General features: G+C 65.2%; 50 protein-coding genes and 1 tRNA gene (1 of these 51 cut by a window edge). 23 read left to right on the top strand and 28 right to left on the bottom strand.

Features of this window, described 5'->3' with window-relative positions:
- The 3 genes in view from ISF28_RS28330 to ISF28_RS28320 are tightly spaced (at most 18 nt apart) and all read left to right on the top strand, a layout consistent with a single transcriptional unit that may run on beyond the window.
- Positions 1-1,853: the 3' portion of a type VI secretion system Vgr family protein gene (locus ISF28_RS28330; protein ID WP_198120532.1), read on the top strand. 631 nt of this gene lie to the left of the window's left edge; 1,853 of the gene's 2,484 nt are visible here — the last part of the coding sequence; the start codon falls outside the window, past its left edge; it ends in the stop codon at positions 1,851-1,853.
- Positions 1,854-1,871: 18 nt separating this feature from the next.
- Positions 1,872-4,034 (top strand): glycoside hydrolase family 19 protein, encoded by a 2,163-nt coding sequence (locus ISF28_RS28325; RefSeq protein WP_198120531.1) that lies wholly within the window; start codon positions 1,872-1,874, stop codon positions 4,032-4,034.
- Positions 4,031-4,708, top strand: coding sequence for a hypothetical protein (locus ISF28_RS28320; RefSeq protein ID WP_198120530.1), 678 nt, complete (start codon positions 4,031-4,033; stop codon positions 4,706-4,708). The genes ISF28_RS28325 and ISF28_RS28320 overlap by 4 nt, the downstream gene beginning before the upstream one ends.
- A 78-nt stretch (positions 4,709-4,786) precedes the next feature.
- On the opposite strand, the gene ISF28_RS28315 is transcribed toward ISF28_RS28320, so the two are convergent.
- The 3 genes from ISF28_RS28315 to ISF28_RS28305 all read right to left on the bottom strand — a co-directional run bounded on the left by ISF28_RS28315 (position 4,787) and on the right by ISF28_RS28305 (position 7,992).
- A complete protein-coding gene (locus ISF28_RS28315) occupies positions 4,787-5,542 on the bottom strand; it encodes an HNH endonuclease (protein WP_198120529.1) in 756 nt (251 codons plus the stop codon).
- Between the two features lie 174 nt (positions 5,543-5,716).
- Positions 5,717-6,808, bottom strand: coding sequence for a redox-regulated ATPase YchF (gene ychF, locus ISF28_RS28310; RefSeq protein ID WP_198120528.1), 1,092 nt, complete (start codon positions 6,806-6,808; stop codon positions 5,717-5,719).
- Between the two features lie 86 nt (positions 6,809-6,894).
- Positions 6,895-7,992 (bottom strand): patatin-like phospholipase family protein, encoded by a 1,098-nt coding sequence (locus tag ISF28_RS28305; protein ID WP_198120527.1) that lies wholly within the window; start codon positions 7,990-7,992, stop codon positions 6,895-6,897.
- A 171-nt stretch (positions 7,993-8,163) separates the two neighbouring features.
- Here ISF28_RS28305 and ISF28_RS28300 point away from each other — a divergent pair, with 171 nt between their 5' ends.
- The 3 genes from ISF28_RS28300 (at position 8,164) to ISF28_RS28290 (ending at position 11,730) form a co-directional block, all read left to right on the top strand.
- Complete coding sequence (locus ISF28_RS28300) at positions 8,164-9,705, top strand: DUF3857 domain-containing protein (RefSeq protein WP_198120526.1); 1,542 nt, start codon at positions 8,164-8,166, stop codon at positions 9,703-9,705.
- 215 nt (positions 9,706-9,920) lie between these two features.
- Positions 9,921-10,130, top strand: a complete 210-nt coding sequence (locus ISF28_RS28295; protein ID WP_198120525.1) for a cold-shock protein — start codon at positions 9,921-9,923, stop codon at positions 10,128-10,130.
- Positions 10,131-10,299: 169 nt separating this feature from the next.
- Positions 10,300-11,730 carry an HD domain-containing phosphohydrolase gene (locus ISF28_RS28290; RefSeq protein WP_198120524.1) on the top strand — a complete coding sequence of 477 codons (1,431 nt, stop codon included), beginning with the start codon at positions 10,300-10,302 and terminating at the stop codon, positions 11,728-11,730.
- A 72-nt stretch (positions 11,731-11,802) separates the two neighbouring features.
- Here ISF28_RS28290 and pth read toward each other — a convergent pair whose 3' ends face one another.
- Positions 11,803-12,387, bottom strand: a complete 585-nt coding sequence (pth, locus tag ISF28_RS28285) for an aminoacyl-tRNA hydrolase (protein WP_198120523.1) — start codon at positions 12,385-12,387, stop codon at positions 11,803-11,805.
- An 86-nt stretch (positions 12,388-12,473) separates the two neighbouring features.
- Positions 12,474-13,253, bottom strand: a complete 780-nt coding sequence (locus ISF28_RS28280; protein WP_198120522.1) for an alpha/beta fold hydrolase — start codon at positions 13,251-13,253, stop codon at positions 12,474-12,476.
- Between the two features lie 143 nt (positions 13,254-13,396).
- Here ISF28_RS28280 and ISF28_RS28275 point away from each other — a divergent pair, with 143 nt between their 5' ends.
- Positions 13,397-14,821 carry an HD domain-containing phosphohydrolase gene (locus ISF28_RS28275; protein WP_198120521.1) on the top strand — a complete coding sequence of 475 codons (1,425 nt, stop codon included), beginning with the start codon at positions 13,397-13,399 and terminating at the stop codon, positions 14,819-14,821.
- Positions 14,822-14,908: 87 nt separating this feature from the next.
- On the opposite strand, the gene ISF28_RS28270 is transcribed toward ISF28_RS28275, so the two are convergent.
- From ISF28_RS28270 to ISF28_RS28245, 6 genes are all read right to left on the bottom strand, one after another.
- Positions 14,909-15,496, bottom strand: coding sequence for a 50S ribosomal protein L25/general stress protein Ctc (locus tag ISF28_RS28270; protein WP_198120520.1), 588 nt, complete (start codon positions 15,494-15,496; stop codon positions 14,909-14,911).
- 312 nt (positions 15,497-15,808) lie between these two features.
- Positions 15,809-16,759: a ribose-phosphate pyrophosphokinase gene (locus ISF28_RS28265; protein ID WP_056126570.1), complete on the bottom strand. Its 951-nt coding sequence runs from the start codon at positions 16,757-16,759 to the stop codon at positions 15,809-15,811.
- A gap of 161 nt (positions 16,760-16,920) precedes the next feature.
- Positions 16,921-16,997 (bottom strand) — tRNA-Gln (locus ISF28_RS28260).
- Between the two features lie 73 nt (positions 16,998-17,070).
- On the bottom strand, positions 17,071-17,970 hold the full coding sequence (ispE, locus tag ISF28_RS28255) for a 4-(cytidine 5'-diphospho)-2-C-methyl-D-erythritol kinase (RefSeq protein WP_198120519.1): 900 nt from the start codon (positions 17,968-17,970) through the stop codon (positions 17,071-17,073).
- A 1-nt stretch (position 17,971) separates the two neighbouring features.
- Positions 17,972-18,580, bottom strand: a complete 609-nt coding sequence (locus ISF28_RS28250; RefSeq protein ID WP_307727480.1) for an outer membrane lipoprotein LolB — start codon at positions 18,578-18,580, stop codon at positions 17,972-17,974.
- A gap of 18 nt (positions 18,581-18,598) precedes the next feature.
- Positions 18,599-20,392, bottom strand: a complete 1,794-nt coding sequence (locus tag ISF28_RS28245) for a tetratricopeptide repeat protein (RefSeq protein WP_198120517.1) — start codon at positions 20,390-20,392, stop codon at positions 18,599-18,601.
- Positions 20,393-20,496: 104 nt separating this feature from the next.
- On the opposite strand from ISF28_RS28245, the gene mutM reads away from it, so the two are divergent.
- The 4 genes from mutM (at position 20,497) to ISF28_RS28225 (ending at position 25,051) form a co-directional block, all read left to right on the top strand.
- On the top strand, positions 20,497-21,330 hold the full coding sequence (gene mutM / locus ISF28_RS28240) for a bifunctional DNA-formamidopyrimidine glycosylase/DNA-(apurinic or apyrimidinic site) lyase (protein ID WP_198120516.1): 834 nt from the start codon (positions 20,497-20,499) through the stop codon (positions 21,328-21,330).
- A gap of 21 nt (positions 21,331-21,351) precedes the next feature.
- Positions 21,352-23,274, top strand: coding sequence for a dynamin family protein (locus tag ISF28_RS28235; RefSeq protein WP_198120515.1), 1,923 nt, complete (start codon positions 21,352-21,354; stop codon positions 23,272-23,274).
- A 16-nt stretch (positions 23,275-23,290) separates the two neighbouring features.
- Positions 23,291-24,400, top strand: coding sequence for an A/G-specific adenine glycosylase (mutY, locus tag ISF28_RS28230; RefSeq protein ID WP_198120514.1), 1,110 nt, complete (start codon positions 23,291-23,293; stop codon positions 24,398-24,400).
- A 282-nt stretch (positions 24,401-24,682) separates the two neighbouring features.
- Complete coding sequence (locus ISF28_RS28225) at positions 24,683-25,051, top strand: VOC family protein (protein WP_198120513.1); 369 nt, start codon at positions 24,683-24,685, stop codon at positions 25,049-25,051.
- Positions 25,052-25,075: 24 nt separating this feature from the next.
- Here ISF28_RS28225 and ISF28_RS28220 read toward each other — a convergent pair whose 3' ends face one another.
- The 8 genes from ISF28_RS28220 to ISF28_RS28185 all read right to left on the bottom strand — a co-directional run bounded on the left by ISF28_RS28220 (position 25,076) and on the right by ISF28_RS28185 (position 34,978).
- A complete protein-coding gene (locus ISF28_RS28220; protein WP_198120512.1) occupies positions 25,076-26,215 on the bottom strand; it encodes a deoxyguanosinetriphosphate triphosphohydrolase in 1,140 nt (379 codons plus the stop codon).
- Positions 26,212-27,825, bottom strand: a complete 1,614-nt coding sequence (gene aroKB, locus ISF28_RS28215) for a bifunctional shikimate kinase/3-dehydroquinate synthase AroKB (RefSeq protein WP_229519443.1) — start codon at positions 27,823-27,825, stop codon at positions 26,212-26,214. The genes ISF28_RS28220 and aroKB overlap by 4 nt, the downstream gene beginning before the upstream one ends.
- Positions 27,826-27,940: 115 nt before the next feature.
- A complete protein-coding gene (locus tag ISF28_RS28210; RefSeq protein ID WP_198120510.1) occupies positions 27,941-29,905 on the bottom strand; it encodes an Ig-like domain-containing protein in 1,965 nt (654 codons plus the stop codon).
- A 25-nt stretch (positions 29,906-29,930) separates the two neighbouring features.
- Entirely contained in the window at positions 29,931-32,081 is a 2,151-nt protein-coding gene (locus ISF28_RS28205) for a type IV pilus secretin PilQ (RefSeq protein WP_198120509.1), read from the bottom strand.
- Positions 32,078-32,617 carry a pilus assembly protein PilP gene (locus tag ISF28_RS28200; protein ID WP_229519440.1) on the bottom strand — a complete coding sequence of 180 codons (540 nt, stop codon included), beginning with the start codon at positions 32,615-32,617 and terminating at the stop codon, positions 32,078-32,080. The genes ISF28_RS28205 and ISF28_RS28200 overlap by 4 nt, the downstream gene beginning before the upstream one ends.
- On the bottom strand, positions 32,614-33,282 hold the full coding sequence (locus ISF28_RS28195) for a type IV pilus inner membrane component PilO (RefSeq protein ID WP_198120508.1): 669 nt from the start codon (positions 33,280-33,282) through the stop codon (positions 32,614-32,616). Before ISF28_RS28195 ends, ISF28_RS28200 begins: the two co-directional genes overlap by 4 nt.
- Positions 33,279-33,905, bottom strand: coding sequence for a PilN domain-containing protein (locus ISF28_RS28190; protein WP_198120507.1), 627 nt, complete (start codon positions 33,903-33,905; stop codon positions 33,279-33,281). The genes ISF28_RS28195 and ISF28_RS28190 overlap by 4 nt, the downstream gene beginning before the upstream one ends.
- The gene (locus tag ISF28_RS28185) at positions 33,905-34,978 is read right to left on the bottom strand and encodes a pilus assembly protein PilM (protein WP_198120506.1); all 1,074 of its coding nucleotides are present in this window, start codon (positions 34,976-34,978) and stop codon (positions 33,905-33,907) included. The genes ISF28_RS28190 and ISF28_RS28185 overlap by 1 nt, the downstream gene beginning before the upstream one ends.
- Before the next feature lie 332 nt (positions 34,979-35,310).
- On the opposite strand from ISF28_RS28185, the gene ISF28_RS28180 reads away from it, so the two are divergent.
- On the top strand, positions 35,311-37,662 hold the full coding sequence (locus tag ISF28_RS28180; RefSeq protein ID WP_198120505.1) for a penicillin-binding protein 1A: 2,352 nt from the start codon (positions 35,311-35,313) through the stop codon (positions 37,660-37,662).
- Here the strand turns inward: ISF28_RS28180 and cyaY are convergent.
- Entirely contained in the window at positions 37,654-37,983 is a 330-nt protein-coding gene (gene cyaY, locus ISF28_RS28175) for an iron donor protein CyaY (RefSeq protein ID WP_198120504.1), read from the bottom strand. The genes ISF28_RS28180 and cyaY overlap by 9 nt on opposite strands.
- 41 nt (positions 37,984-38,024) lie before the next feature.
- Between cyaY and lptM the strand changes: the two genes are divergently transcribed.
- A complete protein-coding gene (gene lptM / locus ISF28_RS28170; RefSeq protein WP_198120503.1) occupies positions 38,025-38,309 on the top strand; it encodes an LPS translocon maturation chaperone LptM in 285 nt (94 codons plus the stop codon).
- 10 nt (positions 38,310-38,319) lie between these two features.
- Positions 38,320-39,594, top strand: coding sequence for a diaminopimelate decarboxylase (gene lysA / locus ISF28_RS28165; RefSeq protein ID WP_198120502.1), 1,275 nt, complete (start codon positions 38,320-38,322; stop codon positions 39,592-39,594).
- A 34-nt stretch (positions 39,595-39,628) separates the two neighbouring features.
- Here lysA and ISF28_RS28160 read toward each other — a convergent pair whose 3' ends face one another.
- The 6 genes from ISF28_RS28160 to ISF28_RS28135 form a co-directional block, all read right to left on the bottom strand.
- Positions 39,629-39,811, bottom strand: coding sequence for a hypothetical protein (locus tag ISF28_RS28160; RefSeq protein ID WP_198120501.1), 183 nt, complete (start codon positions 39,809-39,811; stop codon positions 39,629-39,631).
- Positions 39,812-39,838: 27 nt separating this feature from the next.
- A complete protein-coding gene (msrQ, locus tag ISF28_RS28155) occupies positions 39,839-40,492 on the bottom strand; it encodes a protein-methionine-sulfoxide reductase heme-binding subunit MsrQ (RefSeq protein ID WP_198120500.1) in 654 nt (217 codons plus the stop codon).
- An 11-nt stretch (positions 40,493-40,503) separates the two neighbouring features.
- Entirely contained in the window at positions 40,504-41,481 is a 978-nt protein-coding gene (msrP, locus tag ISF28_RS28150; RefSeq protein ID WP_198120499.1) for a protein-methionine-sulfoxide reductase catalytic subunit MsrP, read from the bottom strand.
- Positions 41,482-41,601: 120 nt separating this feature from the next.
- Entirely contained in the window at positions 41,602-42,774 is a 1,173-nt protein-coding gene (gene ccsB, locus ISF28_RS28145) for a c-type cytochrome biogenesis protein CcsB (protein ID WP_370663514.1), read from the bottom strand.
- Between the two features lie 162 nt (positions 42,775-42,936).
- Complete coding sequence (locus ISF28_RS28140) at positions 42,937-45,030, bottom strand: cytochrome c biogenesis protein ResB (RefSeq protein WP_198120497.1); 2,094 nt, start codon at positions 45,028-45,030, stop codon at positions 42,937-42,939.
- A gap of 155 nt (positions 45,031-45,185) precedes the next feature.
- Positions 45,186-45,869 carry a c-type cytochrome gene (locus ISF28_RS28135; RefSeq protein WP_198120496.1) on the bottom strand — a complete coding sequence of 228 codons (684 nt, stop codon included), beginning with the start codon at positions 45,867-45,869 and terminating at the stop codon, positions 45,186-45,188.
- 195 nt (positions 45,870-46,064) lie between these two features.
- Between ISF28_RS28135 and yihA the strand changes: the two genes are divergently transcribed.
- Both yihA and hemB read left to right on the top strand, forming a co-directional pair.
- The gene (gene yihA / locus ISF28_RS28130) at positions 46,065-46,760 is read left to right on the top strand and encodes a ribosome biogenesis GTP-binding protein YihA/YsxC (RefSeq protein ID WP_198120495.1); all 696 of its coding nucleotides are present in this window, start codon (positions 46,065-46,067) and stop codon (positions 46,758-46,760) included.
- 13 nt (positions 46,761-46,773) lie between these two features.
- Entirely contained in the window at positions 46,774-47,787 is a 1,014-nt protein-coding gene (gene hemB / locus ISF28_RS28125; protein ID WP_198120494.1) for a porphobilinogen synthase, read from the top strand.
- Between the two features lie 57 nt (positions 47,788-47,844).
- Here hemB and ISF28_RS28120 read toward each other — a convergent pair whose 3' ends face one another.
- Positions 47,845-48,339 carry an Hcp family type VI secretion system effector gene (locus tag ISF28_RS28120; RefSeq protein ID WP_198120493.1) on the bottom strand — a complete coding sequence of 165 codons (495 nt, stop codon included), beginning with the start codon at positions 48,337-48,339 and terminating at the stop codon, positions 47,845-47,847.
- Positions 48,340-48,551: 212 nt separating this feature from the next.
- Between ISF28_RS28120 and ISF28_RS28115 the strand changes: the two genes are divergently transcribed.
- Both ISF28_RS28115 and ISF28_RS28110 read left to right on the top strand, forming a co-directional pair.
- A complete protein-coding gene (locus ISF28_RS28115) occupies positions 48,552-49,025 on the top strand; it encodes a lysozyme (RefSeq protein WP_198120492.1) in 474 nt (157 codons plus the stop codon).
- A gap of 35 nt (positions 49,026-49,060) precedes the next feature.
- Positions 49,061-49,513: a hypothetical protein gene (locus tag ISF28_RS28110; protein WP_198120491.1), complete on the top strand. Its 453-nt coding sequence runs from the start codon at positions 49,061-49,063 to the stop codon at positions 49,511-49,513.
- A 142-nt stretch (positions 49,514-49,655) separates the two neighbouring features.
- Here the strand turns inward: ISF28_RS28110 and ISF28_RS28105 are convergent, their stop codons facing one another.
- Complete coding sequence (locus ISF28_RS28105) at positions 49,656-50,573, bottom strand: LysR family transcriptional regulator (protein WP_198120490.1); 918 nt, start codon at positions 50,571-50,573, stop codon at positions 49,656-49,658.
- A gap of 113 nt (positions 50,574-50,686) precedes the next feature.
- On the opposite strand from ISF28_RS28105, the gene ISF28_RS28100 reads away from it, so the two are divergent.
- From ISF28_RS28100 to ISF28_RS28080, 5 genes are all read left to right on the top strand, one after another.
- Positions 50,687-51,772 carry a tartrate dehydrogenase gene (locus tag ISF28_RS28100; RefSeq protein ID WP_198120489.1) on the top strand — a complete coding sequence of 362 codons (1,086 nt, stop codon included), beginning with the start codon at positions 50,687-50,689 and terminating at the stop codon, positions 51,770-51,772.
- The gene (locus ISF28_RS28095; RefSeq protein WP_229519438.1) at positions 51,769-53,067 is read left to right on the top strand and encodes a glycerate kinase type-2 family protein; all 1,299 of its coding nucleotides are present in this window, start codon (positions 51,769-51,771) and stop codon (positions 53,065-53,067) included. The genes ISF28_RS28100 and ISF28_RS28095 overlap by 4 nt, the downstream gene beginning before the upstream one ends.
- 130 nt (positions 53,068-53,197) lie before the next feature.
- Positions 53,198-54,289, top strand: coding sequence for a tartrate dehydrogenase (locus ISF28_RS28090; RefSeq protein ID WP_198120488.1), 1,092 nt, complete (start codon positions 53,198-53,200; stop codon positions 54,287-54,289).
- Positions 54,290-54,291: 2 nt separating this feature from the next.
- Positions 54,292-55,260: a M14 family metallopeptidase gene (locus ISF28_RS28085; protein ID WP_198120487.1), complete on the top strand. Its 969-nt coding sequence runs from the start codon at positions 54,292-54,294 to the stop codon at positions 55,258-55,260.
- Between the two features lie 157 nt (positions 55,261-55,417).
- Complete coding sequence (locus ISF28_RS28080; protein WP_198120486.1) at positions 55,418-56,899, top strand: NAD-dependent succinate-semialdehyde dehydrogenase; 1,482 nt, start codon at positions 55,418-55,420, stop codon at positions 56,897-56,899.
- The last annotated feature ends 177 nt before the right edge of the window (positions 56,900-57,076 follow it).

The following is a 57,076-nucleotide window of genomic DNA, read 5'->3' as shown; positions in this document are numbered from 1 at the left end:
TCGACCCGACCGGCATCGACGATTCGGAAACGATCCCGTTCCGCGACAAGGCGGGCTCGCTGGAAGACGACGGCATCCGCGAATGGCGTCCCGTACGCCGGATCGGCTCGGGCCAGACGACATTGGTGAGCTTCGACTACAAGAACCCGATTGCGCAGCGCTCGACCGCCGAGTCCCTGAACGACCAGGGCGACGTCTTTCCGTACGAAATCTACGAGAACACGGGCTCGTACGGTTTCCGCACGCACAACGAGGGGGAAAAACTCGCCTACCAGCGCATGGGCGAGCGCGACGCCAACAGGCAATACTTCGAAGCCCGCGGCAACGACCGGACCGCCCAGCCGGGCCGCTACTTCAAGCTGGCCGATCACTTCAGTGCCGAGTTGCAGTCGCCCAGGCACGGCGAACCGGCCAAGCCCAGCATCCGGAATCGCCACTACCTGATCCTGTCCGTCGACCACGAGGCCAGCAACAACTACCAGGCCGGACCGGGCGCGCCATCGCATTACGAGAACACCTTCCGGTGCGTGCGCAAGGACATCCCGTGGCGCCCGGGCCGGCACTACAACAGCCAGCCGTGCACCTACCCCGGCATCCAGACGGCCATCGTGGTCGGGCCCGCCGGTGCCGAGATCCATACCGATGGCTACGGACGTGTCAAGATCCAACACCACTGGGACCGGCTGGGCAACTCCGACGAGAACAGTTCCGCGTGGCTGCGCGTCATGTCGCCGGGCGCGGGCAGCCGGTTCGGGAATATTCGCCTGCCGCGGGTGGGCGAGGAAGTGGCGGTAGTTTTTCTGGATGCGAACATCGATCACCCTGTGATTCTTGGGGCGCTGTACAACGCCAAACACATGCCTCCTTGGCAATTGCCTAGCCAGCGGGCGTTGAGCGGTTTGCGCAGCAGGGAATTGGGCGAAGACGGCCGGCGCGGCAATCACCTGATCCTTGACGATACTGCCGGCAAGATCCAGGCGCAGCTGAAAAGCGATCATCAGTGCAGTCAGTTGTCGCTTGGGCACATTACACGGATCGAGGACACGTCCGGCAGGAAAGACCCTCGCGGTGAAGGGTGGGAGTTACGGACTGATGGGCACGGAGTAGCCCGTGCGGCGATGGGTATGTTGATCACGACCGAATCGCGCAACAATGCCGCCCTACACAGCAAGGACATGGGCGAAACCGTCGAACGCCTATCTGCAGCAGGCGAGATTCACGAAAACCTGGCGGAAACGGCCACGCTGAACAGTGCACAAGATTCGCCGGCGCAGCAGGGCGCCGTGGTTGACGTCATCAAGAAGCAAAATGAGAGCATCAAAGGTAACGGGACCGACGACGCCAAGTTCCCGGAGCTGGCTCAACCGCACCTCGTGCTGTCCAGCCCTGCCGGCATCGTGACTTCGACGGCGCGGTCGACGCACATCGCCAGCGATGGGAATACCGCGCTCACGACCGGCCGTAGCCTGTCAATCGCCAGCGGAGATAGCCTGTTCGCCAGTATCCGCCGGACCCTCCGCCTGTTCGTGCACAAGGCCGGAATGAAGATGGTCGCCTCGGCAGGAAACATCGACATGGAAGCGCTGTCGGACAGCATCAATCTTCTAGCCAGGCTAAACATTACGCAGAGCGCGAATACGATCACCATTACCGCCAAGGAAGACGTCGTGATCAATGGCGGGGGCAGCTACGCGAAGTTCTCTGCCAGTGGAATCGAACACGGCACCAGCGGCACCTTTGTCGCGCATGCGGCGACGCATAGCTTCGTTGACGCAAAGAGCATGGATGCCAACGTATTGATCCCCAGTCAGGGCGGTCACGATCCAAAAGGCACTTTTATCTTCTCGGCATAAGCGGGCGACTCAATCAAGATGATCATTACCTATCCCATCGATATTCCATATTCCAAGGGAAACCAGCAGCGGGTAATGCCCGATGCGATGTTCAACAATAGCGAAATTCTGAGCGGCCCCTACCCGATGGGCAAGAACCGCTTCTGGCACGGCGGCGTGCACGTGCATCCGAGCGACCGTACCACGCCGATCCGCGCGATCGCCGACGGCGAGGTGGTGGCCTACCGCTACGACGACGCTGACTCCACCGACGCCTATTTCGACAAGAATCCGTACTCCCGTAGCTTCGTCCTGCTCAAGCATGAAACTGAACTCGGCCAGACCACCCTCGGCAGCTCCAAGCTGACCTTTTACTCGCTCTACATGCACCTGCGCGCGTGGGGTGAGGTCAAGGGCAAGACCGGTGCGCAGGCGGTTAACTTCCTGCGAAAAACTGTAGCGGAACATACGCAGCTTGATGGAAATGGCCAGCCGATGCTGGGCAAGCACAAGCACGCCGCCGTGGTCAAATCCCATGCCGAATCCGTCGCCCCGACCGCCGATGGCACCTGCCGTTGCGACAACGGTTACCAGCGCGTGCGGCGCGGCGATATCCTGGGTTATTGCGGCACCATTCCTGACAATATGACCACGCCATCGCGTGGTATCCACTTCGAAATCTTCTTCGATGATTTAACGTTCCTCGACAATGCAGCGAAAACGGTGTGGGGCCGCTGCATCCTTACCAGCGAACTGCGCGTCTTGGAGGAGCTGCAGATCAAGGAGACGATCACCGTCGATCCCGCAAAGCCGCTGAGCGTGAGCAAGGAAGAGTCGGGGGACGGCTACAAAAAAGTCACCGTCGGTAAGCATTCCTATTGGGTGAGCGACGACCAGATCACCAGAATGGACATTGACGGACCGGCCCTCAAGAACAAGAAGCAGACAACCAAGCACAGCCAATATCATGCGAATGCCGAAGAATTGCACTGCTACAGGAATAACCCGAGCAAGAACCACAAGACCCTGGCCAAAGGTACATCGATCGTCCCTTGGGTGGATCCTTGGCTGAAAGCTGGCGAATTCCGTGAGGAGACAGTTGACGGTAAAAGCTGGGTGCAAGTGTATATGCCTGAGACCAACAGCTTGTATTGGGCCGAGAAATCCACACTTCATTACACCAGCGACGCCGACTGGCCGGATTTTTACAAGCTTGAAGAGCACGGCCTGTTCAGTAAAGACGGCTTTATTGACGACGACGGCATCCGGAAGCTGTACGACGATTACGAAAAAGACCGCGCTGACAAGAATCTTAGTGCGCTGGACACCGACCAGGCCAAGCTGCGGCACCTGATCACTTGCCACCCGACAGAGTGGAGCAAACAAGACATTGCGAAACGCTTCGCACGCGTCACACAAGAAGAATTTGGCGCCGCCAAACTGACAACTGAGCAGTTCACCAAGCTGACTACGCATATCGAGCGACTCTCGTTCTGGGAACAGGTGCCGGGCTTGCCCACCGCGACAATATTATGGCATGCGCATCCGATCAGGTTCATCGAGCACTTGGCGAAATGCATGTGGCTCTCGAAAAATGAATTGGAACTGATTTATCCCGAAAAGAGCGGCTCGGACGAAGAAATCAGTCATGGCACTCCGACCGAGGTGCGCGAAAAATACCGTGTTGATCTCAACAAGTGCTGCTACCGCTACGGGATCAACTCTCGACTGCGCCAAGCTCACGTCTTCGGTCAGGGTGCGGTGGAAAGCAGAAGCCTCAACGCTATGCTGGAAGGCGATTCAGGCACTCAGTACGAGAATAGCCACGTACTTGGCAACTGCCAGCCAGGCGATGGGCCTCGCTTTAAGGGACGCGGATTTAAACAACTGACAGGCCGATACAATTATGCAGAATATTGGTGCTTCAAAGGTTGGTTAAAAAAAGGCAAAGATTTCGATATCGGATGGGAGCGCGACTCTACCAAGCGTTACCCACCCGTGGAAAATCCTGAGAGATTAATTGGAAACAGTTTCAACAGTATCGATGCGGGCTGCTGGTACGTTACAGTGTTCCGACACAGCAGCGTAGCCGCAATGGATCTGGACGACATCCACGGAGTTACATTGGCCATCAATGGCGGGGAAAACGGTCTCAAAGAGCGAACGAAATTTACCAATCGGATGAAGAAGGTTTTATTATGAGAACGTTAGTTTTAACGGCGTGCTTAGCAATGTCATTGTGGTCCACACAGTCGAGAGCGGCGGCGTCGGCCAGCTACAAAGTCCGCGACAGCAAACCAATGAAAGATGCCTCGATTCAAATAGTGTCGTTTGAGGCTGTTGCCGGTTTGGACGAAAGCGCTATCAAGAAGATCAATTCAACCTTGATAGCCGCATCTGCCTCGTTCGGCAAGGAAGCCAAAAAATGCAGCGCTTATGCTGAAGGTCACCCATGGGGATACAAGTTAACTCTCGAAAAGGTGCTTCTCTCTGAAAAGTACCTAAGCGTTGTTTTTGCCAAGTCGACTGTATGCGCGGGATCGCCGGATATAGAAAAGGAAGCACGTGTATTTTCTATTCCAAGTGGCAACGTCGTCCCATCCAGAATCTTATTCCATCAAATCTTCCCGTCAGCGAAACTTGCCACTGGTGTATCGACGAACAAGGAACTAATTGATTTAGACGAGGAGATGGTCGAAAGTATGATTGGGGACAGCAAGGAACTACTAAGAAATTATGACAACCGGTGCGATTTTTACCTAAAAAACAGTTCGTATCGCGTTTGGATGGATGGGAAGAACCTGGTCCTATTTCCCGAATTCGTACAACCCGAATCTTTCTGCCAGAAAGAATATGTGATACAACCAGACGACTGAATTGTCTTTTCGATAAAAATTATCGTGATCGCAGCGTCGACCACGTTAAGGACGGAGGGCGGAAACTTACGTCTTCGTTTAAGAAGCGCGGTCAAATTTCTTATGTTCTCCGAACATTTTAGCGAGATAAATTGCTGTATTGGTGCCCCTTGGCGCAGAGAATACGTAACAATTAGAAACCGGAGGCTGGCTTCGCGGATCACCCGAAACCTCAACTCCATAGATGCTCATCCGCCAAAGTGAAAAACCCTTACCTTGAAAGCCAGCGTAAATAAATGTCCCGTCGCCAAGATTTCCGTGAACGGCAATTTGGCCAGCCTGGTCGAATACTGCGTCGAACATAGCCGCCATATTAGGCATCAAATAGGCTGCGGAAATAACGAAGTCCGCTAATGGAAGCGATAAATTCCAATGCTCGTAGCTAAGACCAATTGCAATCCAGCGATAAAGCGCAATCAATTTATCCGGGTTGAGCGGCAATATTGTTTCTTGTATCCAAGGTTCGCCGTTCACTGACCGAAGCCGCAGTCGTGATCGCAACGCCCGTCGCAACTCATCTGCAAGAGCAGAATTCTTCGCCAGCCGCCGGGGCACCTGTTCTGCGAGATTTGCGCTTGCGTCAAGATGGCGTCCGCCAAACGGAAGCACTGTCATCAAGTAATGTTCTAACTCAGATTTTTCCCCGTTGCATAATGCGCAGGCCGGGACTTGAGGTAGATTCCCTCGTTGGTTCTCCAAAAAAAAACCACGCGCGATCACGTGATCGGCAGTGGTCGATGAATTGGGAACCGCACAATATGCACATGTCTTGCCGCGGTATTTTTTGCTACTCATCTTGTACACCGTTTTCTGCACCATCAACCGGCCGACAGGACTGCTGAGCATGCGACATTAAATGCGATTACGGCCCTAACATAAAGCAATGCAGCAAAAATAAAATGCCCCGGATTAGCAAGAACCCAGGGCTTTCACTATCCATCGGAACCCGTTGGATCCCAACCAAGTGCTTTACACGTTGAACAGGAAGTTCAACACATCCCCATCCTTGACGACGTATTCCTTGCCTTCCGCCCGCATCTTGCCCGCTTCCTTGGCACCCGCCTCGCCCTTGTAGGTGATGAAGTCATCAAAGGAAATGGTCTGCGCACGAATGAAGCCACGCTCGAAGTCGGTGTGGATCACGCCCGCCGCCTGCGGCGCAGTGGCGCCGATCGGGACGGTCCAGGCGCGCACTTCCTTCACGCCCGCCGTGAAATAGGTTTGCAGGCCCAGCAGCTTGAAGGCGGCGCGGATCAAGCGGTCCAGGCCCGGTTCTTCCATGCCCAGGTCGGCCAGGAATTCCTGCTTGTCGGCGTCGTCCAGGTTGGCGATTTCCGATTCGATCGCGGCGGAAATCGCGACGATCGGCGCATTTTGCTTGTTGGCGAATTCGGTCAGCTGGTCCAGCAACGGATTGTCCTTGAAGCCGCTTTCCGACACGTTGGCCACGTACATGGCCGGCTTGGCCGTGATCAGGCACAGCGGCTTGATCAGTTCCAGCTGGTCGGCGTCCAGGCCCAGCGTGCGCACGGGCTGGCCTTCGTTCAGGTGCGGCAGCAGCTTTTCGATGATCGCGCACACTTTGATCGCATCCTTGTCGCCGGCACGCGCCTTCTTCTGCTCGCGGTGCAGGACTTTCTCGGCGGTGCTCATGTCGGCCAGCGCCAGCTCGGTCTGGATGACTTCGATGTCGTCGATCGGGCTGACCTTGCCGGCCACGTGGACGACGTTCGGGTCTTCGAAGCAGCGCACGACGTTGACGATGGCGTCCGTCTCGCGGATGTGCGACAGGAACTGGTTGCCCAGGCCCTCGCCCTTCGACGCGCCGGCCACGAGGCCAGCGATGTCGACGAACTCGACGATGGCTTTGACGACGCGCTCCGGCTTGACGATGGTGGACAGCTGGTCGATGCGCGGATCCGGCACCTCGACGACGCCGACGTTCGGCTCGATGGTGCAGAACGGGTAGTTTTCAGCCGGGATGCCGGCCTTGGTCAGGGCATTGAACAGGGTGGACTTGCCGACGTTGGGCAGGCCGACGATGCCGCATTTGAGACTCATGGGAAGCTTTCTGGGTCGAATTGACGAAACCCCGTATTGTACCTCCGCTTGCCTGCAAATACCGCAAACTGCCCCCTTTCCGTCGCTTAAAGCGGACGAATCATCCCGATCTCCGGCCTGGCGACGAACGCCGCGAATTCGTCGCGCAGCCGCGCCCCCTCGTCCATCGCATGGCGCCAGGCGCGGATGCGGGCGTCGTGGTCGAGGCCGTAAAACTTGAAATCGCTGCGGTCGATGAGTTTTCCGCGCGGCATCTTGGCGAGGAATGCATGGCTCGGCGCCACGATCAGCACGTTGTCGAGCCATCCGCGGTTCGGTCCGCGCGCGGCGCGGCGCCAGGGCAGCGCCTTGTCCAGCCAGCCCGGCACGATGTGCTCCGAGAAATGGGGATACAGCACGATGTCGCCGGGCGCCTGCTCCGCCAGGCGCGCGTACGGCAGCGCCAGGTTGTAGTCGACGATGCCGCCGTCCCAGTAGTGGCCGGGCGGCGCGCCGGCGATGTCGCGGACCGGTTTCATCAGCATGGGCAAGGTGCCCGAGGCGAGCAGGCCGGACGTCAGATTGGCCGGCGTCAGCGCGGAGAAATGGGTGACGAAGTTGTCGAAGCGGTCGCCCAGCCAGGGCGCGTGCGCGCGGCTGTCGCCGAGCACGACGCGGTCCAGCAGATGCGCCAGCCTGTCGCGCGACAACAGGTTGTGCAGGGCCGCCGCCGCGAATCCGCGCATCTCGGCGTGACGATGGCCGGGCGCGGCCAGGGCGCGCTTGCCGCGCACCGTCAGCACGTGCAGGCGGTAGTGCGGGTGGTTGACGATGTCGTCCTCGTGGCCGCGCACGAATTCGTTCAGCAGATGTTGCACGACCTCGTCGATCTGGTCCTGCGAAGGCTTGGTCGACGTGTAGCGCTGGCCGCTGTAGAGCTCGCCCAGGCGCGCGAAGGCCGTCACGGGATCGCGCTGGCAGGCGGCCGCCATGCGCCAGGCGCCGATCGACGCGCCGATCAGGATGCGCTCGCGCGGCGCGCGCGGGAACCAGGTGCCGAACACCCACTGGTCGAGGGCGCGGAACACGAGTCCCTTGGGACCGCCGGCCGCGGCGGGCACGACGGCGACGTCCTCCGCGCGCAAGCCATGCGTGCGGATCCGGGCCAGCGCCAGCGGCCCGGCATGGAAGGTCAGTGCGCTCATCCCGGCATTATCGCAGGATGAGCGCGCTCACGCGGCGGCCAGGCCTCTTTCGCGGCGAACATGTCGGCACGGATTTTCAAGGTCGAGCCCGATTGATGCGGCGCAAATATCAGGGTCAAGGCGTTCGTAACATGGTCCGGTCGCCGTCCCGCCGGCGAGTCCGGAGCCGCCATGCCGCTACGATCTTGCGCCGTGTTAATGCTGATGTTCTGCCTCGCCTGGGGCCGCGCGGCCGCGCGCGACGCGGGCGCCGGTCCGTCCCTCGTCGTCGCGCACCACGTGCGGCATGTCGTGGTGGAGCCCGACGGCACGTACCTTCTCACGGTGGACGACGAGCGCACCCTGGTCGGCCCGCGCCGCGCGCGCGACGACGCCAGGTTCACCCTCCGCGCCAGCAGGACGCTGGACGCGATCGTGTCCGTGCAGGCGTACACGCAAAAGCCGGACGGACGGCGCGTGCCCGTGCTCCCAGGCAGCATCCAAAGCCACGACGACGACGCGGCACGCGCAACGACCATCGCGTTTCCCGGTGCGGCACGGGGCGACCGGCTGATCGTGCACTACGTCGTGCGGCGCCACACGCCGCGTTTGCCCGGCCAGTTCGACGACGTGGCGGTCATGCCGCCGCTCGTCCATCGGGACACCACGCTGATATACGACATGCCGCCGTCGATGCCGCTGCATGCGGACGCCGTCGGCTTCGTGCCCGTGCCGGGCGACTGTCCGCCGGGCCGGCGGCGTTACCGCTGGCGCTACGTGGACGGGCCGAACGCGCGGCCCGAGGCCGATGCGGTCAGCGTTCTCGACTATGGCCGGCGCCTGGTCGTCTCGACCTTGCCCGATTACCCGGCCCTCGCCGCCGCCTGGCGCACCGCCGCGGCCGGCAAGGCGCCGCCCTCCCCGGCCGATGCGCCCCTGGCGCGCCGGTTGACGGCCGGACTGCCCGACACGAGTTCCCGCGTGCTGGCGCTGGCCGATTGGGTCCGGCACCACGTCCCGCGCGGCGACGGCGAGGACGGCGCCGCACGGCTGGACGCGCTGCTGGCCGCCATCGGCATCGCCGGCACGCCCGCCCTCGTCAACGGCGGCAATGCGTACAAGCTGCCGGACGCGCCGGCACTGGGCGTGCTCGACCACATGATCGAGTACGTGCCGGACCTCGACCTGTTCGTCGACCCGGCGGCGGCGACCGTCAATGCCGGCGACCTGCCGCCCTCCCTGCTGGGCAAGCCCGTGCTGTTGCTGAAGCGCGGCACGTTCGCGATGACGCCCGTGCTGCAGCCGCAGCAGACCCGCGTGACGGCGACGATAGCCGTCGGTCACCCGCAGGCGAACGGATCGGTGGCGACGACCTGGCACGCCCGGAGCGCCGTGGATGCTGCCGTGGACAAGCTGACGCGGGAACGCGCACGCCGGCTGGACTTCGTCTGCGCGGCCGTCGACGCCGAAGACGAGACCCGCTTGCGCCTGCCGCAAGGCATGCGTGTCGCGGCGCTGCCCGGGCCCGCAAGCGTCGTCTCCGGCGGCCTGTTTTATCGCGCGAGCTATTCACTCGAGAACGATGCCCTGCTGGTCAGGCGCCGCCTGACGTTCCGCCACGGCCGCGCGACCTGCACGCCGGCCGACGCCGTCGCCATGCGGCCGGCACTGGAGCGCATCCGGCGCGACCTGCGCAGCCGCGTCGCCGTCGCGGGCAGCGGATCGCTGCCATGATGCTTCCGAAGCGGGAAAAATAAATCCGAAATGCTTAGGGGATTCGGCGTAATGCCTGTATATTTCATCGGGCACCACGTCAAGTCGTCGTTATTGTTGGTTTCTTTCCCGTCTCGCCCGTCCGGGCATTCCTGTTTGATACCCCTCGGTCACATCTCTCTTGGTCGCGATGCGCATCGGGCATTCCGCTCTCAACGTTTATTACAGGTATCTACATGTCTACTCAAACCGGCACCGTGAAATGGTTCAACGACTCCAAGGGCTTCGGCTTCATCGCGCCTGACGCGGGTGGCGACGATCTGTTCGCGCACTTCAACGACATCCAGTCGGAAGGCTTCAAGAGCCTCGCCGAAAACCAGCGCGTCTCGTTCGAGCGCGCGTCCAGCCCGAAGGGCGACAAGGCAAGCAATATCCGCGCGATCTGACCGTTCGCGCGGCGGGAGGCACCACGCAGATAGCGTGGGCGTCCCGGCCTGCACCAACGCAGCATCGACGAGCCCGCGCAAGCGGGCTTTTTTGCGTCCGGCGCCTTGATTGCGCACACGACAGTTCGCGCGCCTTGTCCACCAGGGAAATGGTCGTTACATTAGTGCCATGCAACCCGATGAAACCATTACCGTCGAGGACGCCGTGCAGGTGCTGGCCATGGTCGGCGACTTGTCCATGGGCCTGCCGCCGGATCACTCGATCCGCACGGCCCGCCTCGCCGCCCGGCTGGCGGAGGAAAACGGCGACGGTGCGGATGCATGCACGAGCACGCGCCTGGTGGCGCTGCTGCGCTGGTCGGGCAGCACGGCGACAGCGGCCGGGTTCGCGCACCTGCTGGGCGACGACGTCCTCGGCCGCCACGCGATGGTCACGCGCACCTTGTCCGGCCACGGCGCCCTCACGTTCGCCAACGTGCTGCCGCTGGCGCAGATGCAGTGCGAGGTGGCGGGCGACATCGCCGTCCTGCTCGGGTTGCCGGGCGACGTCGAGAACAGCCTGCGCCACCTGTTCGGCAGCCATCATCGGGGCGACATGCAGGACGTGCTGTTCGCTCCCAACATCCCGCGCGCCGTGTTCTACGTGCGGCTGGCCGGCGACCTGGAAGTGCTGGCGCCCGCGCACGGCACGGCCGGCGCACTGCGCCTGATCGGCGAGCGGGCCGGCGTCAAGTATCCGGTCACGCTGCTGCAGCGCCTGTCGCCGCACGCGCAGGACTGGCTCGACATGCTCGAGGAACCCTCGTGCGCGGCCGATTATCCCGGCCACGACCGGCGGGTGCCGCTGTCCATCGTGGCCGACGTCATCGAATTGAAACTGCCATGGCTGACGGGTTATTCGCGCCGCGTCGCGGCACTGGCGCGGCGCAGCGCGGCGCTGGCCGGCATGCTGGCGCTGGAAGAAAGCCCGCTCGTGCGCGCGGCGCTGCTGCACGGCATCGGCAGGGTGGCGGTGCCGAACGTCGTGTGGGAACGCCCCGGCAAGCTCGACGCGGCCGACTGGGACCAGGTGCGCAAGGTGCCCTTCTGGACGGCGCGCGCGGGCACGCAAATTCCCGCGATCCAGGGCGAAGCGACGCTCGCGTCGTACGTCTACGAGCGGCTGGACGGCAGCGGTTATTTTCGCAAGGCGCGCGGCAACGCCGTGGGCATGCAGGAACGCCTGCTCGGCGCGGCCGCCGCGTTCGTGGCGCTGTGTTCGCCGCGTCCGTGGCGCCCGGCGCATGGCGAAGCGGCCGCGTCCACGTTGATGACGGCGCAGGCGGCGGCCGGACGCTTCGACCGGCATGCCGTCGAGGCCGTTCTCGCCGCCGCGCGCGCCGGACGGGCGACGCCGCCCGTGCGCGACCGGCTGCTGTCCGAACGCGAACTCGAAGTGCTGCGCCACATCAGCCACGGAGAAACGAGCCGCGACGCGGCCCGCGCCCTGCGCATCAGTCCGGCGAGCGTGCGCATGCACGTCGACAATATCTTCCAAAAGCTGGAAGCGGCGTCACGTCCCGCCGCCACGTTGAAGGCGCTGGCGCGCGGGCTCATCTAGGTCCGGCTCAGCCGGGTAGGGTGGGCACGCCGTGCCCACGCGAACGCCCGCATGACGCAACACGTCTCGACGTCAATCTGTATGCAGCTGCATCGTCGCCGCACTCATCTTGCCCTCGCACACCATCGGGATGATGCGCAGGCTCTTGTCGATGGCCTCTTCGATCAGCGTCTGCTCTTCGCGGCGCGGACGATGCAGCACGAAGTCGGCCACGGCCTGCTGCAGGTTCAGCGTGCGCGGATGGCCGATGCCGAGGCGCAGGCGCCAATAGTCCTGCGTGCCGAGGGCGGCCGTGATGTCCTTGAGGCCGTTGTGCCCGCCCGAGGAGCCGCCGCGCTTGAGCTTGGCGGCGCCGGGCGGCAGGTCGAGTTCGTCGTGCACGACGAGGATCTCTTCCGGGCCGATCTTGAAGAAGCGCGCCAGCCCGCCCACCGACTGGCCCGAGCGGTTCATGAAGGTCAGCGGCTCGAGCAGCCAGACGTCCTTGCCGGAGATCGATGTCTTGGCGACCAACGCGTTGAAGCGCGACTCGCGCTGCAGATGGCAGCCGGGCAAGGAATTGGCGAGGTTGTCGACCAGCCAGAAGCCGGCGTTGTGACGGGTTTGTTCATATTCCGGGCCGGGGTTGCCGAGGCCGACGATCAGGCGGATGTGCATAAAACGTAAGAATCGTGCGTAAATCTCGATTATCGCGTAAAACCGCGGCCGCGCCTGTCCGATCACAGCCGCGGCCGCGCCGCCGCTTATTTGCTGGCCGCCACCGCCTCCAGGATCACCCTGGCAACGTCGGCCGGACGCGATTGCTGCGGCACGTGGCTGGTCGGCAGCTCCGTCGTCTTCGCGCCCATGGCCTTGGCGAAACGGCGCTCCAGCTCGGGCTGGATCATGCGGTCGTTCTTGCTGACAATGTACCAGCTCGGGTGCTTCTTCCACGCGGCGACCGTCGTCTTGTCGCCGAACGCTTTCACGGCGATGGGGCCTTGCGTGGCGGCCATCACGGCGGCGTGCTCGGCGGGGACATCCTGAGCGAAATTCTCTTGCAACGCGGCCGGCGACAGGCTGGCGAAGCCGAACTTGTCGACCGTCAGCTTGGTGATGCCCGGCGCGGGCGGCAAGTCCTTGCCGAGGTCGGCGGTGGCCTGGCCGGCCTCCGGCGCGAAGGCGGCAACGTAGACGAGGCTGGCCACCTTGTCGCCGGCGCCCGCTTCCGTGATCACCGTGCCGCCCCAGGAGTGGCCGACGAGCACGACCTTACCCGGCTGGTCGTCGATCGCGCGCTTCGTCGCGGCGACGTCGTCGGCCAGCGACGTCAGGCTGTTCTGCACGGCCGTGACCTTGACGCCCTTGGCCTGCAGCAGCGGGATCACCTTGGCCCAGTCGGACCCGTCGGCGAAGGCGCCATGGACGATGACGACGGACGGCTGCCCGGCCGCGGTGGCGGCGTGCGCGGCGCCGGCACCGGTGGCGGCGATGGCGGCAGCGGCGGCCAGGTTGCGCAGGGTGGTGGAAATCGATGCTTTCATGATGGCTCCTCGTGGTTCGTTGTCGATGGAAGCCAGTGTAGGGAAGCCAGCCCGGCCGCGGTATCGGTCGATCGACCGACCCCGGCGCCTGTCGAAAGACCGGGCGGCTTGCCGCCACGCGCCATCGTCGCTACAGTAACTGAATGCAAATCGACAACACCGTCACCGTCGAAGAGGCCGTCCAGGCCGTGGCCCTCGTCGGCGACCTCTCCATGGGCCAGCCGACCGACGGCTCGATCCGCGCCGCGCGCCTGGCCGCGCGCCTCGCCGAGGCGGACGGTGCCGGGCCGGACGGCCGCTGCCACGCGCGTCTCGTGTCGCTGCTGCGCTGGTCCGGCTGCACGGCCAATGCGTCCGGCTTCGCCACGCTGCTGGGCGACGACGTCGGCGGGCGCGACGCCATGCTCACGCACACGCTGCCGGCCAACCACCCGCTCACGGTCACGAGCGTGACGCCGCTGGCGCGCATCCATTGCGAGGTGTCGGGCGATATTGCCGGCTTGCTGGGGCTGCCGGCCGAGGTCGAGGCCGGCTTGCGCCACGTCTGGGAACATTACGATGGCAATGGCTTGCCGGAACGGCTGCGCGGACCGGCCATTCCGACCGTCGTCTTTTACGCGAGCCTGGCCGGCGACCTGGAGATTCTCGCGCGCACGCACGGCCTGGACGAGGCATTGCGCATGATCGCGGCGATGGCCGACCGCAAGTATCCGGCGCCGCTCGTGCGCACCCTCACCGATCACGCGCAAGCCTGGCTGGACGCGCTGGACACGCCGGCGCCCGCCGCCGACGATCCCCTGCTCGCGCGGCGCGTGCCGCTTGCCATCGTGGCCGACATGGTCGAGCTGAAACTGCCGTGGCTGACGGGTTATTCGCGCAAGGTGGCCGAGTTGGCGGAAGCGGCCGCGGCGCATGCCGGCCTGCCCGCGGCCCAGCAGCGCAGCCTGGCGCGCGCCGCCCTCATCCACGGCATCGGCCGCGCGGCGGTGTCGAACACGGTGTGGGAGCGCGACGGCAAGCTCAGCGCCGCCGACTGGGAAAAGGTCCGGCTCGTGCCGTACTGGACCGCGCGCGCCGGGGTCCAGATCCCGTCGCTGCGTCTTGATGCCGCGCTGGCGTCGCACGCATACGAACGACTGGACGGCAGCGGCTACTTCCGCAACCTGGATGCCGACGCGCTCGGCCTGCCGCACCGCCTGCTGGCGGCCGCGTGCGCCTACGTGGCGCTGTGCATGCCGCGTCCGTGGCGTCCCGGCCATCGCGCGGACGACGCCGCGCGCGTGCTGGCCGAACAAGGGGACGCCTTCGACGGCCACGCCGTGCGCTGCGTGATCACCGCGGCGGGCGGTCCCGCCCCGGCGAGCGCGCCACGCAAGAGCCTGCTATCCGAACGCGAGATCGAAGTCCTGCGCCGCATCAGCCTGGGCGAAAGCAATAAGGAAGCGGCGCGTGTCATGCAGATCAGCCCGTCGACCGTGCGCACGCACGTGGAAAGCATCTTCCGCAAGCTGGCGTGCTCGTCGCGGGCCGCGGCCACGCTCAAGGCCTTGACGCTGGGCCTCATCTGAGCGACCCGGGCAACAAAAAACCCGCCGGACTCGCGTCGCGACGGGTTTGATGTGGACCGCCGGACGAGCCGGCGGCCAGCGCAGGAATTACTCTGCAGCGGGTTCGGCCGAAGCGGCGCCGCGCGGGATCGACGACGTGGCGACGGTCTGGTCCTGGCCGTGGGCGACGACGGTCACGCCTTCCGGCAGGTTCAGCTGCGACACGTGGATCGACTGGCCGGCTTCCAGCGTCGACAGGTCGACGGTGATGAACTCCGGCAGTTGTTCCGGCAGGCAGGACACTTCCAGTTCGTTCAGCACGTGCGACACGATGGCGCCGCTCAGCTTGACTGCCGGCGAGATCTCGGCGTTGATGAAGTGCAGGGTGACCTTGGTGTGGACCGGCTGCGATGCGTCGACGCGCTGGAAGTCAGCGTGCAGGACCATTTGCTTGTATGCGTGCATCTGGAAGTCACGCAGCAGGACTTTCTGCGTCTTGCCGTCCAGTTCCAGATCCAGGATCGAGCCGTGGAAAGCTTCTTTCTTGAGCGCGTGGAACAACGCGTTGCCATCCAGGGCGATCAGTTCCGGGGCGGCGGCGCCACCGTAGATGATGCCCGGGGTCTGGCCAGCGTTGCGCAGGCGGCGGCTCGCTCCGGTCCCCTGCTGAGTGCGGGCAAATGCGACTACTTTCATGGTGTAACTCCAAAATATGGGCCCGAATGCCGGCACTTGCCGGCCCGATTGCCCGGGTTGTGACGTCCCCGCGACCAGGGACATCGATAAAAGAGCGCGCTCGCGCACGCTCAAGAAATTCTGTAAAACTTTGATACGCCAACGGCGCGCCGGCATTGTTGCCTTGCGCGCCGTATCGGCTTTTCACACTGTTGGTGGGCTCGGGGAGCCCATCCTACGGCCGGAACGATCGTTACCGCAAAAAATGTCGTAGGGTGGGCATTTGGGGCCGAGGGCCCCAAATGAAACGTGCCCACCTTGCATACCGCGAAATTAATCGACGAACAGCGAAATGACCGAATCGCCCTTGACGATACGCTTGAACGTCTCGGCCAGCAGCGGTGCGCAAGTCAGTTGACGGATCTTGCCGCAAGCCTGTGCAGCCGGGCTCAGCGGGATCGTGTCGGTAACGACCAGCTCATCCAGCGGCGAGTTCGCGATGCGCTCGATCGCCGGGCCGGACAGCACCGGGTGCGTGCAGTACGCGACGACCTTCTTCGCGCCGCGCTCTTTCAGCACTTCGGCGGCCTTGGTCAGCGTGCCGGCCGTGTCGACCATGTCGTCCATGATCACGCAGTTGCGGCCTTCGACTTCGCCGATGATGTTCATGACTTCCGACACGTTCGCCTTCGGACGGCGCTTGTCGATGATCGCCAGGTCGCAGCCGAGGCGCTTGGCCAGCGCGCGGGCGCGCACGACGCCGCCCACGTCCGGCGACACGACGAGCAGGTCGTCGTAGTTGCGCTTCTGCAGGTCACCCAGCAGCAGCGGCGACGCGTAGATGTTGTCGACCGGGATGTCGAAGAAGCCCTGGATCTGGTCGGCGTGCAAGTCCATGATCAGGACGCGCTCGACGCCCGCTTCCTGCAGCATGTTGGCGACGACTTTCGCCGAGATCGCGACGCGCGCGGAGCGCGGACGGCGGTCCTGACGGGCATAGCCGAAGTACGGAATCGCCGCGGTGATGCGGCCTGCCGATGCGCGCTTGAGAGCGTCGACCATCAGCATGATTTCCATCAGGCTGTCGTTGGTGGGGGCGCAGGTCGATTGCAGAACGAAGACGTCCTTGCCACGAACGTTCTCGTTGATTTCGACCATGACTTCGCCGTCGGAGAACTTCGAGACCACGGCTTTGCCGAGAGGAATGCCGAGGTTTTTTGCGACCCCTTCTGCTAGCGCCGGATTGGCATTGCCGGTAAAAACCATCAGGTTTTCGTAAGCCATGGGAGTCCCAGAGATGTAAGAGCGTTGAAAGAACTTGAATAGGAGCTAATCGTCGGGGGATTAACGCCGAATTACAAAAAAAAATGAGCCGCTCATTGGCGGCTCCATTTTTTATCTGCCTGCTGGAGCACTCGTCATCGTCAGCTCAGGCAAAGAAACTTTGGCAGGGGAACAAGGATTCGAACCTTGGAATGCCGGAATCAAAATCCGGTGCCTTAACCAACTTGGCGATTCCCCTACACTGAAACTTACAGCTCGTCGCTGCACTCGATTATTATATCGTCAAATGCGTCGACAGGCAAAATTTTATTCTACAACTCCTTGATTTGCAAGAGCGATTTCATCGGATGTCGCTGCAACGCCTTGGCTTTCCACGCTCTCCACCTGGCCGGCACCAGCTTCAGTACCCGCTCAGCTTCCTGCTCCGTGGAAAATGCGCAAAACACGCACGAACCGGAACCAGTCATCCTGGCCGCTCCATGACCACCCAACCATTCGATCGCCTCGGCTACCGGCGGGAACAGGCGGGCTGCCACGTCCTGCAAATCATTTTTCCCGAAGCCAATCAAGTCGTTCGACTCGACATGTCGTCTGGAAAAGTCCGATATTGTGATGGCTTTCGTGTCTCTTGTCAAATCCGGGGCGGTAAAAATTGCAACGGTGGGAACGGAGACGCCCGGCTCGATGACGACGTACCAGCAATCCGGCCCCGGCACGGCCTGCAAGGCTTCGCCGACGCCTTCCGCGAATGCCGTCTCGCCGAACAGGAAAAACGGGATGTCGGCCCCCAGCGGCAGGCCCAGCCCGATCAATTCCGCATCCGTCAGCCCGGCCTGCCACAGGAAGTTGGCCGCCATGAGCGCCGTGGCCGCATCCGACGAGCCGCCGCCCAGGCCGCCGCCCATCGGCAAGCGTTTTTCGACGGCGACGGCGATGCCCGGCGGCGGACGGCCGTGGCGGCGTAGATATTCCGTCTGCAGCGCGCGCAGGGCGCGCACGATCAAATCCTGCTCTTCGGGCACGCCGGGCACGTCCGTCGTGCGGACGATGCGGTCGTCGTCGCGCAGGTCGAAGTGCAAGGTGTCGCCGCGGTCGATCAATTGAAAGACCGATTGCAGCAAGTGGTAGCCGTCCGGCCGGCGGCCGACCACGTGCAGGAACAGGTTCAGCTTGGCCGGCGCCGGGCAGTCGTGCAGGGATGTCGCGACCATGTCACGCCACCGGATCGATGACGATGCGGATCGTCAGCGCATCGCCGACGGCGGTCGTGCTGCGCTCGGCATCGATGCGGCGCGGCATCGGGTTGCCGTTCGGGCCGTTCTGCCATTCCACGAAACGCAGGCGCCAGCCATCGTTCGTGACGACGCTGTCGTGCGCGGGCGACGCGATAAAACGCTTGCCGCTTGCGTCGACGGCATAGCCCTGCAGCCAGTCGCGCAGGCCGCTCACGGGCAAGGTCCAGCCGAGCGCTTTCGCCGTCAGCGTGTCGATATCCTTTTCCACGCGCGGCGCGCGGCCGGACTGGGTGAGCGTCGCGGTCTCGGGCGTTACCGTGATCTCGGCCACGGTCTGGCCCAGCGGCGAAAACAGCGACACGTCGATGCGGCCCGGGCGCTGCATCCAAGTAAAACTGCCGTTGATCGATTGCGGCTGGCCATCTTTCTGGTAATTCGCGGCCAGCCGGCCGTTCAGGTCGATGGTGTCGCGGTAGGCGCCCACCTGCGCGGTCGGCTTGGCAAGGGGGACGTTGGCGGTGGTGGCGCAACCGGCCAGGGCAGCCGCGCACGCGGCCGCGGAAACGAGACGAATCAATGGGGGCATCGGCATGAAGGCGTTTATTTACAGGGTCTCGTGAAGACGCGCGAGGGTGCTCTTGAGCGTGTCGTTCTTGGGATCCTTGGCCTGGGCTTCGCGCCACAGCTTGCGGGCATCGTCCTTCTGGCCCTTCTTCCACAGCACCTCGCCCAGGTGCACGGCGATTTCCGGGTCGTTGCGCGCCGCATAGGCCTGGCGCAGATGGGCCTCGGCCGCGTCCAGCTTACCCATGCGATATTGCACCCAGCCCATGCTGTCCAGGATGAACGGGTCGTTCGGCGCCATTTTGAGGGCCTTGGCGATCAGTCGATACGCTTCCTTGAGGCGCACCTTGCGGTCGGCCAGCGAATAACCGAGCGCGTTATAGGCCTGCATATTGTCCGGCGACTTGGCGATCACTTTACGCAGCGATTTTTCCATGACGGCCGTCTTGCCCATCTTTTCGGCCATTAGGGCGTAGTCGTACAGGAAATCCATATTGTCCGGGAAGCGCTTGACGCCCTGCGCCATCAGCTTGAACGCTTCCTTGGGCTTGCCCGCGTCGCGCAGGATTTGCGCGTCGACAAGCACGATCTGCGCCTGCTCCGTCTTGTCGTCCGTTTTGAGGGTACTCAGCAGCTTGCGCGCGCCGGCGACGTCGCCCTGCTTCGCGGTCAGCTGGGCACGGCGCAGTTCGGCGCCGAACTGGATCTTCGGGTCTTCGCTGTCGAGCCGGTCGAGCCAGTCGGCCGCGGCCTTGTAATCGCCCCGCTCCTCGGCCAGCTGCGACAGGATCATCACGGCCTTGGACGGGTCGTGCTCGTCTTCCGGCGCCTTGTCCATCAGGTCGACGAAGCGGGAGAAATATTTTTCCGCGGCCGGTCGGTCGTTCATCTGCATCGACAGGATGCCGAGCGCGTACAAGGTGCCGGGGTTGTCCGGCTTGGCCTTGTCCAGCACGAGGAACTCCTGGCGCGCAGCCTCGTACTGTTTTTCGTTGACGAGCAGGCGCGCATAGGCCGCACGGACGTCGCGCGCGTCCGGGTGGGCGGCGAGGAAATCCTTCAGCACCTTGATCGCGCCGCCCTCGTCCTCGCTGACCTGGGCCACCGTCAGGACGGCGATCTCGGAATCGGGCTTGATCTGCAGGGCCGCCTGGGCCTCGCGGCGCGCGGCTGCCTTGTCGTTGCGCGCCAGCGCCGCCTGGGCCAGCACGACGTGCGTTTCCATCAGGTTGCCGTACGGCGCGACGAGGCGCTCGAGCATGGCGATACCCGCGTCCTTGTCCTTCGCACGCAGCAGCAATTGCTGCATCTGGAACATCACGAGACCGCGGGCGGCCGGCGTCGCGTCCGCCAGACGCTGTTTCAAGATGGGTTCGGCCTCGCCGAGGTTGTCGGACAGGATGATCAACCCCAGATAGTACTGGCTGGCCTCTTCGGAGTCCGGCGCGTACTGGCGCCACAGTTTCACGGCGGCGAGGGCGTCGTCGGCCTGCTTGGCGGACAGCGCCATCTCGGCGGCGCGCTTGGCCAGGCGCGGGTCCTTCGTCTGCTCGGCCAGGCTCATCATCGTCAGGTACGGCCCTTGCCAGTCGCCCTTCTTGTACGCCATTTCGGCCTGCATCAACTGGGCCATCATGGCCGGGGTCATCTTGACGTTGGGGGCGTTTTCCTTGCTTTGATCGTCCTCGTTCGTCTTGGCGGCATCCGGATGGTCGCGGGCCTCGGCGGCGGCGAGCGGCTGGTCGGACAGATCCCGGACCGGCTGCTGCTTGGGCGCCACAGCGCAGGCCGACAGCAGTGCGGAGAGGGTTACAATGGTGAAAGCGTTTTTCAAGGCAAGTCCCACGTCGTCAAGGTTGTCCGATTTTACGCCATGCACCCGTACCGCGTGCGCGGCTGCAACACGAATTTACATTCCACTCACGTTGTTAGTCATACATGCCCGAATTGCCGGAAGTTGAGGTAACGCGACGCGGCGTCGCGCCGCACCTGGAAGATCGTGTCGTCGACGACGTCGTGCTGCGCCGCGACGGCCTGCGCTGGCCGTTTCCGCCGAATCTGCGCGCGTTGCTCGCCGGCCGCCGCATCCTCGGCACGGGCCGGCGCGGCAAATACCTGCTGCTGACGTTCGAGCACGGCACGCTGATCATCCACCTGGGCATGTCCGGCCATCTGCGCGTGCTGCCGGAAGGCGTCGAGCTGAAAAAGCACGACCACTTCGACCTCGTCGTGCGCGGCCCGGAGGGCCGGCGCGTGCTGCGGCTGCACGATCCGCGCCGCTTCGGCGCCGTCCTCTGGCACGGCCACGACGACGGTGAGCTGGCGCAGCACGTGCTGCTGCGCGGCCTGGGCGTCGAACCGCTCGAAGACGCGTTCTCCGGCGCCCTGCTCCACCGGGCCACGCGCAACCGCAGCGCACCGGTCAAGCAGGTGCTGCTGGCCGGCGACATCGTCGTCGGCGTCGGCAATATCTACGCCTGCGAGAGCCTGTTCCGCGCCGGCATCAATCCGAAGACGGCGGCCGGCAAGATCAGCCGGGCCCGCTACGACAAGCTGGCCGAAGCCATCCGCGACGTCCTGGCCGCCGCCATCGTGCAGGGCGGCAGTACCTTGCGTGACTTTATTGCCGTAAACGGCCAATCGGGCTATTTCCAGCAGACATATTTCGTCTATGATCGTGCAGGAGTGCCTTGCCGCAACTGTGGCACCCCGGTCCGCCAGATCAAGCAAGGCCAGCGGTCCACGTTCTATTGCGCGGTCTGCCAACGGTAAGGTGAGAGACGAGGCGCAAGCATGCAGGATTTACAACAATACGCGGACTGGCGCGCGCAGGTCGCCCAGGCGCTGGAACAGTATCGCGGCTGGGCCCAGGCGGCCGAGCTGCTGGATGGCGCGGCGGAACAGCGCGTCGTGCGCGCGCTCGCGCGGCTGCGCGACGACCGGCTGTCGGTCGCGTTCGTGGCCGAATTCTCGCGCGGCAAATCGGAGCTGATCAACGCCATCTTCTTCGCCGACTACGGCCAGCGCATCGTGCCGTCGAGCCCCGGCCGCACGACGATGTGCCCGACCGAGTTCGCCTGGGATCCGCAGCTGGCGCCGAGCATCCGCCTGCTGCCCATCGAGACGCGCGCCGAGCGCCTGGCGACGAGCGACTACCGCGACGTACCGGATGCCTGGACCGTGCTGCCGCTGGACCTGTCCGCGCCCGAGCGCATGCACGAGAGCTTTTTGCAGGTGAGCCTGACGCGCCGCGTCAGCCCCAGCGAGGCCGAGCGCTTCGGCCTGTACGACCCCGACGACCCCGACCTCGCCCCCACGCTGGGCAGCGACGGCCTCGTCGAGATCCCGCGCTGGCGCCACGCGCTGATCAACGTGCCGCATCCGCTGCTCAAGCAAGGCCTCGTGATCCTCGACACGCCGGGCCTGAACGCGATCGGCACGGAGCCCGAGCTGACGCTGAACCTGATCCCGAACGCGCACGCGGTCCTGTTCATCCTGGCCGCCGAGACGGGCGTCACGAAGAGCGACATCGACGTCTGGCGCACGCACATCAATGCAGGCCCGGGGCGCATCGTCGTGCTGAACAAGATCGACGCGCTGTGGGACGAACTGAGGACGCCGCAGGACAACGATGCCGCCATCGCGCGCCAGCAGCACGACGCGGCCCGCCTGCTGGGCGTGGCGGACGCGCAGGTGTTCCCGGTCTCGGCGCAGAAGGCCCTCGTCGGCAAGATCACGGGCGACCTCGGCCTGTTCGAACGAAGCCGCATGGGCGCGCTGGAATCGGCGCTGTTCCACGAACTGATCCCGGCGCGCCAGGACATCCTGCGCCGCCAGCTGCAGGGCGATCTCGCGGCGCTGGCCGGCGCCCAGGGCGCGCTGCTCGCCGCGCGCGGCCGCGACCTCGTCGAGCAGTTGCAGGAACTGCAAGGCCTGCGCGGCAAGAACCAGGGCGTGATCGCCCACATGATGCGCCGCGTCGAGATGGAAAAGAAGGAATTCGACGCGAGCCTGTTCAAGCTGCAGGGCACGCGCGCCGTGTTCACGACCCTGTCGACGGAGCTGTATTCCGCCATCGGCATGGACGTCGTGCAGGCCCACGTCGACGCCGTGCGCACCGCGATGGAAGCGGCGCGCTTTTCCACCGGCATGCGCACGCCGGTGCGCGTGTTCTTCGAGCAGGCGCGCGCCAGCCTCGCCGCGGCGGAGGCGAAGATCGCCGAGATCGCGGCCATGATGGACACGATGGTGCGCCGCTTCTCCGCCGAGCACGGGCTCGCGCTGACGCAGCCGGCCACGCTGTCGCTGGAACGCTACCGGCACGAGATCGACGCCATCGAAGCCATCTACCTGAAACAGTTCGGCACCGCGACGTTGCTCATCACGAGCCGCGGCGCGCTGCTCGAACGCTTCTTCGACTCGATCGCGGCGCGCGTCAAATTCGCGTTCCGCGAGGCGAACGGCGACGCCGAGGCGTGGCTCAAGGTCATCATGGCGCCGCTCGAGGCGCAGATCCGCCAGCACCGCGACCAGCTGCGCCACCGCCAGGCGTCGATCCAGCGCATCCTGGACGCCACCGAAAGCCTGGAACAGAAAATCGCCGCCTTCGAGGCGGCCCAACACGACCTGGAGCGCCTCAAGGCGCGGCTGGCGGAGCTCTCCGGCCTGGTGGCCGACGCGCTGCGCGCCGGGCAGCCCGAACTGCAAGCAGCCTGAGGCAGATACACCGAGCATGAAACGCAGCACCGACACCGAAATCCTCTCCGACCCCAGCTTCTCGCGCGCCGTCATCGACTGGCAGCGCGCCCACGGCCGCCACGCCCTGCCCTGGCAAAACACGCGCGACGCCTACCGCATCTGGCTCTCCGAAATCATGCTGCAGCAGACGCAGGTGACGGCGGTGCTGGGCTATTACGCGCGCTTCCTGGAACGCTTCCCGACCGTGCACGACCTCGCCGTGGCGCCGGCGGACGACGTCATGGCCCACTGGAGCGGCCTCGGTTACTACACCCGGGCGCGCAACCTGCACGCGTGCGCCAGGCGCGTCGTCGCGGACTACGGCGGCACGTTTCCGAGCGACCCCGCGCTGCTGGCCGACCTGCCCGGCATCGGCCGCTCGACGGCCGCCGCCATCGCCGCGTTTTCCAGCGGGGCGCGCGCCGCGATCCTGGACGGGAACGTGAAGCGCGTGTTCGCGCGCGTGTTCGGCATCGACGAGTACCCGGGCATCAAGCCGGTGGAAGACGCCCTGTGGCGCCGCGCCGACGCCCTGCTGCCGGACGGCGACGGCATCGAAGCGTACACGCAGGGCCTGATGGACCTGGGCGCCACACTGTGCACGCGCGGCAAACCGGACTGCGGCCGCTGTCCGCTGCAGGATCGCTGCGTGGCGTTCGCGACCGGCCGCACGTCCGTGCTGCCCGTGCCCAAGCCGAAGAAGGCGACGCCGGAGCGGCGCGCGCTGATGCTGGCCGTCGTCGACGCCGGCCAGGTGCTGCTGCGGCAGCGGCCCGACAGCGGCATCTGGGGCGGCCTGCTGTCGCTGCCGGAATACGACGGCCACGTGGCGCTGGACGACGCCGACGACGTGCCGGCGGCGCTGCTGGCCGGCGCCGCCGGCGAATTCGGCACGGTGGCCGAAGTCGAGGCGCTGCTGCCGCTCATGCACGGCTTTACCCACTACCGCCTGCACATCCAGCCGTATCGCATCGGCCTGAATCAGCGGGGCGACACGCCGCCCGGCCATGTGTGGTGGGACTTGTCGGCCATCGCCGCCGCCCCGCTGCCGGCGCCGATCAAAAAGCTGCTGGGGCAGCTCGCGAAACCGTCGCTATTCTCCTGACCAAAATTCGGGGTCAGAGCATCAATTCGGGGTCAGAGCACATTTTGCGGCAATGGTTTCTCGGCACAGGTATCGGCGATCACGAACGTGACGTGGGCCGAGGTACGGCGCTATCGAACGGCAGCCGCATCGAACATGGCTGCGGAGCCATGTTCCTAACATGTGCTCTGACCCCGAATTGTCGAGGAAATATGCTCTGACCCCGAATTGATGGCTCCTGACAGGAATTGACAGGGTGGCCGCCTACACTGGCCGCACTGTCAACCAACGAAGGAGATCATCATGCTGACCCCGAACTACACCATCCTCTACGTCGCCGATCCGCAGGCGAGCGCGCGACTGTATGCCAAGTTGCTGGACGCGCAGCACGTCGAGAGTGCCCCCGCGTTCGTCCTGTTCCCGCTCGAAAACGGGCGCATGCTGGGCCTGTGGGCGAAGTCCGATGCGGTGCCGGCCGCCGATTTCCATGGCAGCGGCAGCGAGCTCGCGCTGCGCGTCGCGGCCGATGCCGAGGTCGATGCCTTGCACGTCAAATGGCGCGAGGCCGGCGCGCGCATCCTGCAGGCGCCGGCGCGGGTCGATTTCGGTTATACGTTCACGGCCGCCGATCCGGACGGACATCGCCTGCGCGTGTTTGCCCGGACCGAATAAGCGTTAGATGAGGCTGGATAAGCGTCAGAACGTATCGAGCGAATAGATGCGCCGGTGTTCCTTGATCGCATACCGGTCCGTCATCCCGGCGATGTAGTCGGCGATCTTGCGCGCCTGTTTCATCGTGTCGCCGGACGCCGCCTGGTAATCCGGCGGCAGCAGCACGGGATCGCTCATGAAGGCGTCGAACAGTTCGTGCACGATGCGGCTGGCCTTCACGCGCATGCGGTTCACCTGGAAGTGGCGGTACAGGTTCGCGTGCAGGAAGCGCTTCAGCGCCGTCGTCTCGGCGCGCATCGCTTGCGAGAAGCGGATCAGCGGCGGCCCGGCGCGCACGTCCTCGATGCTCTGCGGCGCGGCGTCCGCCAGCAGCTCGGCCGACGTCGCGGCCAGGTCGGCCGTCATCGCCGTGATCATCAGGCGGATCGTCTCGTACAGCTCGCGCCGGCCCTGCAGTCCCGGATACTGGCGGACGACCTCGCGGTGCAGGCGCGCGAACAGGTCCACCTCTTCCATCTGCTTCATCGTCAGCAAACCGGAACGCAGGCCGTCGTCGATGTCGTGGTTGTTGTACGCGATTTCGTCGGCGAGGTTCGTCAGCTGCGCTTCCAGGCTCGGTTGCGTCCTGTCGATGAAGCGCTGGCCCAGCTCCCCCAGCTGGCGCGCGTTCGCCAGCGAGCAGTGCTTCAAGATGCCTTCGCGCGTCTCGAACGTCAGGTTCAGGCCGTCGAAGGCGCCGTAGTGCTCTTCCAGGTGGTCGACGACGCGCAGGCTTTGCAGATTGTGTTCGAAGCCGCCGTAGTCCTTCATGCAGTCGTTCAGCACGTCCTGGCCGACGTGGCCGAACGGCGTGTGCCCCAGGTCGTGCGCGAGGGCCGTCGCTTCGACGAGGTCCTCGTTCAGGCGCAGGCCGCGCGCGAGGGTGCGCGCGATCTGGGCCACTTCGATCGAATGCGTGAGGCGGGTGCGGAACAGGTCCCCTTCGTGGTTCAGGAAGACCTGGGTCTTGTATTCGAGCCGGCGGAACGCGGTCGAGTGAATGATGCGGTCGCGGTCGCGCTGGAACTCGCTGCGCGAGCCCGGCGCGGCTTCCTGGTGGCGACGCCCACGGCTCTTCGACGAGTGCGCCGCGTAAGGAGCCAGGTGGGCGTCGAAGTCGATCATTTCGTACAACTCTCCAACGTCGCCTCGAGCAGTTCGCGCGGGGCGTTCGTGATGCTCGGGCTGCCCAGCGGCTTCAGGAGGATGAACTTGATCGCGCCGCCCTCGTTCTTCTTGTCGACTTCCATCAACTCGATCCAGCGTTCCAGGCCGAGGTCCGGCGCGACGACCGGCAGCCCCGCCGCCTGCACCAGCGCGCGCACGCGCGCCACGGCCGCATCGTCGATCAGGCCCAGGCGGCGCGACAGGTCGGCCGCCATCACCATGCCGCAGCCGACCGCTTCGCCGTGCAGCCACTTGCCGTAGCCCAGGCCGGACTCGATCGCGTGGCCGAAGGTGTGGCCGAAGTTCAGCACCGCGCGCAGGCCGCCTTCGCGCTCGTCGCGCGCCACGACGTCCGCCTTGATCTCGCACGAGCGCGCGATCGCGTGCGCGAGCGCCGCATGGTCGCGCGCCATCAGCTTGGCGACGTTCGCCTCGATCCAGTCGAAGAAGCGGGCGTCGAGGATCGCGCCGTGCTTGATGACTTCCGCCAGGCCGGCCGACAGCTCGCGGTCCGGCAGGGTGTCGAGCGTGGCGGTGTCCGCGATGACGGCGCGCGGCTGGTAGAACGCGCCGATCATGTTCTTGCCCAGCGGGTGGTTGATGCCCGTCTTGCCGCCCACGGACGAATCGACTTGCGCGAGCAGCGTGGTCGGGATCTGCACGAACGGCACGCCGCGCATATAGGTCGCGGCCGCGAAGCCCGTCATGTCGCCGATCACGCCGCCGCCCAGCGCCACCAGCGTGGTCTTGCGGTCGCACTTGTTCGCCAGCAGAGCGTCGAACACCTCGTTCAGGCTCTCCCAGGTTTTATATTCCTCGCCGTCGCGCAGGATGATGGGCACGACGTCGCGGCCGGCCGCGCGCAGCGGCGCCGCGACCTTTTCCAGGTACAGCGGCGCGACGGTCGTGTTGGTGACGATGGCCACCTTGCCGCTGCCGCCGATGTGGCGGTGTAAAAGGGAAGCGTCGTCCAGCAACCCTCGTCCGATCGCGATCGGATAGCTGCGGTCGCCCAGTTCGACGTTAAGGGAAATGCATGCCTGTTCGTTCATTGTCGCCTTTGCTTTGGCCCGCTCGCGCTCGGCGTTGCCGGCCTCGAGCTGGTCCAGGATGGTCTGAACCATCGATTGTACGTTAGGTCGGCCCGTGTCGATGACGATGTCGGCGATCTCGCGGTACAGCGGTTCGCGTTGCGCGGTCAGGTCTTCCAGTTTCCTGCGCGGGTCGGCCGTCTGCAGCAGCGGGCGGTTTTTATCGTGCGCCGTGCGCTGCAGGATGCTGGCGACGCTCGCGCGCAGATAGATCACGGTGCCCCGCTGCGCCAGCAGCGCGCGGCTGGCCGCGTCCAGCACGGCGCCGCCGCCCGTGGCCAGCACGATGCCGTTCTGCGCGGTGAGTTCACGGATCACGTCCGCTTCGCGGCGGCGGAAACTGGCCTCGCCTTCGATCTCGAAGATCCACGGGATCGTGGCGCCGGTGCGCGCTTCGATCTCGTGGTCGGAATCGATGAAGGTCATGTCCAGGCGCCGCGCCAGCAGGCGGCCGATGGTGGTCTTGCCGGCTCCCATCAGGCCGACGAGGAAGATGTTGTTGTTCTTACAGTCAGACACGTGTACGCGTTCAAATAAAAACGGCCAGGTTGCCCTGGCCGTTTTGTTGCAATCGGGCATCCCCTAAGAAAACTTATGGGCAGGTGAACGACAGTTTAAACGGAATAATGGTCGTCAAGCCAGAAGGTGACGTCACCGTCACGTTGAACGAGGCCTGGGCCGGCGCGCATTGGGTCGGATTCGCGCTCGAAATGCTGAACACGTGCGTGGAACCCTGCGGGCCGCTGCCGACCGTCATACCGGTCGGGTCGTCCACGTTGCCGGTCGAATGCGGCGCGACGTTCGGCACGGTGCCGGGCATCACCGGCGCGGCCGTGCCGTTGAGCATGCTCGTGATCTCGACCTTGGAGCCGGCCGGCATCGGGTTGTTGTTCACGTCGTTCAGCTGGAGCGTGAACACCTTGGTCGCACTGCCGCTGATGGCGCCGAGATCGACGGTTTTCGTCGGGTCCAGCGGCGTCGCGCTGCCGTCCATGTACACGTTCTTGACGGCGCTGCCGCTGAAGAAGATCGCGGTCCTGGCGTACACGGTGTTGGTGCCGTCCGTCGAACTGGCGCAGACCGTGGCCAGGCCGGGACGGGTCGCGTCCGGGGCGACGGCATTGCACGGCGTGGCCGGCGAGCCGGGCGTCGCCGTGCGCGGCGCCTGGGTGCGGAACGCCACCGAGCACACGCCGTTGACGGTATTGCAGCCGCCTTTGTCGGCCGAGCCGATGGCGCCCATATTCGTCTGGAACACGACCGGGGTGCCGTCCGGGACCGGGTTGCCGAAGGCGTCGGCCAGCATCACCTGCACGTTCGTGGCGGACGGGTTGTCCAGGGTCCAGCCCTCGACGTTGAACGAGCCGGAGCTCAGCGAGAACGCGCGCTGCACGGGCAGGCCCGTCGTCACGACGATCGAGTCGGACAGGGTGGAGATGTCCGCGCCGCCGTTGGTGCCGGTGCCCGGCAGCGTGGCCTGGACGCGGAACGACGTCGGCACGGTGCCCGAATTCACGGTGGTGACGACCTGGCCGGTGGCGTCGGTGGTGTCGCTGGCCTTGTTGATCGTGATCGACGGCGCGGTCGTCGAGAAGTTCACCTGCTGGCCCGCGAGCGGATTGCCGAAGATGTCGACGACCTTGAACGTCAGCGTGGCCGTCTCGGTGCGGCCGTTGCCGCCCTGGCCCTGGATCACGATCGACTGGCTCGTGGGCGACGCGGCGACGAATTGCACGGAGGCGGCGGCCGGCGGGGCGATCGTCAGCGTGGTCGACGCCGACTTCGCGACGCCCGCGGCCGACACGGTGACGATGTCGTTGTTGCCGCAGCCCTTGTCGCGATAGACCGTCTGCACGGTACCGTTATTGGTCGGCACGGTCGCCGCGAGCGTCGCCTTGCCGGCCGTGACGCAGGCGGAACTGAAGCTGACGTTGACCTGCTGGTCCGTGTACTTGCTCGAGCCGTTCAGCACGTCGACGGACAGCAGGGTCGAGCCGTACGCCTGGATGCTGGCCGGGCTCGCGGTGAGCGTGCCGAAGGCCAGCGTGGTCGCGCCGACCGAATAGTTCGCGCTGCCGGTCGCGGTGGTGCCGGCCACGCTGGACGTGGCGGTCACGGTGCCCGCGCCGCCGGCGGACAGGCTGGCGGCGCGCATGCTGATGGTCGCGACGCCGCTGGCATCCGTGAGCGCGGTGCCGGCGGTCGGCGAGAACACGGCCAGCGTATTGTCGGTGGCGAAGGTCACGATCGCGTTCGGGACCGGCTTCTTGTTCGCATCCAGCACGGTGGCCTTGACGGTCAGCGGCGTGGCGCCGGTCAGCGCGTTGGACGAGGCGCCGGCCGCGTTCGTGAAACCCAGCGTGACGGTCGGTGCCGCGGTCGCGGTCGTGCCGGTGCCCGTGCCGCCGTTGGTGCCGGTGCCGCCGGAGCCCGAGCTGCCGGTCGTCACGCCCGGATTGCCGCCGCCGCCGCCGCACGCGGTCAGCACCATGGCCATCAGCAGGCCGGCCGCGCGCACGCCGTGGCGGCGTGCTGCTTCGTTGTTGAAGTTGTTCATGTCTTTGCTGTTGTTGATGGTTCTGTCAATGACCGTTCTGCAGGCGCTCGGCCACGATCTTCGGCGTGATGAAGACGAGCAGCTCGGTCTTGGTGTTCTGGCGCGACGTCGACTTGAACAGATTGCCCACGACGGGGATGTCGCCGATCAGCGGCACCTTGTCGTCGTTGCGGGACTCGGTCATCTGGTAGATACCGCCCAGGACCACCGTGCCGCCGTTCTCGACCATCACCTTCGTCTTCACGTGCTGGGTGTTGATGGCGAAGCCCGACGACGTCGACTCGCCCTTCGAATCCTTGGCGACGTCCACGTCGAGCACGACGTTGCCGTCCGGCGTGATCTGCGGCGTGACTTCCAGCTTGAGGTTCGCCTTCTTGAACGTGACCGACGTGGCGCCGCTGCTCGTGGCCTGCTGGTACGGCAGCTCGACGCCCTGCTCGATGATGGCCGGGACGTTGTCTTCGGTGACGACGCGCGGGCTGGAGATGATCTTGCCCTTGCCGTCCGCTTCCAGCGCCGACAGTTCCAGGTTGAGGAAGCGGTTGGCGGCCGACGAGAACAGCGAGAAGGCGATCGACGGCGCGTTGGTGCCGTTGATGCCGGCCGCCGGCAGGTTCACGAGCGTCGTGTTGGTGTAGCCGTCGCCCTTGTCCGGCGTCTGGCCGGTGACCTGGCCGACGCCCGTCAGGTTGCCGCCGACGGCCACGCGCTGGTTGCCGCTGACCTGGTAGCCGGCGTCGCCGCCGCGGAAGCCGCGCAGGTCGGCGAAACCGAGCTTGGCGCCGAGATTGCGCGAGAAGCCGTCGTTGGCTTCCACGAGGCGGGCTTCGACGAGCACCTGCTTGGTCGCGACGTCGGTCTTCTGGATCAGCTTGCGGATGTCCTCGAGCTTGGAGGCGATGTCGGTCACGAACAGCTGGTTCGTGCGCGGATCGATGATGGCGCTGCCGCGCTTGGACAGCACGCGGTTCTTGCCGCCGCCTTCGCTGCTCGCGCCGCCGTTGGCGTCCAGGCCGAACACGGAACGGAAGGCTTCGGCCTTCTGGTAGTTCAGCTGGAAGACCTCGGAGCGCAGCGGCTCCAGGTCGGAGATCTGGGCCCTCTGCTCGAGCTCCAGCTTTTCCTTGGTCAGCAGTTCTTCCTTCGGCGCGATCCACAGCACGTTGCCGTTCTTGCGCATGTCCAGGCCCTTGGCCTGCAGGACGACGTCGAGCGCCTGGTCCCACGGCACGTCCTTCAGGCGCAGCGTGAGGTTGCCGGTGACGGAATCGCTGGTGATGATGTTCAGGCCCGAGATGTCGGCGATCGCCTGCAGCGCCTGGCGCACCTCGACGTTCTGGAAGTTGAACGACAGCTTCTCGCCCCGGTAGCCCGTGCCCGCGCCGCCGGCCGGGCGGTTCGGGTCGTCCTTGACGGGCTTGACGTCGATGACGAGCTGGGTGTCGCTCTGGTAGACGCTCTGCTCCCAGTTGCCCTGGGTGTCCACGACCATGTGCGTGTTCTCGCCCTGCGGCGTCGTCGTGATGCGCGACACGGGCGTGCCGAAGTCGGTCACGTCCAGGCGGCGGCGCAAGCTGGGCGGCACGCCGGTCTTCAGGAAGTCGACCAGGATCTGCGCGCCGACCTGGCGCACGTCGACGGCGACCTGGCCGTTCGGCAGGTCGACGACGATGCGGCCTTCGCCGTTGCTGCCGCGGCGGAAATCGAGGTCGCGCAGCAGCTGGGCCGGCGCCGGCGCGGCGGCTGCCGTGTTGGCCGGCTGGCCGGCCGCGTCGACGGCGCGCGCCGGTGCGCCCGAGCCTTCGACGGTGACGATGACGTCCTTGCCGTCGATTGCGGCGGCATAGTTCAGCACGCGCTTGAGGTTCAGTACGAGGCGCGTGCGCTCGCCCGCCTGCACGACGTTCACGGCGCGCACGTCGCCGAGGTCGATGTCCTGGGCATTCTTGCCGGTGGCGTTGGCGGTGGAAGCGAAATCGAGCGCGATGCGGGCCGGGTTCGTGATCGAGAACCCGATCGGCAGCTGCTTGGGCGCTTCCTTCATGCTCACCTTGATGACGACGTTGCCGCCCTGCTGGTTGGCGCTGATCGACTCGATCGCGTTGTCCTGGGCCCAGGCGCAGGCCGAGGCCAATGCCAGCAGCACGCCGCCCGCGACGGAAAGGAATCGGGTCATTTATGGTTCTCCTTGATTTGCAGCTCCAGCTTCGTCATGCGTCCGGTCCATTCGCCGGCGGCGTCCTGCACCACTTCGCGGATGTCGACGGCGTCCTCGCCCACGTGCGTGACCACGCCGAAGTTCTGGCCGATGCGCTGGCCTGTCGTGACCTGGTACAGCGAGCGGTCGACCTGCAGCAGCGCGTAGCGCGCGCCGCCCTTTTCGATCGTGCCGACCATCTGCATGGTGTCGAGCGGGAAGGTCTCCAGCAGCTCGCGCGGCCGTTGCATGTCGGGCTGGTTCGGGTTGTCGGAGGTCGCCGCCGCGCGGGCCAGTTCGCCCAGCAGCTTGGTCGGATTGAACGGGTCGACGGCATCCTTGGCGCCATAGGCGTACGGCAGGAAATCCTTGGGTTCGGGCAGCGGCTTCACGGACGGATGGGTGTCGCGCCGCACCTGGTCCATCCAGTCCTGCACCTCGCGCACGTCGGAAGCGCCGCAGCCGGCCAGCAGCGCGGACGCCAGCGCCATGCCCATCACGATGCGCGCGCTCATTTCTTCGTCTCCTTGCCGTTCTTCTTGGCCTTGCGCGCCTTGGCCTGCGCATCCAGCTCGTCCTGGTCGAGATAGCGGAAGGTCTTGGCGACGGCGTCCAGCGACAGCATGCCGTCCTTGCCGGCCGTTATGGCCAGGTTGTTCAGGGTGACGATGCGCGGCATCTTCGCCATGTCGGCCGCGAACTCGCCGATGTCGTGGTAATGGCCGCTCACCTTGATGTCGATCGGCAGCTCGGCATAGTAATCCTTGACGACGACCTGGCCCGGCTTGAACAGCTCGAACTGCAGGCCGCGCCCGATGCCGGCCTGGTTGATGTCGGACAGCAGCGCGGCCATCTCGGCCTTGCTCGGCAACTGCTTTTCCAGGCGCTCGACGTAGCGGTTCACCTGCTGCTGCTGGGCTTCCAGCGCGTCCAGGTTGATGGCCTGCGCCATCTTGACCCTGTAGTCGTCGCGCAGCTTGAGTTCCTGCGCGGCCAACGCATCCTGTTCCTGGAACTGGTCGCTCCAGTAAAAGAAGTAGCCGAGACCGAGGACGGCGGCCATCACGCCGGCCGCGCACAGCAGGCGCGGCGCCAGCGGCCACAAGCCCGGATGGCGTCCCTGCAGGCCCTCGAACTGGCCCGCCAGGTCGGCGAAAGACTGTTTCAGATCGATGTTCATGACTTGGTGCCGCCTGCGGTTTTGCCTGCCTTTGCGGCGGACGGCTTGCCGTCGTCGTCGCTCTGGCGGGCGCGCTTGATCGAGACGAAGAGCGTGAATTCGACGACCTTGCGTCCGGTCTTGTTCTGCGCGAGCGTGGCCGCGCGGACCTCGGTCAGGTCCGGGCGTTCGAGCCACGGCGAGCCGCCGGACAGGTTGCGCAGCAGTTCCGCCACGCGCTCCTGCGACTGCGCGTAGCCGTTCAGCATCACGCGCTGGCCGTCCTGCTTGAGGCCCTTGAGGTACACGCCTTCGGGCGTCTGGCGCACCAGTTCGTCGAGCAGGTAGACGGGCTGGTTGCGGTCGCCCTGCAGGTCTTCGACGGCCTGCTGGCGCGCCTTCAGCGCCTCGATTTCGGATTTCAGGCTGGCGATCTTTCTGATCTTCTTGTCCAGTTCCGCGTTGGCGTTCTTGAGCACCTGGTTGCGTACGTTCTGGACAAGGATGCGGCTGGTGTTGTAGCCGCCCACGAGCAGCACGAGCGCGACGCCGGTCACGGCCCCCAGGGCCAGCAGCGCGGTGAACGCGGTCTGCTTCTGCTTGCGCTTCGCTTCCCGGTGCGGGAGCAGGTTAATGCGGATCATCAGCCGAACCTCCGCAAGGCGAGGCCGCAGGCGACGAGATAGCCCGGCGCGTCGAGGCGCAGCTGCTGCTCGCGCACGGCGGCCCCCATCTGCATGCCGTGGAACGGCGCCACGACGGAGGTCGCGATGCGCGTGCGGCCCGCGATGATGTCGGGCAGGCCGGCCAGCTGGGCGCTGCCGCCGCCGAGGACGATCTGGTCGATGCGCGTGTACGGCGTCGACGTGTAGAAGAACTGGATCGCGCGCGTGACTTCCAGCGCCGCGTTTTCCAGCCAGGGCGCCAGCAGGTCGGCGCGATAATTGTCCGGCAGGTCGCCCGCCTTCTTGCGCGTTTCCGCCTCTTCGAACGAGAGGCCGTAGGCGCGCACGATGTCCTGGGTCAGCTGCACGCCGCCGAACGGCTGCTCGCGTTCATAGACGGTCTCGCCGTTCTGCAGCACCGAGACATGGGTGGCGTTGGCGCCGATCTGGAACAGCGCGACGATGCGGTCCTGCGGGCCCTTGTCGCCGTCGAGCAGGCGCTGCAGCGCGGCGCGGGCGGCATACGATTCGATGTCCATCACGAGCGCCGTCAGGCCCGCCGCCTCGGCGATGGCGACGCGGTCCTCGACCTTTTCGCGGCGCGCGGCGGCCAGCATCACTTCCATGTCCTCGGGCGAATTGGCGGCCGGCCCGATCACGTCGAAGTCGAGGCTGACCTCGTCCAGCGCGAACGGGATGTACTGGCTGGCCTCGGACTCGACCTGCACTTCGAGCTGGTCTTCCGGCAGGCCGGCGGGCAGGATGATCTTCTTGGTGATGACGGCGGCGGGCGGCATGCCGAGCGCCACGTGCTTGAGGCGGGTGCCGCTCTTCTGCACGACGCGGCGCACGGCGTCCGACACCGCCTCGATGTTCTCGATATTGCCGTCGACGACGGCGCCGCGCGGCAGCGGCTCCGCCGCGTGGCGCTCCAGTCGCAATTCGCCCTTGCCGCTGTCGGACAATTCGACCAGGCGCACGCCGGACGTACTGATGTCGAGACCGGCCAGCGGCGGGCTCTTTTGTCCGAACAAGGAACCTAGACTGATCACGAGCGCACTCCCTCTCTGCTACTTTTGCATTCCAGAATGTCGAAACGCTTTTGAACGCCCGCGTGGGGAACGATTGATATTTATTGATATTTGTAGAAATACAGCGTGCATATATCAGGCACCGCCTTGAATCGTAGCAATACTGATGTGCTAGGACAAGAAATTTCTACACGGGAACATATAGTGACGAAGCAGGAAAGCGACACTTCGTTACAGTCTGATATCGATCAATATTGCAGGAGTTTTCACACCTGTTGTTCACTTGTCTAGCAGTGCCTCAGATACAAGCGTGCCTTATAATGAAATGGATCAATAAAGCGAGCCACATCCGCATGAAAGCATCCCAAACCGGGGGCAGCCCCGCGCCGCAGTCTTCTTCGCCGAAACACACTCCCAAGCGCATCCTCCTGACCGTCCTGGCCACGCTGGCGGGACTGGCCGCCTGCGGCGTGCTGGTGGTCGTGTTCGCGCTGGCGATCGCGTATCCGAACCTGCCTGCCCTCGACACCCTCACCGACTACCGGCCCAAGATGCCGCTGCGGATCTTCACGGCCGACAACGTGCTGATCGGCGAATTCGGCGAGGAGCGCCGCACCCTCGTCCACTTCAAGGACATTCCCGACGTGATGAAGAAGGCCGTGCTCGCGATCGAGGACGACCGCTTCTACGAACACGGCGGCGTGGACTACTGGGGCATCCTGCGCGCGGCCATCCACAACGCCACCGGCGGCGCGCGCCAGGGCGCGTCGACCATCACCCAGCAGGTGGCGCGCAACTTCTTCCTGTCGTCCGAGCAGACCCTCAAGCGCAAGGCCTACGAGGCCCTGCTCGCGTACAAGATCGAGAAGAACCTCACCAAGGACCAGATCCTCGAGGTCTACATGAACCAGATCTACCTGGGGCAGCGCGCGTTCGGTTTCTCGTCGGCCGCGCAGATCTACTTCGGCAAGGACCTGAAAGACATCTCGATCGCGGAAGCGGCGATGCTGGCCGGCCTGCCCAAGGCGCCGTCCGCGTACAACCCCGTCGTCAATCCCAAGCGCGCGCGCGTGCGCCAGCAGTACATCCTGCAACGCATGCACGAGCTGCACTACATCACCGACGCCCAGTACGAACAGGCGAAGAACGAGGAACTCAAGATCAAGACGGACAGCACGGCGTTCGGCGTGCATGCCGAATACGTGGCCGAGATGGCGCGCCAGCTGGTCTACGAGCAGTTCAAGGAAGACACCTATACGCGCGGCCTGAACGTGTTCACGACGATCACCAAGGCCGACCAGGACGCCGCCTACCTGGCCCTGCGCCGCGGCGTGATGGACTACGAGCGCCGCCACCCGTACCGCGGCCCGGAAAAATACATCGACATCCCGGACGCCAAGGGCGACGCCGACGAAGCCATCGAGGCGGAGCTGGCCGAGCATCCGGACTCGGACGACATCGTCGCGGCCGTCGTGCTGTCGGCATCGCCCACGCAGGTGAAGGCCGTGCTGGCCTCGGGCGAGGAGATCACGATCGCGGGATCCGGCCTGGCGTTCGCGAAAGACTGGCTGTCGCCGAAGGCGGCCGAGACCCGGCGCGTGCGCCGCGGCGCCGTCATCCGCGTCACGCAGGACGGCGGCTCGTCGTGGAACATCACGCAGCTGCCGGAAGTGGAATCGGCCTTCATCGCGGTGAACCCGGACGACGGCGCGATCCGCGCGCTGGTGGGCGGCTTCGATTTCAACCGCAGCAAGTTCAACCACGTGACGCAGGCGTGGCGCCAGCCGGGGTCCTCGTTCAAGCCGTTCATCTATTCGGCGGCGCTGGAACGCGGCTTCTCGCCCGCCACCGTCATCAACGACGCGCCGATCTCGTTCGACGCCGGCTCGACGGGCGGCCAGGCGTGGGAACCGAAGAACTACGACAACAAGTACGAAGGCCCGATGACGATGCGGCGCGGCCTGACCAAGTCGAAGAACATGATTTCGATCCGCATCCTGAACAAGATCGGCGCCCGCTACGGCCAGGAATACGCGATGCGCTTCGGCTTCGATCCCGACAAGAACCCGCCGTACCTGACGCTCGCGCTGGGCTCCGGCGCGACGACGCCGCTGCAGCTGGCCGGCGCCTACTCCGTGTTCGCCAACGGCGGCTACCGCATCAGTCCCTACATCATCTCCAAGGTGACGGACGCGGACGGCAAGGTGCTGTCGGAAGCGCGCCCGGACCGCGCCGGCATCGAAGCCAATCGCGTCATCGACGAGCGCAACGCGTGGCTGATGGACAGCATGCTCAAGGACGTGGCCCGCTACGGCACGGCCGCGAAGGCGGGGCAGATCCTGAAACGCCCGGACATCGCGGGCAAGACGGGGACGACGAACGATTCGATCGACGCCTGGTTCGCGGGCTACCAGCCGCACCTGGTGGGCATCGCGTGGATCGGCTACGACCAGCCGCGCAACCTGGGCAACCGGGAAACGGGCGGCGGCCTGGCGCTGCCGATCTGGATCGGCTTCATGCAGAAGGCGCTCAAGAACGAGCCGGTGGTCGAGCGCCCGGTGCCGCCGGGCCTCGTGCAGTACGGCGACGAATATTATTACGCCGAGAATCCGCCGGGCACGGGGGTGCAGTCGCTCGACGTGGGGCCGGTCGCGCCGGCGTCGGAGCAAAAGTCGCACGACGCCGTGCGCAACGAGTTATTTTAATTTGACGGGCGCGCCGCCCTGCTCCGTGGCGAAATCGGACAGGGCCGTGAAGAACTCCGTGTTGTCGCGCGTATTGCGCCACTCGTCGCCCACGCGCTTGTAGTGAAAACCGCCGGCGCGCGCCGCGATCCACATTTCCTGCAACGGCGCCTGGCTGTTGACGATGATCTTCGAGCCGTTGTCGACGAACTCGATCTCGAGCACGTTGCCGCTGCGCTTGCACTCCACGTCGACGATATCCTGCTCGAACAGGCGGTCGAACGCCCGTTCGATCTCGTCCAGGGTGGACTCGGCCAGGGCCAAAAATTCGGATTCGGTCATGCTACACTCCCAAGTCTGCTAATCAAACCGTGATTCTAATCGTGAAGTCCCCATTTGCGCTCCTGACAAGCCTGGCGACCCTGATGGCGCTGTCGGCCTGCGGCCAAACCGGTCCGCTCACCATGCCGAAACCGCCCGCCCGGATCCCCGCCGCGCACACCAACGCGGCCGCGACCGGCACGACCAACACCAGCGCAACGGCGACCGCGCCGGCCGTCCAGCTCTCGCCTCCGGCTCCGGCCGCCGGCGTGACGGTCCCCGCCGGCGGCTCGAACGCCAACAACACGCAAGCCCCGAACCAGCCCACGCCGGCCACCCAACAGTAAAAACGCATCCATGTCGCACTTCACCTACCAAGACGGCGTCCTGTACGCCGAAAGCGTCGCCCTGTCCACGATCGCCGCGGAACACGGCACCCCGACCTACGTCTATTCGAAAGCCCAGCTGCTGGAAAACTTCGCCGGCTACGCGCGCCCGTGCGCGGGCCGCGACGCGCTCGTCTGCTATGCGATGAAGGCGAACTCCAACCTGGCCATCCTCGACCTGCTGGCGCGCCAGGGCGCCGGCTTCGACATCGTCTCCGGCGGCGAACTGCTGCGCGTGATCGCGGCCGGCGGCGACCCGGGCAAGGTGATCTTCTCGGGCGTGGGCAAGACCGCGGCCGAGATCGCGCTGGCGCTGGAAAAAGGCATCCTGTGCTTCAACGTCGAGTCGATTCCCGAACTGCACCGCATCAACGAAGTCGCCGGCCGCATGGGCAAGCGCGCGCCCATCTCGCTGCGCGTGAACCCGAACGTCGACGCGAAGACGCATCCGTACATCGCCACCGGCCTCAAGGCCAGCAAGTTCGGCGTCGCGTTCTCGGACGCGCTCGAGACCTACCGCACCGCGGCCAAGCTGCCGCACCTGGACATCGTCGGCATCGACTGCCACATCGGCTCGCAGCTGCTGGACGACGCCCCGCTGCTGGAAGCGCTGGACAAGCTGATCGAGCTGATCGACACGCTCGATGGCGAAGGCATCCACCTGCACCACCTGGACGTGGGCGGCGGCCTGGGCATCGACTACGGCACGGGCGAGGACTCGCCGGTGCCGATCGCGCACTACGTCGAGCGCGTGTTCGCGCGCGTGGACGCCTGGCGCGCCGGGAAGCACGGCGGCCGGCCGATCAAGGTGATCTTCGAACCGGGCCGCTCGATCGTGGGCAATACGGGCGTGCTGCTGATGTCCGTCGAGTTCCTCAAGCCGGGCGAGGAAAAGAATTTCTGCGTCGTCGACGCCGCGATGAACGACATGGCGCGGCCGACCTTGTACCAGGCCTGGATGGACGTCAAGCCGGTCGTGCGGCGCGAAGGCAGCCCCGTCACCTACGACCTCGTGGGGCCCGTGTGCGAATCGGGCGACTGGCTCGCGCGCGACCGCGCCCTGGCCGTCGAGCCGGGCGACGTGCTGGCCATGATGGCGGCCGGCGCGTACGGGTTCACGATGGCCTCGAACTACAACACGCGCGGACGCGCGGCCGAGGTGCTCGTCGATGGGGACAAGGTGCACGTGATCCGTCGCCGGGAGAATCCGGCGGAACTCTTCGCGCTCGAGACCATCGTTCGTTGATCGGTATGCGAAGGTGGGCACGGGGTGCCCACCATTATTCCCGCCCCCGTGACCGGTCATCCGGCCACATCTGCGCCGCGCACGCGGCCGCCTGGTCGTTCCAACGCCCGCTCAGGTCGAGACACCGCTCCAGCTGCCCATAGCGCGGCCGCCCCATGCCGAAAACGAGCACGAGGGCGAGGACGACGACGATCACGAGCGCGAGGGGCCATTTCATGTCATGCAGTATGTATCAGGTCTCCGGTCATGTTCGCACGGATGCGGGTGCGGGACGTTTTTCGGGGCGTTTTTCGACGCGCGACCGGCCCACGCTCCACCACACGCGCAGCAGCAGGAGCACGGCGACGACGCTGCCCCAGACGATGGGCTGCTCGAAGTTGTGCTTGCCCGCCTTCATCCACCAGTAGTGCAGGATCGCCAGCGGCGCGATCACGTAAATCAGCTTGTGCAGCCGGGCCCAGTTGCGGCCCAGGCGCTTGATCATCGCGTTCGTGCTCGTCGCGGCCAGCGGAATGAGCAGCACGAAGGCGGCAAAGCCCACCGTGATGAACGGCCGCTTGAGCACGTCCTTCCACATGGCGGCCACGTCGAAGAAATGGTCGAACCACAGGAAGGTCATGAAATGCATGAAGGCGTAGAAGAACGTATACAGGCCGATCATCCGGCGCAGGCGCACCAGCCAGTTCCAGCCCGTCAGGCGGCGCAGCGGCGTGACGGCGAGCGTCGCGCACAACAAATACAAGGCCCAGTCCCCGCTGCCGTGCGTGAGGAATTCGACCGGGTCGACGGGCACGCCTTGCGCCGTCAGCCACGCCATGCGCAGGAACGGCAGCAGCGCCAGCACGAACACGCCGGCCTTCAGGGCCTTGAACTGGACAGGGGTGGGATTGAACGCCATGACCCACCCGCTCAGTAAAACTTCTTGAGGTCCATGCCCCTGTACAGCGACGCGACCTCGTTATAGCCGTTGAACATCAGCGTCTTGCGCTTCGGGGTGAACAGGCCGCCCTCGCCGATGCGCCGCTCCGACGCCTGCGACCAGCGCGGGTGGTCGACGTTCGGGTTGACGTTCGAATAGAAGCCGTATTCGTCCGGGGCGACGGTGTTCCACGCCGTGCGCGGCTGGTCGCGCACGAAGCGGATCTTGACGATGGATTTCGCCGATTTGAAGCCGTATTTCCACGGCACGACGATGCGCACGGGCGCACCGTTCTGGTTCGGCAACACCTGGCCGTACATGCCCACCGTCAGCAGGGCGAGCGGATGCATGGCCTCGTCCATGCGCAGACCTTCCACGTACGGCCACTCGAGCACGCGGCTGCGTACGCCCGGCATCTGGCTGCGGTCGGCCAGGCTCGTGAATTCGACGTATTTCGCATTGCCGGTCGGCTCGACCTGCCGGATCAGGCTGGCCAGCGGATAACCGACCCACGGGATCACCATCGACCAGCCCTCGACGCAGCGCAGCCGGTAGATCCGCTCTTCCAGCGGCGCCAGCTTGACCAGGCGGTCGACGTCGAGCGTCATCGGTTTCTTGACTTCGCCTTCGATCTGCACGGTCCACGGCCGCGTGCGCAAAGTGTGCGCATTGGCGGCCGGGTCGGCCTTGTCCGTGCCGAATTCATAGAAATTGTTGTAGTGGGTGGCATCCTCGAACGGGGTCTGCTTCTCGTTCGTCGAAAATGCCGGGTTGCGCGTGGCCGGCAGCTTCTGGACGGCGCCCTGGGCGAACGCTTCCCGGTTGGCCATTTCCCACAGCGAGGAGCCGGCCACGGCCGTCGCCGCGACCCTGGCGATGAAGGCGCGCCGGCCTTCGTAGACCTCGCGCGGCGTGATTTCGGATGGGAACGGCAAATCGATACCGTTCGGATTTTTTTTGATCAACATGGCGGCTCCGGCTAGAAATAGTGTTTCTCGCGACGTAACAACGTTACACCATGTGCCGCCCGCGGGACGTCCGGGCGGCGATTTGTTACCAAATGCCGCCAACGGACATAATCGGACATATTACAGCTTGCCGTAGGAGTGCAGACCCGACAGGAACATGTTCACGCCCAGGAAGGCGAACGTCGTCACGACGAGGCCGATGAGGGCCCACCACGCCGCCGCGCGGCCGCGCAGGCCGGACATCAGGCGCATGTGCAGCCAGGCCGCATAGTTCAGCCAGACGATCAGCGCCCACGTCTCTTTCGGGTCCCACGACCAGTAGCCGCCCCAGGCCTCGGCCGCCCACAGCGCGCCCAGGATCGTGGCGACGGTGAAGAACGCGAAGCCGACGGAAATGGCCTTGTACATCACGTCGTCCAGCACTTCCAGCGAGGGCAGGCGGTCGGCCAGGATGCCATGCGACTTGAGCAGGTAGGCCGAACCGACCATCGCCGCGAGCGAGAACGTGCCGTAGCCGATGAAGTTGGCGGGCACGTGGATCTTCATCCACCAGCTCTGCAGCGCGGGCACGAGCGGCTGGATTTCGGAAGCGTCGCGCGCCACCGTGTACCACAGCAAGAAGCCGACGGCGGCCGAGATCACGAGCAGCACGAACGGCCCCAGCTGGCGCGTTTGATAGCGCTGTTCGTAGTACAGGTAGAACATCGCCGTGATCATCGAGAACAGGATGAACACTTCGTACAGGTTCGACACGGGGATGTGGCCGACGTCCGTGCCGATCAGGTAGGACTCGTACCAGCGCACCATCATGCCGGTAAAACCCAGCACGACAGCGGCCCAGCACAGCTTGGAGCCGACGCTGCCGCCGAACGGCGAGCGCGCGAGCAGGCCGAGCCAATAAAATCCGGTCGAGAACACGAACAGCGCGCTCATCCACAGGATCGCGGACTGGCTCGACAGCATGTATTTCAGGAAGAATTTGTGATTGGCGGCATCCAGCGAGCCGCCGTACAACTGCACGGCCCACAGCGCCAGCACCGCGACGAGCGGCATCAGCCAGCGCACCGGCTTGAAGGTCCAGCCGACGAAGGCGAACACGGGCGCCGCCAGCACGAGGATCGCCTGCTCGTAGACGTCCATGTAGGCGCCGAAGCGTTGCAGCGCGTACAGCGCGGCGGCCAGCAGGCCGGCGCCGAACAGCCAGTCGGCGGCCGTCAGGCGCTTGAAGAAGCCGGGGGGGCGGGTGTAAGCGGCGGCCTGGCCCGAGGCCGGCGCTTGCGATGCGGGTGACATGTCCATCGGTATCTCCTTGTTGCTTGCTGTTCCAAGGGGCACGTCGAAAAACCTGCTGCGCGTTGCATATTTGGCCTGCGATGCTCACTGTACTCCTCGTACAGCTGCGCTTCTCGGCCAAATCTGCTGCCGCTCGCGACGGTTTTTCGAGATGCCCCAAGCTTACGCCGATTGCGGCAGTTTGTTCTTCAGGTCGTCGAATTCGCGCTCGAAATCGAGCGTCTTGCGTTGCGTGCTCATCGCCATCAGCGCGTGCGTGCCGCCGTCCGGCGCCGGCTTCACCCACACCCAGACGCGGCGCTCGCGGATATAAAACATCGAGAAAATGCCCAGCACCAGCAGCAGGCAGCCGACATAGACCACTTTCTTGCCCGGCGAACGCGTCACCTGCAGCACCGAGGCCTTGACCTCCTTGAAGTCGTCCAGCGCCAGGAACACGGGCGCGCCATAGAAAAAGCTGTCGGACAGCGCGTTCGTCGCCTGTTGCAGGAAGCGGCCGTGGGTCTCGGTGGGCGTCACGGGCGCGTCGCCGTCGCGCGCACGCGCAGCCTGCCACAGTTCCCACATGGCACCGTTGAGCATCTTCATGAAGACGGTGGCCGCCTTTTCCTGCTCGGCCGCGGGGATGCGCTCGAGGAATTTGGACACGGCCAGGTATCCGCCCTGGCTGCCGTCGCCGGCAAAGATCGCCAGCGTCTTGGCGGCCGATTCCTGCAACTGCGTGGCCAGCGTCCCCTTCGCGTCGCCCGGCGGCAGCGCCCGTGCGGCGTAGCGGCGCGCGGCTTCCGCGCGCAGCGACGGATCGGCGAGCGCGGCGCGCAGGCGCATCCATTCGCGCACGCCGTGCTCGTCGTCGGCCGGGATGCGCAGGAAGCTGAACGCGTCGGACGGATTGTTGCGCACGCCGGCCAAGTAGACTTGGCGGCCGTCCAGCGTGACGGGCTGCATGTAGTTCAGGAATTCGCGCGCCTGGCCCGTCTTGTCGCGCAACTTGTATTGCACGCTGGGGCCCACGTTCTTGAGGTCCTTGTTGCCGGCGTTCTTCGCGGCCGAGCCCGAGTGCTGCGACAGGGTCTGTGCGAACTGTTCCTCGAAACTTTTACCTTTCGCGACGGCGCGCGCATCGTTGTCCTGGCTTGTGTTCTCGACGTTGAACGGCCGGAAGCCCGACCACTCGACGGAATACACGTCGCTACCCTGCTTGAGCTCGGTGGCATTGCCGACTTCGCCCTCGATGGCGAACGATTTGTCGCTCGTGCCCGTCATGGGCCAGCCCGTCAGCTTGAGCTTGCTGCCGCCATCCTCGAAGCTGGACTGGTAGACGGCGACGCCGCGGTAGATCAGCGGCTGGTTGACCTTGATGGTCGCCGGGAACGTCTTACCGGTCTCGTGGTCGCGGATCACGACGTCGCTGGCGAACAGTTTCGGCATGCCCGTCGAGTAGAAATCGATGTTGAATTTCTTGAGCTCGATGGTGAACGGCAGGTCTTGCACGAGCACGCCGTCGGCTTGCTGGAGCAGGGCCGTGTCGCTGGCCTGGCCTTCGGGAATCATGGTGTTGCCGCGGAACGTCGGGTTGCCGAGGCCGAGCCGGTGCTGCGGCGCGATGGCCGAGATCAGGCCGGCGCCGGCATACGGCGTTTTCCCCATGAACCATTCCTGGAAGCGGATCGGCAGGTTCGAATCGAGCATGCCGCCCAGCAGGATCACGATGATGGCCGTGTGCGCGAAGATATAGCCGAACTTGTTGGCGGCGCCCTTCTTGGCCGCGACGAGCACGCCGCCCGGCTTGTCGACCATCTTCGTCCGATAGCCGGCGTCGGCGAGGCGGGACGCCGTCTGCTGGGCCAGCGGGACCATGTCCAGCGGCGCCGTCCACTCGCTCCGATGGTGGAAATTGCGCAGCGATTCCTCGCGCACGGAATCGCGCCAGCTCCGCATGTCGCGGATCATCTTGGGCCCGTTGCGCGCGATGCACAGGCTCGTCGACACGATCAGCACGGCGAGGATCAGCAGGAACCACCAGGCCGAGTAGACGGTGTACAAGCCGACCTTGCGGAAGATTTCGAACCAGAACGGACCGAACTGGTTCACGTAATCCGTCATGGCGCGGTCCTGCTGCATGATGGTGCCGATGATCGCGGCAATCGCGATCATGACCAGCAGGGTGATGGCGAAACGCATCGAGGACAGCAATTCGATCGCTTCGGCCAGGCCGCGCCGGCGCGTCTTCAGTTCAATTCCGGTGGTGCTCATCGACTTTCACTCTAGACACAACAACGAACGAGGATACAACAAAAGGGCGCCCCGCTCGCACGGTCGCCCTCCCCTGTTGTTTCCGCCGTTTTTTTATTGTAGGCCGATTCTTCGGCTCGATTATCGTGGTCCGGCAATACCGGCCATGCCGGAAATTACTTCAGGCCGGCAATATAGTCCGCCACGGCTTTCATTTCGTCATCCGACAGACGCTTGGCCAGCGCGGCCATCTGCGGGCTGTTGCTGCGCGCGCCGCTCTTGAACGCTTGCAACTGGGCGACAGTGTACTCCTGGTGCTGGCCCGCCAGGCGCGGATACTGGGCCGGCAGGCCCGCGCCGGTGGCGCCGTGGCAGCTGGCGCAAGCGGCCACGCCGCGGTCCGCGATGCCGCCGCGATAAACCTTGCGGCCCAGTTCCAGCGTGTCCTTGTTGCGTGCGGCGCCCTGCTGGGGCTTCTGCGCGGCGAGGTAGGCGGCGAGGTTGCGCTTTTCGTCGTCGCTCAGCATCTTGGCGTACGTCGTCATCACGGGCTGGTTGCGGGCCGGCGTCGTGAAGTCGACGAGCTGCTTGTGGATGTACGTGTCGATCTGGCCCGCCAGCTTGGGATTGGTGCTGATGGTCGAATTGCCGCCGGCGCCATGGCACGACGCGCAGGCCGGCAGGCCGCGGGCGCTGTCGCCGGTGTCGAAGAGGGAACCACCCTTGGCCGGGTCGGCCTTGGCGGCAGCCGGAGGCGCGTGGGCCGCATCCGCTGCAAGAGCGCTGCCCACGAGAAGAAAACTGGCCAGCAAGGACTTCACGATCGCCGCACATGCGGCCGGTTGGAACACACGATTCATTCAAGCACCCTGAAAAAGTCAAAGATTAACTAGGCCCGGCGGGCCCGACTTGCAGTTACAGTGCAGCGGTCATGCTCGTGCCTTTCGCATCGGCGTCCGGTCTTTCAAGGTCGCCGGCGGCAGGTAACTCCCTATTGTACAATAGCCTTTGTTTCCTGCCCTCACCTTCGTTGTCTTTTTGCCCCCATTTCCCTCATGTCCAAACTCTGGCAAGCCCGCTTTTTCACGACCGTCAACCAGTTGCGGGACCTTCCCAAGACCCAGGTGCCGGAAATCGCCTTCGCCGGCCGGTCCAATGCGGGCAAATCGACTGCGATCAATATTCTGACGAACCAGAAGGGCCTGGCATTCGCCTCCAAGACGCCCGGCCGCACGCAGCACATCAATTTCTTTTCGATCGGCGGCGCCCACGTCGCCATGCACCGCAAGGATCCGACCAAGGTCGAGGAAATCGAAGGCCTGCTCGTCGACCTGCCGGGCTATGGTTATGCGGAAGTGTCGGGCGACGCCAAGCTGCATTGGCAAAGACTGCTGGGCGACTATGTGCAGCGGCGGGAACAACTGGCCGCGCTCGTCCTGATCATGGATTCGCGCCGCCCGTTCACCGACCTCGACATCCAGATGCTGGAGTGGTTCGCCCCGACGGGCAAGCCGATCCACTGCATCCTCACGAAGGCCGACAAGCTCAACCGCAACGAATCCGTCAACGCCCTGCGCCAGGCGCAGCAGGTGCTGGACAGCTATGTCGACGAGGAAGGCAACGGCTTTCCGTTCACCGTCCAGCTGTTCTCGGCGCTCAAGCGCATCGGCGTCGAGGAAGCCAACGACAAGATCATCGAACTGCTCGGCCTCGACCAGGAGGATCCGCTCCCGGCCGACGCCGGCGACTAACCCTGGAACCGTCATGCCGATCATCACGCCTTCGCAATACCCCGCCGTGCGCATGCGCCGCATGCGCCGCGACCCGTTCTCGCGCGCCCTGATGCGCGAAAACGTCGTCACTCCGTCCGACCTGATCTACCCCGTGTTCATCCTCGACGGCCAGAACCAGCGCCAGCAGGTGGCGTCGATGCCGGGCGTGGAACGCGTCTCCGTCGACCTGCTGCTGACAGTGGCCGAGCAAGCCGTCGCGCTGGGCATCCCCGTGCTCGCGCTGTTCCCCGTCGTCGACGCTTCGCTGAAGACCTACGACGGCATCGAGGCGACGAATCCGGACGGCCTCGTGCCGCGCGCCGTGCGCGAGCTGAAGCGCCGCTTCCCGCAGCTGGGCATCATGACGGACGTCGCGCTGGACCCGTACACGACGCACGGCCAGGATGGCCTGCCGGACGACAACGGCTACATCGTCAACGAAAAGACGATCGCGATGCTGACGCGCCAGGCGCTGGCCCAGGCCGAGGCCGGCGTCGACATCGTGGCGCCGTCGGACATGATGGACGGCCGCATCGGCGCGATCCGCATGGCGCTGGAAGAGAAGGAATTCATCCACACGCGCATCATGGCGTATTCGGCCAAGTACGCGTCGGCCTATTACGGCCCGTTCCGCGAAGCCGTCGGCTCCGCCGCCAACCTGGGCAAGGCCGACAAGAACACCTACCAGATGGATCCGGCCAACAGCGACGAAGCCCTGCGCGAAGTGGCGCTGGACATCGCGGAAGGCGCGGACATGGTGATGGTCAAGCCGGGCATGCCCTACCTGGACGTCGTGCGCCGCGTGAAGGACGAGTTCAAGGTGCCGACCTTCGCCTACCAGGTCAGCGGCGAGTACGCGATGCTGCAGGCGGCTTTCCAGAACGGCTGGCTCGATCCGGACAAGGTCATCATGGAGACCATGATGTCGTTCAAGCGCGCGGGCGCCGACGGTGTGCTCACCTATTTCGCGATGGATGTGGCGCGGCGGTTGAAGGCCGCGGCGTAAACGACGAACCGCGCCGAGGCGCGGTTTTTTGTTTGCAGTTGTTCTATCGTGAAAACGTCATGCTGCGACCTTGTTGGCGGCAAGATCCCAGCCGCCAATCGTCGAACCACCGACGCCGCCACCGATTTTCTGCTGGGTGTACTTCCATTTAACCTTGGAAAACTTCAGGCTGACGTGCTCATCCAGAATAGTGCCGGGCTCGATGCTCGGCTCGATACCACCGACGAGGACGTTCTCGAGCTCGATTTCGAAATACTTGATAGGCTGTCCCTGACCATCGGCGCGCATGAATTCGAACTTGGCCTTGGGTAGCGTTTTGCCCATTGCGCAGTGCTGCAGAAGGAGCGGCGACGACAGGTCCGCAGCCTTCAAAAACGATATTTCCTTCAACTCCGCGCGCTCTGCGGTATGTCCACCCGCTGTCGAGGCTGTGGCGCTCCTGGGCTGGAAGACGCCCCAGCGCACGCTCTGGCACTCGATCCAGCCTTGATGTTTATCGTCTTGCGATTCGCCCTTGATCCCGTCTATCTGCAGATACACGTCGATTGCCATTTATCGTCTCCCGTGAATGACGGACGAACGTCCGAATGTGCCAATTCTTGAGGCATCACGACGGGGACTACTTGAGCTCACCCAACGAACGCTACATCGAGGAGCAGTAGATTGTTCTCTGGTTGAGATACCCGGGAGGGAAGACGATGGCAGGCAATGGGAAGGGACAGTCGACGGCACAAGCGGGACTGGGCGCCAACGACAGCTTGAGCATGAGCGCCAACGCACGCGCTCGGATGCGTCGCCGCGAGGTGGACGTCTACAACTACTACGATGATGGCGGCCCCGGCAAAGGTCATTGCACATGGGGTGCCGGCATCCTGGCGCATCGGGGACCGTGCACGAAAGAAGAATTGGCAAGACCGGTCAGCCAGGCGGAGGTGGATGCCGAGTTCTCGCGTCGCGTCGCCAAGGCCGAGAGAGCAGTACGCAGCAATGTCAAAAAACAGGCACTCGATCAGGACCAATTCGATGCACTGGTCAGCCTCACCTATAACGCCGGCACGCGCGGCAGTCGCGGCACCTACCAACTCGTCGACCAGGGCGACTTCAAAGGCGCAGTGAAAAACATCAGGCACATGATCAAAACGACCGTCAATGGCAAAAAGGTCGTGGCCAGGGGGCTCATCAGCCGCCGTGCCGAGGAATCTGCGCCGTTTGCCGTACCCGCAGCAGCAAAGAAATAAAGGGATACCCGATGTCACTCTTGCGAATTTCCCCGATGCTGCAAGCCGCATCCGCCGTCGCGGCGCTGACCATGGCGTTATTGCCGCACCCCGTACGCGCGGCAGACCCCGATTACGCCGATCTGCTGGGCACTTGGCGGCTGACAAAGGTGCTCGACTCGTCCGAGATCTCCTCGCTTGACGATAATGAAGCCGCGAGGCTCGTGGGTAAAACTTTTGTGATTGCGCGCGACAAGGTGTCACTTGATGGCGAAGCCTGCAAGGAGCCGGAATTCGAGCACCATTTTGAAGATACCGTGCGCTACCTCCGTGAAGAGGCGCACGCCGCATCGGGCAAACTGGGACTGCCTGAAGTTGTCGAGGTCGTCGACTTGGCGTGCACTGAGGTATTACGGAAGAACCATGACAAACTGGTTTTGTATTGGAAAGGATTCTTCTTCGATATGATCAGGCAGGCGCCCGGCCCGGTTCAACAAGCCCGACGTTGAACGTCGCACGGATGCTACCCATACGTAAAGCACATCCGGTTACCGCGGTCGCTTGTACTCAGGGAACATTTCCTTGTACAGGAAATTCATCAGTTCCTGCGTATCCTGCGGCCGCGCCTAACGACGCGGACGCAGCCTCGATTCAGGCCGGGACGATGCCTTCAAATGCCTGCGACAGGAAGGCGACCAGCGTGCGCACGCGCGCCGACTGATGCTGGTGCTGCGGATAGATCGCGTAGATGTCCGCATCGGGCGTGCGGTACTGCGGCAGCACCTGGACCAGGCGTCCGCTGTCGAGGTAGCGCGCGATATCCCATTCCGCGCGCATCAGGATGCCGTGACCGTCGAGCGCCCAGTTGACCGCGATTTCGCCGTCGTTGGTCGCCAGGTTGCCGCCCACCTTGACGATGTCGCCGGGACCGTCGTCGCGGTCCCGGTGCAAACGCCAGGTGCCGTAGGCTTCGTCGCCCTGGCGGATGCAAATGCAGTTGTGGTGCGCGAGGTCGGCGGGGATCGCCGGCGCGCCACGGGTCGCGAGGTACTTGGGCGATGCGCACATCAGGCGCCGGTTGCTCGCCAGCTTCTTCGCGATCACGCGGGCGCCGGCGGGCTTCCCGAACCGGATGCAGACGTCGAACGCGTCGTCCGTGAGGGGAGGCGGCTTGACCGATAACTGCAACTGGACATCGACTTCGGGATAACGCAGCACGTACTGCGAGATTGCAGGGGCGACGTGCAGGCGACCGAAACCCAGCGTCGCGTTCACCCTCAACTGGCCTTTCGGCTGGCCTTTCGACGCGCCCAGCAACTCGTCGAGGTCGGCGATTTCTCCCATGATGCGCCGCGCGTGTTCGAACAGGACGTCGCCGTCGGGCGTCAGGCTCATGCGGCGCGTGGTGCGATTCACCAGGGGCACGCCCAGCCGTGCTTCCATCTGCGACAGGCGCTTGCTGACGGCAGCCGTGCTGATGCCGAGTTCGCGTGCCGCGCCGCTCAAGCTTCCGCAGGTTGCCAGGGACACGAAAAAGCCCAACTCGACTGGCTGTAAGCCCGTACCCATCTCGATTCTTAATTCCAGGTTAAAGATGGATTAAGTCTAGTCACCGTCTGCACGTTCGTCCAGCACATAAAGTAGCGCCACAGCTTCACTTCATGCAGACAGGAGACAGCAACATGCAAACGTATCGGATCGCAACGATCCCCGGCGACGGCATCGGCAAGGAAGTCGTACCGGCCGGGCGCCAGGTCCTGGAAACACTGGCGGCGGCAGGCACCCGGTTCAGGTTTTCGTTCGAAGACTTCGACTGGGGCGGCGACTACTATCGCCGGCACGGGGTCATGATGCCGGCCGACGGCCTCGACGCGCTGCGCGACAAGGACGCCATCCTGTTCGGCTCGGCCGGCGATCCGGACATTCCCGACCACATCACCCTGTGGGGCCTGCGCCTGAAGATCTGCCAAGGCTTCGACCAGTACGCCAACGTGCGTCCGACGCGCATCCTGCCCGGTATCGACGCGCCGCTGAAACGCTGTGCGCCCGAGGACCTGAACTGGGTCATCGTGCGGGAAAACTCGGAAGGCGAGTACGCGGGCGTGGGCGGCCGGGTGCACCAGGGCCACCCGATCGAAGCCGCGACCGACGTCAGCATGATGACGCGGGCCGGGGTCGAACGCATCCTGCGCTTCGCGTTCAGGCTGGCGCAGTCGCGTCCGCGCAAGCGGCTGACCGTCATCACCAAGAGCAATGCGCAACGCCACGCGATGGTGATGTGGGACGAGATCGCGCTCCAGATTTCCAGGGAATTCCCGGACGTCGGTTGGGACAAGGAACTCGTCGATGCGGCAACGGCCCGCATGGTGAACCGCCCCGCCACCCTCGACACGATCGTCGCGACCAACCTGCACGCCGACATCCTCAGCGACCTGGCCGCGGCCCTGGCCGGCAGCCTGGGCATCGCGCCGACCGGGAACATCGATCCGGAGCGCCGTTATCCGTCGATGTTCGAGCCGATCCACGGTTCGGCCTTCGACATCATGGGCAAGGGCCTGGCCAATCCGATCGGCACCTTCTGGTCGGTCGTCATGCTGCTCGAGCACCTGGGCGAGTCCGAGGCCGCGCGGCAGGTGATGCGCGCGATCGAAAGCGTCACCGCCACGCCGTCCCTGCACACCCGCGACCTCGGCGGCACGGCCACGACGGCGGACGTCACGCGGGCCGTATGCGACTTCCTGTCCGGCGGCCGGGCGCAACGAGCATGAACAACGAGAACATGACGGGGCACGAGCGCGCACTGCTGGAAGCGCTGTTCGCGGCCGCGATCGCGGCCGCGCAGCCGGACAAGTGCGTGCCGCCGCACCTGCCGCCGGCGCCCCGCGGGCGGCTGGTCGTGATCGGCGCCGGGAAGGCATCCGCGGCCATGGCGCGGGCGGTCGAGCGCCATGTTCCGGGTAAGCTGGAGGGGCTGGTCGTCACGCGCTATGGCTATGCGGTCCCATGCGAGCGCATCGAGATCGTCGAGGCGGCCCATCCGGTGCCCGACGCGGCGGGACTGCGGGCGGCCGAACGCATGCTCGGCCTGGTCGGCAACCTGAGCGCCGACGACACGGTACTGTGCCTGATCTCGGGCGGCGGTTCGTCGCTGCTGCCGCTGCCCTTGGCCGGCATCACGCTCGACGACAAGCAGGCCGTCAATCGGGCGCTGCTCGCATCCGGCGCCAGCATCGGCGAAATGAACTGCGTACGGCGCCATCTCTCCGCGCTCAAGGGCGGCAGGCTGGCGGCCGCATGCCACCCGGCCCACGTCGTCACCTTGTTGATATCGGACGTGCCAGGGGACGCACCCGTCGACATCGCCTCGGGCCCGACCGTCGCCGATCCCAGCACCTGTGCCGACGCGCTCGACATCGTTCGGCGCTACGGCATCGCGTTGCCGCCCCATGTCAGGCACGTGCTGGAAAGCGGCGCCGGCGAATCGGTCAAACCGGACGACCCGCGCCTGGCCGGCCATGAAGTGCGGCTGGTGGCGACGCCGCAGATGGCGCTGGAAGCGGCGGCCCGTGTGGCGCAACGGGCCGGGATCGCCGCGCACATCCTCGGGGACAGCCTGGAAGGCGAAGCGCGCGACGTCGGCAAGGTCATGGCCGCCATGGCGCTCCAGGTGGCCAGGCATGGGCAGCCGTTCGCCCCGCCTTGCATCCTGCTGTCGGGCGGCGAGACGACGGTGACCGTGCGTGGCGACGGCCGCGGCGGACGCAACGTCGAGTTCCTGCTCGCCGCCGCGATCGCATTGCGCGGCGAGCCTGGCGTGCACGGACTGGCCGGCGATACCGACGGCGTCGACGGCCAGGAAGACATCGCCGGGGCCTATTTTTCGCCCGCCACGCTCGCGCGGGCTTGCGACCAGGCGAGCCGGCCGCAGCAAAGCCTCGACCGGAACGACGGGCATGGCTTTTTCCAGGCGCTCGGCGACGCCGTCGTGACCGGTCCCACGCTTACCAACGTCAACGATTTTCGCGCCATCCTGGTGACCGGGCCGGCACGCCGCGCCGCATAACGTGCCGAACCGGCGCGGAAAAACGCAACTTCCCCCAACTAGTGCGCTTCACGACGAACGTTCCCGCCGCGGCATCGCGCCTACGATGAGGAGATCCATACTCTCAACCGATCTTCAAGGAGCGTTCTTCATGGGGAAGCACATCTACAACATCGCCGTCATCCCGGGCGACGGCATCGGCAAGGAAGTGATGCCCGAAGGCTTGCGCGTGCTCGATGCCGCCGCCGGCCGTTTCGGCATCCAGCTCGATTACACGCACATCGAATGGGCCAGCTGCGACTACTACGCGGCCACCGGCAAGATGATGCCCGACGACTGGAAGGCACGGCTGTCCGGCATGGACGCGATCTACTTCGGCGCCGCCGGCTGGCCCGACGCCGTGCCCGACCACGTGTCGCTGTGGGGCTCGCTGCTGAAATTCCGGCGCGAGTTCGACCAGTACGTCAACCTGCGCCCGGCACGCCTGTTCGACGGCGTGCCTTGTCCGCTGGCCAACCGCAAGCCGGGCGACATCGACTTCATGATCGTGCGCGAGAACACCGAGGGCGAGTACTCGTCCGTCGGCGGCATCATGTACGAAGGCACCGAGCGCGAAGTGGTGATGCAGCAGTCGGTTCACTCGCGCATCGGCAGCGACCGCGTGCTGCGCTTCGCCTTCGAGCTGGCGCAGCAACGGCAGCGCAAGCACGTCACCGTCGCCACCAAGAGCAATGGCCTGGCCGTCAGCATGCCGTGGTGGGACGGGCGTGCCGCCGCCATGGCGGCGCAGTACCCCGATGTCGACTGGGACAAGCAGCACATCGACATCCTGTCGGCGCGCTTCGTGCTGCAGCCGCAGCGCTTCGACGTGGTGGTCGCGTCCAACCTGTTCGGCGACATCCTGTCCGACCTCGGCCCCGCCTGCACCGGCACGCTGGGCCTGGCGCCGTCGGCCAACCTGAATCCGGAACGCGCCTTCCCGTCGCTGTTCGAGCCGGTGCATGGCTCGGCACCGGACATCCATGGCAAGAACATCGCCAATCCGATCGGCATGATCTGGTCGGGCGCGATGATGCTCGACTTCCTCGATGCCGGCGGCGGTCCCGGGCGCCAGGCCCACGACGCCATCCTGGCCGCCATCCAGCAAGTGCTGCGCGACGGCCCGCATACGCCGGACCTGGGCGGCACGGCGTCGACCACGGACATCGGCCAGGCCATCGCGGCCGCCGTGGCGAGGGCCTGAGCATGGACGCCGTCACGCTTCCCGACTATCCGATCGAAGTCGCCTTCCCGGATCTGCGCCCCTACGCCGCCGGCAACGGCGGCATCCCCTACGTGTACACGTACGACAGCGGCGTGCCGGGCCCGCACGTGATGGTCAATGCACTCACCCACGGCAACGAGGTGTGCGGCGCCATCGTCGTCGCGGACCTGCTCGGCCTCGGCATCCGTCCGCGCCGGGGCAGGCTGACGCTCGCCTTCGCCAACGTCGAGGCCTACCGGCGTTTCGATCCGGCCAATCCGGACGCCGCGCGCTTCGTCGACCAGGACCTCAATCGCGTGTGGACCGCGCCCATCCTCGACGATGCCGCGCGCGATTCGTCCGAGCTGCGCCGCGCGCGCCAATTGCGGCCCGTGCTCGACACCGTCGACTTGCTGCTCGACCTGCACTCGATGCACGAACGCTGCGCGCCGCTGTCGGTCTGCGGCCCGCTGGACAAGGGCATCGCCCTGGCGCGCCGGCTCGGCATGCCGGCGTGGATCGTCAGCGACGAAGGCCATCCGGAAGGCCGGCGCATGCGCGACTACGCCGGCTTCGGCGATCCGGACAGCGCCAAGAACGCGCTGCTGGTCGAATGCGGCCAGCACTGGGAGACCGCCGCGGTGGACGTCGCCAGGGCCGTCACGGCCCGCTTCCTGATGCTGCACGGGATCGTCGAGGCGGACGACCTGCCGGCCGCCTGGCGGCAGGGAGCGCCCGCTCCCACGCGCGTCGTGCGCGTCACCGAGCCGGTGGTCGCATCCAGCATGGACTTCCGCTTTGCCGGCAACTACACCGGCCTGGAAACCTTCCAGGACGCCGGTTCCGTGATCGGCTGGCGCGGCGGAGAAGCGGTCCGGACGCCCTATCCGGATTGCGTGCTGGTCATGCCGTCGCTGCGTCAGCTGCGCCCTGGCGTGACCGTCGTGCGGCTGGGACGCCTGCTGGACTGACGCTCGGCACAACATGCCGCACCGGCGCGAAATTCACCATTTCCGCCGCTTTGCCGCCCGCCGTTCACACGTTCCTGTCGCGCGGGCGGACCTACCATGAATCGGTGCCGCGTTCTTTGCCGGCCCCCTTTCCGCTTCCACATAAGGACTTAGGACCATGTCTCTGACACTTACCCGTACCGACCTGCTCAAGGAGCAGAACTTCATCGATGGCCAATGGTGCGACAGCAGCAGCGGCGCCCGCTACGAAGTCGCCGACCCGGCCTCGGGCGCGCAGTTCGCCGCCGTGCCCGCCAGCTGCGCGGTCGACGCCGCGCAGGCCACCGCCGCCGCACAAGCCGCGCTGCCGGCCTGGCGCGCCCTGCCCGCGCGCGAACGCGCCCGCTTCCTCAAGCGCTGGCATGCGCTGATCGTGGCCAACACGGACGACCTGGCGAAGCTCATGTCGCGCGAACAGGGCAAGCCCCTGGCCGAGGCGCGCGGCGAGGTCGCCTACGGCGCGTCCTATGTCGAATGGTTTGCCGAGGAAGCCGTGCGCAGCTACGGCGACGTCATCCCCGCACAGGTGCGCGGCAAGCAGCTGACGGTGACCAAGGAAGCGGTGGGCGTCGTGGCCGCCATCACCCCGTGGAACTTCCCGCTGGCGATGATCGCCCGCAAGATCGCGCCCGCCCTCGCAGCCGGTTGCACGGTCGTGGCCAAGCCGGCGGAAGACACGCCGCTGACGGCCCTCGCGCTGGCCAGGCTCGCGGAGGAGGCGGGTCTGCCCGCCGGCGTGCTCAACATCGTCACCACGTCGCGCGACCGGGCGCAGGACGTGGTCGGCGCCTGGCTGGCCGATGCGAGGGTCCGCAAGATCACCTTCACCGGTTCGACCGCAGTGGGCAAGCTGCTGGCGTGCGACTCGGCCGGCACCCTGAAGCGGCTGTCGCTCGAACTCGGCGGCAACGCCCCCTTCATCGTGTTCGACGATGCCGACCTGGATGCGGCCGTCGACGGCTTGATGGCGGCCAAGTTCCGCAACGGCGGGCAGACCTGCGTGAGCCCGAACCGCGTCTACGTGCACGACGCGGTCTATGCCGCGTTCACGCAAAAACTGGCCGCCCGCGTGGAGGCGCTGCGCGTCGGACCTGCCACCTGGGAAGAAGCGCAGATCGGCCCGATGATCAATGCCCGCGCGGTCGACAAGATCGAAGCCCATGTGCGCGATGCGCTGGCCAAGGGTGGCCGGCTGGTCGTGGGCGGCAAGCGCGTGAACGACGGCGTCGCCAGCGGCCCCAACTACTACGCCCCGACCGTGATCGCCGAGGCCAACCACGACATGGCGCTGGCCTCGGAAGAGACCTTCGGCCCGGTGGTGCCGTTGTTCCGTTTCTCGGACGAGGACCAGGTCGTCAAGCTGGCCAACGACACGCCCTACGGCCTGGCCGCCTATTTCTACACGCGCGACATCGTCCGCGTGGCGCGTGTGGCCGAGCGGCTCGAAACCGGCCTGGTCGGCATCAACGAGGGTGTGCTGGCGTCGGAAGCGGCGCCGTTCGGCGGGGTCAAGGAATCGGGCTACGGCCGCGAGGGCTCGCGCTATGGCCTGGACGATTACTTGCAGACCAAGTACCGGTGCCAGGGGGGCCTGGCGTAAGCTGGATCGTGCGGGGGCGCGCCCCCGTCACCCTTGAGCCTACATTCCCAGTAGATACCGTCTTGCCCGTCAAGCATCACATAGCGTAATTTGGGTCGTATGGCCTGCCTGTGTGTACAACGCCAAAACACAGGTGGGCCAGTTTGCGCATGCAGGCGCCAATAACTGCCATCTTGG

This window comes from Massilia rhizosphaerae, from assembly GCF_016093545.1.
Taxonomy (GTDB): Bacteria; Pseudomonadota; Gammaproteobacteria; order Burkholderiales; family Burkholderiaceae_D; genus Telluria; species Telluria rhizosphaerae.
The sequence above is the reverse complement of the archived record's forward strand: the minus strand, read 5'-3'. Positions and strand labels throughout refer to the sequence as shown.

Bases quoted from the DNA above. Each gene is read 5' to 3' on its own strand.
- ISF28_RS28325 (WP_198120531.1), top strand. From the start codon at position 1,872: ATGATCATTACCTATCCCATCGATATTCCATATTCCAAGGGAAACCAG.
- ISF28_RS28320 (WP_198120530.1), top strand. From the start codon at position 4,031: ATGAGAACGTTAGTTTTAACGGCGTGCTTAGCAATGTCATTGTGGTCC.
- ISF28_RS28315 (WP_198120529.1), bottom strand. From the start codon at position 5,542: ATGAGTAGCAAAAAATACCGCGGCAAGACATGTGCATATTGTGCGGTT.
- ychF (WP_198120528.1), bottom strand. From the start codon at position 6,808: ATGAGTCTCAAATGCGGCATCGTCGGCCTGCCCAACGTCGGCAAGTCC.
- ISF28_RS28305 (WP_198120527.1), bottom strand. From the start codon at position 7,992: ATGAGCGCACTGACCTTCCATGCCGGGCCGCTGGCGCTGGCCCGGATC.
- ISF28_RS28300 (WP_198120526.1), top strand. From the start codon at position 8,164: ATGCCGCTACGATCTTGCGCCGTGTTAATGCTGATGTTCTGCCTCGCC.
- ISF28_RS28295 (WP_198120525.1), top strand. From the start codon at position 9,921: ATGTCTACTCAAACCGGCACCGTGAAATGGTTCAACGACTCCAAGGGC.
- ISF28_RS28290 (WP_198120524.1), top strand. From the start codon at position 10,300: ATGCAACCCGATGAAACCATTACCGTCGAGGACGCCGTGCAGGTGCTG.
- pth (WP_198120523.1), bottom strand. From the start codon at position 12,387: ATGCACATCCGCCTGATCGTCGGCCTCGGCAACCCCGGCCCGGAATAT.
- ISF28_RS28280 (WP_198120522.1), bottom strand. From the start codon at position 13,253: ATGAAAGCATCGATTTCCACCACCCTGCGCAACCTGGCCGCCGCTGCC.
- ISF28_RS28275 (WP_198120521.1), top strand. From the start codon at position 13,397: ATGCAAATCGACAACACCGTCACCGTCGAAGAGGCCGTCCAGGCCGTG.
- ISF28_RS28270 (WP_198120520.1), bottom strand. From the start codon at position 15,496: ATGAAAGTAGTCGCATTTGCCCGCACTCAGCAGGGGACCGGAGCGAGC.
- ISF28_RS28265 (WP_056126570.1), bottom strand. From the start codon at position 16,759: ATGGCTTACGAAAACCTGATGGTTTTTACCGGCAATGCCAATCCGGCG.
- ispE (WP_198120519.1), bottom strand. From the start codon at position 17,970: ATGGTCGCGACATCCCTGCACGACTGCCCGGCGCCGGCCAAGCTGAAC.
- ISF28_RS28250 (WP_307727480.1), bottom strand. From the start codon at position 18,580: ATGCCCCCATTGATTCGTCTCGTTTCCGCGGCCGCGTGCGCGGCTGCC.
- mutM (WP_198120516.1), top strand. From the start codon at position 20,497: ATGCCCGAATTGCCGGAAGTTGAGGTAACGCGACGCGGCGTCGCGCCG.
- ISF28_RS28235 (WP_198120515.1), top strand. From the start codon at position 21,352: ATGCAGGATTTACAACAATACGCGGACTGGCGCGCGCAGGTCGCCCAG.
- mutY (WP_198120514.1), top strand. From the start codon at position 23,291: ATGAAACGCAGCACCGACACCGAAATCCTCTCCGACCCCAGCTTCTCG.
- ISF28_RS28225 (WP_198120513.1), top strand. From the start codon at position 24,683: ATGCTGACCCCGAACTACACCATCCTCTACGTCGCCGATCCGCAGGCG.
- ISF28_RS28220 (WP_198120512.1), bottom strand. From the start codon at position 26,215: ATGATCGACTTCGACGCCCACCTGGCTCCTTACGCGGCGCACTCGTCG.
- aroKB (WP_229519443.1), bottom strand. From the start codon at position 27,825: ATGGGAGCCGGCAAGACCACCATCGGCCGCCTGCTGGCGCGGCGCCTG.
- ISF28_RS28210 (WP_198120510.1), bottom strand. From the start codon at position 29,905: ATGAACAACTTCAACAACGAAGCAGCACGCCGCCACGGCGTGCGCGCG.
- ISF28_RS28205 (WP_198120509.1), bottom strand. From the start codon at position 32,081: ATGACCCGATTCCTTTCCGTCGCGGGCGGCGTGCTGCTGGCATTGGCC.
- ISF28_RS28200 (WP_229519440.1), bottom strand. From the start codon at position 32,617: ATGAGCGCGCGCATCGTGATGGGCATGGCGCTGGCGTCCGCGCTGCTG.
- ISF28_RS28195 (WP_198120508.1), bottom strand. From the start codon at position 33,282: ATGAACATCGATCTGAAACAGTCTTTCGCCGACCTGGCGGGCCAGTTC.
- ISF28_RS28190 (WP_198120507.1), bottom strand. From the start codon at position 33,905: ATGATCCGCATTAACCTGCTCCCGCACCGGGAAGCGAAGCGCAAGCAG.
- ISF28_RS28180 (WP_198120505.1), top strand. From the start codon at position 35,311: ATGAAAGCATCCCAAACCGGGGGCAGCCCCGCGCCGCAGTCTTCTTCG.
- cyaY (WP_198120504.1), bottom strand. From the start codon at position 37,983: ATGACCGAATCCGAATTTTTGGCCCTGGCCGAGTCCACCCTGGACGAG.
- lysA (WP_198120502.1), top strand. From the start codon at position 38,320: ATGTCGCACTTCACCTACCAAGACGGCGTCCTGTACGCCGAAAGCGTC.
- ISF28_RS28160 (WP_198120501.1), bottom strand. From the start codon at position 39,811: ATGAAATGGCCCCTCGCGCTCGTGATCGTCGTCGTCCTCGCCCTCGTG.
- msrQ (WP_198120500.1), bottom strand. From the start codon at position 40,492: ATGGCGTTCAATCCCACCCCTGTCCAGTTCAAGGCCCTGAAGGCCGGC.
- msrP (WP_198120499.1), bottom strand. From the start codon at position 41,481: ATGTTGATCAAAAAAAATCCGAACGGTATCGATTTGCCGTTCCCATCC.
- ccsB (WP_370663514.1), bottom strand. From the start codon at position 42,774: ATGTCACCCGCATCGCAAGCGCCGGCCTCGGGCCAGGCCGCCGCTTAC.
- ISF28_RS28140 (WP_198120497.1), bottom strand. From the start codon at position 45,030: ATGAGCACCACCGGAATTGAACTGAAGACGCGCCGGCGCGGCCTGGCC.
- ISF28_RS28135 (WP_198120496.1), bottom strand. From the start codon at position 45,869: ATGAATCGTGTGTTCCAACCGGCCGCATGTGCGGCGATCGTGAAGTCC.
- yihA (WP_198120495.1), top strand. From the start codon at position 46,065: ATGTCCAAACTCTGGCAAGCCCGCTTTTTCACGACCGTCAACCAGTTG.
- hemB (WP_198120494.1), top strand. From the start codon at position 46,774: ATGCCGATCATCACGCCTTCGCAATACCCCGCCGTGCGCATGCGCCGC.
- ISF28_RS28120 (WP_198120493.1), bottom strand. From the start codon at position 48,339: ATGGCAATCGACGTGTATCTGCAGATAGACGGGATCAAGGGCGAATCG.
- ISF28_RS28115 (WP_198120492.1), top strand. From the start codon at position 48,552: ATGAGCGCCAACGCACGCGCTCGGATGCGTCGCCGCGAGGTGGACGTC.
- ISF28_RS28110 (WP_198120491.1), top strand. From the start codon at position 49,061: ATGCTGCAAGCCGCATCCGCCGTCGCGGCGCTGACCATGGCGTTATTG.
- ISF28_RS28105 (WP_198120490.1), bottom strand. From the start codon at position 50,573: ATGGGTACGGGCTTACAGCCAGTCGAGTTGGGCTTTTTCGTGTCCCTG.
- ISF28_RS28100 (WP_198120489.1), top strand. From the start codon at position 50,687: ATGCAAACGTATCGGATCGCAACGATCCCCGGCGACGGCATCGGCAAG.
- ISF28_RS28095 (WP_229519438.1), top strand. From the start codon at position 51,769: ATGAACAACGAGAACATGACGGGGCACGAGCGCGCACTGCTGGAAGCG.
- ISF28_RS28090 (WP_198120488.1), top strand. From the start codon at position 53,198: ATGGGGAAGCACATCTACAACATCGCCGTCATCCCGGGCGACGGCATC.
- ISF28_RS28085 (WP_198120487.1), top strand. From the start codon at position 54,292: ATGGACGCCGTCACGCTTCCCGACTATCCGATCGAAGTCGCCTTCCCG.
- ISF28_RS28080 (WP_198120486.1), top strand. From the start codon at position 55,418: ATGTCTCTGACACTTACCCGTACCGACCTGCTCAAGGAGCAGAACTTC.